We start from the raw sequence: 57671 nt of genomic DNA, 5'->3' as shown, positions 1-57671 counted from the left end.
GCAGCACGGGCCGGCAGCAGCTACCGAAGAGGTGCTCGCGCAGGCCGTCGCAAGCGCGATGCCCAACGCCGACGGCATCGACCGGCAGATTCATACGGCGGCACTCGAGCGTTGTCTTGCGCAGGCGTTCGGCGTGTCGAGCGCGAATACAGTTTAAAGAGACTGCAATGTCCGTCATCGAACTCACCATCAACGACCGTTCCGTGCGCAGCGATGTCGAATCGCGCGTGCATCTCGGCGACTTTCTTCGCGATACGCACAACCTGACCGGCACGCACCTCGGCTGCGAGCACGGCGTATGCGGCGCGTGCACCGTGCTGGTCGACGGCGAGCCGGTGCGCTCGTGCATCACGTTCGCGGTCGCGTGCGATCAGCAGAAGGTTCGCACCATCGAAGGCTTCGACGACGACGAACTCATGAAGCGTCTGCGTCATGCCTTCTCGATTCATCACGGCCTGCAATGCGGCTACTGCACGCCCGGCATGCTGATCACCGCGCGCGATATCGCGCGGCGTTTTCCCGATGCCGACGAAGCGCGCATCCGGCTCGAACTGTCCGGCAATCTGTGCCGATGTACGGGCTATATGGGCATCGTCGCGGCGATCAAGTCGGTGCTCGCCGATCTGAAAGCGAATCCGATCGCGGATGCGCCCGCGCCGCGTGCAGTAGTCAGCGGTGCAACTACATCGGCGCCCGCGTTTCAGACCTTCGCGGCCGCGCCGGCCAGTGCGCCGCAAGCGCCTGTGGCTGCAAGCGTTGCATCGCCGGATCAACCCGCAACGCTTCGCAAGGGCTGGACCGCGATCGACGACAGCTTCGTCGTTCCCTTCGCGCTCGACAAGGTATGGGCCTTCATGGGCGATCTGCCTTCGGTCACTTCATGCTTGCCCGGCGCGGAACTGGTCGAACACGACGGCGAAAGCGTGAAGGGCAGGATTGCGATCAAGTTCGGTCCGATGTCCGCGAACTTCGCGGGCGCGGCGCGCCTCGAACGCGACGACGCCGCGCATTGCGCCGTCATGCGCGGCGCGGGGCAGGACAACATCAGCCGGTCGCGCGCCAACGGCGACGTCACGTATGCATTGACGAGCGAAGCGGGCGGCAACGAAACGCGCGTGGCCGTCACGCTCGAATACATGCTGCAAGGGCCGCTCGCGCAGTTTTCACGCTCGGGGCTCGTGAAGGATTTCGTGCGCCGCATGATCGCGGATTTCGGCGCGCGCATCACCGCGCAACTCGGCGGGAGTGCTGCGCCCGACGCGGCTACAGCGGCAACGTCTGCAAAGTTCAATGCGGGCAGCCTCGTATGGAGCGTCATCTGGGGGCGCGTCAAACGGTTATTCGGCAAGGGCGATTGAGCGAGAAGGGCGCGCTATCGGGGCGCGTCGTTCGGCTATATCGTCAGTCTACTGATCAAATGGAGTTCAAATGACAAAGCGGATTCGCAAGATCGCCCTGGAAGAGCACTTCAGCACGCCGGGCTTTCAGGGTTATTCGAAGAGTTTCACGCAGCACATCGCGCCCGAAGTGCTGCGCGATCTCGCCGCGCGTCTTACTGATTTCGATGAACAGCGCATCGTGGAGATGGATCGCGCGGGCATCGACTATACGATTCTGTCGCAGACGGGTCCGAGCGTGCAGGGCGAAGCCGATGCAGCGCTCGCGATCAGCCGCGCGAAGGAAAGCAACGACTTTCTCGCGCAGCAGATCGCGCGTCATCCCGCGCGCTTCGGCGGCTTTGCGACCCTGCCGATGCATAGCGCAAAAGCGGCATCCGATGAACTGACGCGCACCGTTCGCGAACTCGGCTTCAAGGGCGCGCTCGTCAACGGTCATACGCTCGGCGTCTACTACGACGATCGCGCCTACGACCCCTTCTGGGCGACGATGCAGGAACTCGACGTCCCTCTGTATCTGCATCCGACCGATGCATTGGTGAATCCGCGCGTGCTCGACGGTCATCCCGAACTCACGGGCGCGACGTGGGGCTGGGGCGTGGAAACCGGCAGTCATGCATTGCGCCTGTTGTTCAGCGGCGTGTTCGACCGCTTCCCGAATCTGAAGATCATTCTCGGCCACATGGGCGAAGGCCTGCCGTTTCTGCGCTGGCGTTTCGACAGCCGCTTCGCGGTGTATTCGCATGGCGTGAGTCTCGAACGCGCGCCTTCTGAATACATCGGTACGAACATCCTGATCACGACGTCTGGCGTGTGTTCCGCGCCCGCGCTCATCGGCGCGATCGGCGAAATGGGCGCGCAGGCGGTGATGTTCTCCGTCGATTATCCGTATGAGTCCACTGAGATCGCGGCGGAATTCATCGAACGTGCGCCGCTCGATGACGCCACGCGCGCGCTCGTCTGTCACGGCAACGCCGAACGAATCTTCCGCCTTTGAAGCATCAGACGACCTCGAATATAGGGAGCAACACATGACGAAGACTTACCGCATCGGCCAGATCGTGCCGAGTTCGAACACGACGATGGAGACCGAGATTCCCGCGATGCTGCTCGCGCGTCAGACGATCCGCCCCGAGCGCTTCACGTTTCATTCGAGCCGCATGCGCATGAAAAAAGTCGTGAAGGAAGAACTCGCCGCAATGGACGCGGAGTCGGACCGCTGCGCCGTCGAGCTTTCCGATGCGCGCGTCGATGTGCTCGGCTACGCGTGTCTGGTCGCGATCATGGCGATGGGGCATGGCTACCATCGCGTGTCGCAAAAGCGCCTGCATGAGCGCACGGTTGAGAACGGCGGCGAGGCGCCTGTGATTACGAGTGCGGGCGCGCTCGTCGATGCGCTGAAGGTGATCGGCGCGAAACGTGTCGTGGTGGTCACGCCTTACATGTTGCCGCTGACGGAACTCGTCGTCGACTATATCCGCAACGAGGACTACGATGTGATCGACTTCCGCGCGCTCGAAATTCCCGACAATCTCGAAGTCGGCCGTCATGATCCGGGCCGGCTGCCCGAGATCGTCATGTCGATGCGCTATCAGGAAGCCGATGCCATCGTGCTATCCGCCTGCGTGCAGATGCCGTCGCTGCCGGTCATCGCGAAGGTCGAGGCGATGACGGGCAAGCCGGTCGTCACCGCCGCCGTCGCGACGACTTACGCGATGCTCAAGCAACTCGGGCTCGAAGCGGTCGTGCCCGGCGCGGGCGCGCTGCTGTCCGGCGCTTATTGAGCGAGGCGCGCATGTCGACCTATCAATATGGCGGCAATGTTCACGCGAACGGCATTCGCCAGCACTATCTGCGCTATGGCGGCGCGCGAACGGGACGCGATCCGGTCATCATCGTGCCGGGCATCACGAGTCCCGCGATCACCTGGGGATTCGTCGCAGAGCACCTCGGCAAGGTGTTCGATGTCTATGTACTCGATGTACGCGGGCGCGGATTGTCGTCGGCGTCCGATTCACTCGATTACAGTCTCGATGCGCAAGCCGCCGATCTGATTGCGTTTGCAACGACCTTGGGCTTCGAGCGTTATAGCGTCGTCGGCCATTCGATGGGCGCGCGCATCGGCATTCGCGCGGCGCGTTCGAAGCCAGCGGGCTTGACGCGTCTTGCGATGATCGATCCGCCCGTTTCGGGTCCGGGACGCCGTCCTTATCCGTCGCAGTTGCCGTGGTATGTCGATTCGATCCGCCAGTCGCGCGAGGGCATGAGCGCCGAGGCGATGCGCGCCTTCTGTCCGACATGGACCGAAGCGCAACTCGCCTTGCGCGCCGAATGGCTGCATACCTGCGACGAACGCGCGATACGCGCGAGCTTCGAAGGCTTCCACACCGACGACATTCACGCTGATCTTCCGTATCTCGGGATGCCCGCGTTGCTCGTCACCGCAGGCAGAGGCGATGTCGTACGCGATACGGACGTCGAGGAAATCCGCGCACTCGTACCGCATCTCGTTCATACGCGCGTGCAGGACGCAGGCCACATGATTCCGTGGGACGACGAAGCCGGTTTTCATGCGGCGCTCGGCGATTTTCTCGGCGCATCCGTGCCGCCGCTCGATGAAGGAGGCAAGCATGCCAGTCAGTGACTATCAGATGGTCGATGCGTGGACTCAAGTCCTCAAGCTCTCGCGCCTCGAAGCGGGACAGACCGTGACCATTCTCACGAGCGCATCCACGCATCCACAAACGCTTGCGACCGCCTTGATCGCGACGCAATCGATGGGCGCGATCGTCAATCGTCTCGATCTGCCGCCCGTCAACGGCGAGAAAGCGTTGAGCCGCGATTCGCTCGCTTATCTAGGCACGACGCCGTTGACCGGCAATCGCGCGGCCATCGCCGCGTTGAAGGAAAGCGATCTCGTACTCGATCTGATGACCTTGCTGTTCTCGCCCGAGCAACTCGATATTCTCAAGACCGGCACGAAGATTCTGCTCGCGGTGGAACCGCCCGAAGTGCTCACGCGCCTCGTGCCGACCCCCGGCGATCGTGAACGCGTGCTCGCCGCGCAGGCGCGTATCGCGCGTGCAAGGGAGATGCATATCGTGTCCGCGGCCGGCACCGATTTCCATTGTCCGCTGGGCGAATTCGAACCGATCGCCGAATACGGTTTCGTCGATGAACCCGGTCGCTGGGATCATTGGCCGAGCGGCTTCGCGCTGACGTTTCCGAACGATGGCAAGGCGCACGGCCGCATCGTGATCGATCGCGGCGATATCCTGCTGCCGCAGAAGAGTTACGCGCAGGAGCGCATCGAACTGACCATCGAAGGCGGCTATGCGACGCGCATCGAAGGCGGCGTCGATGCCCAATTGCTCAGCGAATACATGGCCACTTTCAACGATCCCGAAGCGTATGCGATCTCGCATATCGGCTGGGGATTGCAGCCGCGCGCGCACTGGTCGACGCTCGGACTGTATGACCGCGAAGCGACCATCGGCATGGATGCGCGTGCGTTCGAAGGCAACTTCCTGTTTTCGCTCGGCCCGAACAACGAAGCGGGCGGCAGCCGCACGACGACCTGCCATATCGACATACCGCTGCGTCATTGCGATGTCTTTCTCGACGGCGAGCCCGTCGTGCGCGATGGCGTGGTTCTCGATCGCTAACAAGAAGAATCCAACATGTCCCACGATATCGAAACCTACAAACGCCAGAGCTTCGGTTCGACGCTGGAGCCGAAAGCGCCGGTCGGTCTTTTGATCGTCGACTTCGTGAATGGCTTCGCGAATCCCGAGGTGTTCGGCGGCGGCAATATTGCGCAGGCAATCGCGCATACGATTCCATTGCTGGCGCACGCGCGCGCGAAGCGCTGGCCGATCGCGCACAGCCGTATCGTCTTCGCCGATGACGACGCCGATCACAACGTCTTCACGATGAAAGTGCCCGGCCTGCTCGCGCTGAAGGAAGATTCGCGCGACAGCGCCATCGTGCCGCAACTCACGCCGGAGCACGGCGAACTCGTCGTGCGCAAGACGGTGCCCTCGGCGTTCTTCGGCACATCGCTCGCGGCGTGGCTCACGCAACACGGCGTGCGTACGCTCGTGATCGCGGGCGCGGTGACGAGCGGCTGCGTGCGATCGTCCGTCGTCGATGCGATGCAGTACGGGTTCCGTCCGTTCGTGCTGTCGGACTGCGTGGGCGATCGCGCGATCGCGCCGCACGACGCGAATCTCTTCGACATGGCGCAGAAGTATGCCGCCGTGATGACGCGTGACGAAGCGCTCGAACTGCTCAAGGATCTTTGATCATGGGATCGACATGGCCACGTCTCTTTCGGAGCGGTCGCACCGCGTAGTCACGCGTCACGAATTCACGCTGATCATCGCGTCTTCGTTCGGTGCGTTGCTCGAATGGTATGACTTCTATATCTACGCCGCGCTGGCGGGCACGTTCAGCACCTTGTTCTTTCCGAGCGGCAACGATACGGTCGCTTTCCTCGCGAGCCTCGCCACCTTCGGCGCGGGCTTTCTCGTGCGGCCGCTCGGCGCGCTGTTCTTCGGCAGGCTCGGCGACCGCATCGGCCGCAAGTACACGTTCATGGCGACCATCGTGCTGATGGGCGTCGCGACGATCGGCGTGGGCTTGTTGCCTTCGTTCGAGCAGATCGGCATGATCGCGCCGGTCTTGCTGGTCGCGTTGCGGCTGTTGCAGGGATTCGCGCTCGGCGGCGAAACGGGCGGCGCGGCGACCTATCTCGCGGAGCATTCGCCCGCAGACCGTCGCGGCTTCTTTACGAGCTCGCTGCAAACCACGGCGACGCTCGGTCTGCTCGCATCGATCGCGGCGGTGAGCATCAGCCGCGCCGCGATGGACGAAGCTGCGTTCCGGAGCTGGGGATGGCGCATGCCGTTTCTCGTATCGATTTTGCTGCTCGCGATCTCGGTCTATCTGCGCACGAAGCTCGCCGAGTCGCCGACGTTTCGCGACATGAAGCAGGCGGGCCGCCTGTCGAAATCGCCGATAGGGGAGAGCTTCGGCAAATGGGAGAACCTGAAGTACGTGCTGATCATGCTGTTCAGCACGGCATCCGGCGTCGGGGTCGTGTTCGGCACGGGTCACTTCTATTCGATGTACTTCCTGCAGAACACGTTGAAGGTCGCGCCAAACACGGTCAATCTTTTTCTCGCGATTGCATTGATCGCGGTGTTTCCGTTCTATCTCGTGTTCGGCTGGCTGTCGGATCGCGTCGGAAGAAAATGGATCATGATGCTCGCGTGCCTGTTGCTCGCCGCAACCACGCAACCGATCTTTCATGCGCTCACGCATTATGCGAATCCTCAACTGGAGGCATTCCAGAAACGCGCGCCCGTGACCATTCGTGCAGACGATTGCCGCTTCACGCTGTTCTCCGCGCCGGTGACGGAATGCGACCGCATACGTTCGTTTCTCAGCGCATCGGGCGTTTCGTACAGTCGCGCGCCGCTGCGAACGGGCGAAGCGGTATCGACGGAAATCGGTTCGATCGTGCTGCAGGGCAGCGACAGACGTGAACTGGAGAAGGCGTTGATCGCGTCGGGCTGGTCCGCGCATGCAGACCCCGCGAGAATCGATGCCCCGATGGTCATCTTCCTGATGTGGCTACTGCTCTTGTATCTCGCGATGGTCTATGGACCGATGGCCGCGTTCATGGTCGAACTCTTTCCTGCGCGTATCCGTTATACATCGCTATCGTTGCCGTTCCATCTCGGCTCGGGCTGGTTCGGCGGCATGCTGCCGTTCGTGGTGTCCGCGATGGCGGTCGCACGCGGCGACGTCTATTTCGGGCTCTGGTATCCGATCGTCATCGCGCTCGTGTCGTTCGCGGTCGGTACGCTCTTCGTGCCCGAAACGTACCGCCGCGACATCACGCAGTAGTCAGTCGAAATGCTTGAGTGAAGTACGGCCGTACTGGTTATTGCCTTCGACGAGTTTCATCATCATACGCACGAAATGAACCCGATCTTCCGCACTCAACGGCTCCAGGAATCGTACCTGCGCTTCGCGCATGCTGCCGTACATGTCCTTCATCGTGCGGCGTCCTTTCGCGGTGATGTTCGCGATCTTGAGACGCCCGTCGTGAGGGCTCGGTTCGCGCTTTACGAGGCCGCGCTCCTCGAGACGGCGCAGCACGTCGGCCATCGTCGTGCGATCGACACCGACTTCCGCGCACAGCGATGTCTGATCGAGCCCGGGCCGCTCGCTCAGCGTCGTCAGCAAGCCGTATTGCACCGGCGTGATGGCGAAGTCCTTGCAGCACTCGAAGAACAGCGCGATGTGAATCTGGTTGAGCCGGCGGATCAGAAATCCCGGGCGCTGCCACAAATGTCCGGTCTCGATGCCGCTGTCGGAAACGGCAGCTTTTTTCTCTGCAACGGTGCCCATCCTTAACCTTTTTCGAAGAAGTTCAAGTCACACGGGAGATTAGAGATTGTAGGTGCAATCACAGTTGCGCTCCCATTTTTTTCCGGATACAAAGCTATCTATCAGCGTACTGACGAAATGCTGAAGGCAGGAGCGCAATAAGTCAATGATCGAAGTCAATACACGAAGTCAACAGAACGATGCGTCGCGCAGGTATCAGAGCGGATTTGCTCATGCGCTTGCAGCCAGCAAGCGCATGAATGATCAGCATGCTGATTAAATGGCGAATGCGTTACACGTCACCTCACTCAGAGTCTGGAGCCAAAGATGAGTTCTACCCCTGTACAGACGGACGACGTCGCCATTCATGGGCGGTCGATGTCGCGCAACGATATCAAGACGCTCATGCTGGCGTCGCTCGGCGGTGCGCTGGAGTACTACGATTTCATCGTCGCGGTGTTCTTCACGAAGCTGCTCGCGACCGTGTTCTTCCCGCCGCAGACACCCGAGTGGCTCGCGCAGCTCGAAGTCTTCTGCATCTTCGCGGCGGGCTATCTCGTGCGTCCGATCGGCGGCATCTTCTTCGCTCACTTCGGTGATCGCATCGGCCGCAAGAAGATGTTCGCACTGAGCCTGTTCCTGATGGCCGCGCCGACCTTGCTCATCGGTTTGCTGCCGAGCTATGCGATGCTCGGTATGGTCGCGCCGCTGCTGTTTCTGTTGTGCCGCGTGCTGCAGGGGCTCTCCGTCGGCGGGGAAGTGCCGGGCGCGTGGATCTTCTGCTCGGAGCATGTGCGGCGGGATCGCGTCGGTCTCGCGTGCGGCCTGCTGATGTCGGGACTGTGCACCGGCATCCTGCTCGGCGCGCTGTCGGCGAAGTTCCTGATCGGCAACATGGACCCGGCGGAACTGAAGACCTGGGGCTGGCGTCTGCCGTTCATCGCGGGCGGCGTGTTCGGCCTGATCTCGGTCTATCTGCGCCGCTATCTGCAGGAAACGCCGGTGTTCGAGGCGCTGCGCGCGAAGCGTGAAGCCGATGCGCGTCTGCCACTCGCGGTGGTGCTGAAGGAACATCGCGGCGCGGTGGCCGTCTCGCTGCTGGCGACGTGGGTGTTCTCCGGCATCTTCGTGCTGTACTTCCTCTATACGCCGACGTTCCTGCAATCGCAGTTCCATTTTCCGGCGAAGGACGTGTTCACCAACAATTCGTGGTCGATCTTCGGTCTGATTCTCGGCAGCACGCTCGCGGGATGGGCGGCGGACAAGATCGGCGGCGGCCGCGCGTATGCGATCGGCAGTGCCGCGATGCTGCTCGTGTGCGGCGCGTTCTACATGAGTCTCGCCTCGGGTAGCCAGTCGGTATGGACGCTCTATATTCTCGGCGGCTTCCTCATCGGGACCATCACGCTCGGACCTTACATCATCGTGAAGAGCTTTCCGCCCGAAGTGCGCTTCACCGGCTTCGCGCTGTCGTACAACACCGCCTATGCGATCTTCGGCGGCACGGCGCCCGCCATCGCCTCGTTCATGGTGGGGCGGCAGGGCATCACGATGGCGCCTGCGTGGTACATTGGCGCGCTTTGCGTGCTCGGCGTGATCATCGGCCTTCTCTGGCGTGCGCCCGTGCATGCCGAAGCAACGGCCGCGCATTGATGCCGGGCGTTTGATCCTTTCGCGATCCCGCATCGGATGCGATGCGGGATCGTTTCTGTCCGGGCGCTATTCATGTCTGTTGGCGACGCATCCAGGGGCGGCATCGACCGCTCGTGGCTTCTTTACTTTTCGCTTGCGCTGGCGAGCATGAGTTTCTCGGCGACAGGACCGGTCGCGATCATCATGGCCGCGTCGCGCGAAGGCGGCCTGAGCCTGGCGCAGACGTCGTCGTGGCTCTTTGCGTCGATCGGCATCAACGGGCTCGCAAGCATCGCGATCAGCTGGAAGACGCGTCAGCCCTTGCTCTTTCTCTGGACCATTCCGGGCGCGATTCTCGCCGCGCCGGTGATCGCGCAATACGGCTTCGGCGCGGCGGTGGGCACGTATCTCGTCTGCGCGGCCGTGCTGCTCGTGCTCGGCGTGACGAACCTGGTCGCGCTGCTCGATCGATGGGTGCCGATGCCCGTCGTCATGGCGATGATCGCCGGACTCTTCATCAAATACGTGCTGGCGGTCGTGCATTCGAGCGTGGCCGCGCCGCTCATCGGCGCCGGCATGCTGCTGACGTTCTTCGGGCTGATGTGGCTCGAACGGCGCAACGCCGCGCCGCTTGCGCCGCTGATCGGCGCGATGCTGACGGGCGCGGCGATTCTTTTCGCCACGGGCTTTCAGTTGCCGAGTCATGCCGGCGGCGCATGGACGGCGACACCCGCGCTCGTCGCGCCGCACTTCGATATTCACGCGATCTCGCAACTGCTGCTGCCGATGCTCATCACCGTGCTCTTCGTACAGAACGCGCAGGGCATTGCGGTGACGCGTGCGTCGGGGTACGGCACGTCGTTGCGAATGGTGACGATTTACAGCGGCGTGCTGACCGCGATAACCGCGCCGTTCGGCGGTTGTCCGTCGGTGCTGGCGGGGCCGAGCAACGCCATCCTCGTGTCGGGCGGCACGCATGGGCGGCATTACATCGGCGCGTTGATCGCGGGCGTGATATGCGTCGCGATCGGCGTGTTCTCGACCGCGTATGTGTTTCTGCTGGCGAGTCTGCCCGGCGCGTATATTGCGATTCTAGCCGGGCTCGCGATGATGGGCGTGCTGGAGAAGGCGTTCGTCGCGGCGTTTCGTTCGGCGCTGCCGCTCAGCGCGATGATCGTGTTCGTGGTCACGTTGAGCGATGTGACTTTGCTCGGCGTGGGGGCGGCGTTCTGGGGCGTGGTCGCGGGGTGTGGTGTTTATTACGCGATCGAGCGCCCCCGATCCTGATCCTGATCCTCTACCGTATCACCCCCGCGAGATTCTCCGCTTCGAGCCCAACGATCAGATCCATCTCGCCATTGCCAAGCGCTTGCGTCGCCGCAACACCAGCCGCTTTCAGCGCCGACGCATCCAGACGCGAAGCATCCCCGAGCGCGACACGCAGCCGTGTAGCCGCAAGCGGCTCGAGCTTGAGAATATTGGCCGCGCCGCCCAGCGCCGCGCGAATCTTCTCCGCGCGCGCCTTCTGCTGCGCCGTATCCTGCGCGGCCACCGCCGCTGGCGCGACTACAGCTTCCGTCGCACCGGCCGGCGCGCCTGCCACCGGCAATTCAGCATCGCTGCCCGCCGTCTTCAGGTATTCCTGCATGTCGGTTTTCATGTTTTCCGACAGCGGCCCGAAAATCGCCTGCACGCCATTACCGACACGCAAGACGCCCGCCGCGCCGAGCGCCTTCAATCGGGCATCGTCGACGAGCGACGGATCGTTCACCGTGATGCGCAGCCGCGTGATGCACGCATCGAGACTCTTGATGTTCGATCGCCCGCCGAAAGCCAGCACGAGATCGCGCGAGCGTCCGCCCACGCCCGTGCTCATCGCCGCGCTCGCCACCGTATCGTCCTCACGTCCAGGCGTCTTCATATCGAAGCGGCTGATCACGAAGCGGAACACACAGTAATAGATCCCGGCGTAGATCGGCCCGAGGATGAACACGTACCACGCGTGCGTCGCCTTGTTGCCGATCAGGTTGAACATCAGAAAGTCGATCGCGCCTTGCGAGAACGTGAAGCCCATGTGCATGTTCAGCGTATTGGCGACGAACTGCGCCGACGCCGCCAGACACGCGTGAATGAAGTACAGCACCGGCGCGACGAACAGGAACGCGAACTCGATCGGCTCGGTAATGCCCGTCAGAAACGAAGTCAGCGCCGCCGACACCATCATGCCGCCGACCGCGACCTTCTTCTCCGGCTTCGCGCAATGCCAGATCGCGATGGCCGCCGCAGGCAGACCGAACATCTTGAACAGGAACGCGCCCGACAGAATGCCCGCCGTGGGATCGCCCGCGAAGAAGCGGTTGATGTCGCCGTGAACCACCTTGCCGGTGGTCGGATCGAGGAAACTGCCCGCTTCGAAGAAGAACGGCACGTTCCAGATGTGATGCAAGCCGAAGGGAATCAGCAGACGTTCGACGAAACCATAAACCGTCGCTGCCGTGCGCGGATCGGAAACCGCCGCCCATTGCGAGAAGGCCTTGATCACACCGCCGATCGGCGGCCACACCACCGACAGGATCGCGCCGAGCAAGATCGAACCGATGGCCGTCACGATCGGCACGAAGCGCTTGCCCGCGAAGAAGCCGAGATAGGCCGGCAGCGCAATCTTGTAATAGCGGTTGAACATCCACGCGGCAAGACCACCCGCGAGAATGCCGCCGAACACGCCGGTCTGGATCGACGGAATGCCCATGATCATCGAGGTCTCAACGCCTTCGACCTTCGCGATCACGCCGAGCGTTGCCGTCATCACGAGATAGCCGATGGTCGCGGCGATGCCGGACACGCCGTCGTTCTCCGTGAAGCCGAGCGCGACGCCGATTGCGAAGATCAACGGCAGGTTGCCGAAGATCACGTCGCCCGCGTTCTTCATCAACTCCAGCACGATGGCCGGGACGTAGCCGTGGAAATCGGTCGCGCCGAGGCCGAGCAAGAGGCCCGCGACCGGCAAAACCGCGACCGGCAGCATCAGCGATTTGCCGACTTTCTGCACCACGCCGAATGCGTTTTTAAACATGATTGGTCTCCGCTTATTCTGCGTACGGGGCGAGCAGGGCGCGCACTTCGGCAGCCGTGCCGAGCGTGACGACCTTCGCCGCGAGCTTGCGCGCCTCGTCCATCGTGAGTCGCGCGATTTGCGCCTTGATCGAGCCGACCGCGGGCACGCTCACCGACAATTCATCGACGCCGAGTCCGACGAGCACCGGCACGGCCATCGCATCCGAAGCGATGCCGCCGCACACGCCGACCCATTTGCCGTGCTGATGCGCGCCCTCGACGGTCATGCCGATGAGACGCAGCACCGCCGGATGCAGCCCATCGGCCTGTTTGGCGAGCTTCGGATGCCCGCGATCCATCGCGAGCGCGTATTGCGTCAGATCGTTGGTGCCGATCGAAAAGAAGTCGACTTCGCGCGCGAGCGGCTCGGCGATGAGCGCGGCGGACGGCACTTCGATCATCACGCCGATCTTGACGTCGCCGATACGGTCGCCGGCTTCTTCCTGAAGCATCCGCTTCGCCGCGCGCACTTCCTCGATGGCGGCGACCATCGGAAACATGATGTGCAGATTACCGATGGGTGCGGCCCGCAGGATCGCGCGCAGCTGCACGCGGAACATGTCGGGACGATCGAGGCTCACGCGCACGCCGCGCAGACCGAGGAACGGGTTATCTTCCTTCGGCAGCGGCAGGTAGGACAGCGGCTTGTCGCCGCCGACATCGAGCGTGCGCACGACGAGCGGACGCTCGCGCCCGAGCGCCTCGGCGACCGCGCAGTATTCGGCGGCCTGTTCGTCTTCCGACGGCGCGGTGTCGCGGTTGTCGAAGAGAAACTCGGAACGCAGCAGCCCGACGCCTTCCGCGCCTGCCGCGACCGCCTCACGCGCTTCCTGCGCGTTGCGGATGTTCGCCGCCACTTCGATGCGATGACCGTCGGCGGTGACGGCCTGCTTGTTGGCCGCGACTTTCTCTTCCTCGCGCTTCTTCGTCTGACGTTCGATGCGTTCGCGCGCCTTCGCCAGCTCGTCCGCGCCCGGATTGCGCCGCAGACTGCCGTGCGAGCCGTCGAGGACCACGAGCGTGCCATCGGGCAATTGCAGCGCGCCCTCGTCGATGCCGCAGATCGCCGGAATGCCCAGCGAGCGCGCGAGGATCGCGACGTGGCTCGTCGCGCCGCCGGTCGTCGTGCAGAAGCCGAGCACCTTGCTGCGATCGAGCGAGGCCGTGTCCGAAGGCGACAGCTCTTCGGCGATGAGAATCGATTCCGCGGGCACGTCGATATGCGCCTGCTTCACGCCCGCGAGCAGCGCCAGCACGCGACGGCCGACATCGCGGATATCGCCGGCGCGTTCGCGCAGCAGCGCGTTGTCGACCTTTTCCAGCGTGTTCGCCTGCGTCTCGAACGCGGCGCGCCACGCGAAGCCCGCGCTCTTGCCGTCGCTGATGCTGGCGATGGCCGCGTCGTTGAGGTCGGGATCGTCGAGCAATTCGAGATGTGCGTCGAGGATCTGCGCCTTCGACGGATCGGTGAGCTTCGCCTTCAGTGTCTCGATCTGCTGGCGCGCTTCGTGTTGCGCGGCTTCGAGGCGGCCTCGCTCGCGCTGCGGCGCTTCGCCCGCTTCGGCCACGTCGATGACTTCCTGGCGGAACTGCACAATCTTGCCGACCGCGAGCCCCGGCGATGCCGATACGCCGGTGAACTCGTTCGCGTCGGCGGGCGCGGCGCGTTGCGGTGCAACCGCTGAGGCGGCGGTCGCGGCTGGAGCTGGCGCATCGCCTGGCTTCTCGCCCGAGCCCGACGCGAGCAGGCGCGCGAGCGCGGCGGCGGCCTCGCCCGCATCGGGGCCGGCGGCCTCGACGCGCAGCGTGTCGCCGAACTTCGTCGCGAGCGCCATCAGCGCGACGACCGATTTCGCGTTCGCGCTATCGCCGCCGCGCAGCACGCGGATATCGGATTTGAACTTCTTCGCTTCCGCGGCGAACACCGCGGCGGGCCGCGCGTGCAGGCCCTGTGGATTCGGCAGCGCGACTTCATCGGACAGAATCGCGGCTGCCGCGCCGCCGGTGACGCCCGGGCCCTCGCTGGCGCCACCGGCCAGTTCGAGCGACAACGCGACATCCTTGCCAGCGGTGACGAGACCCGTCGCGGGCACGTAGCGCGTGACCAGCTCGCCGTTGGCGATGACCATCTGCGTGAGCAGACTCACGGCCCGCGCGCCGACGATCACCGGATCGAAGCGGATCAGCGGCTGGCCGGTCGTGACGGTGTCGCCTTCCTTGACGAGCGGCGTGAAGCCTTCGCCGCGCAGCAGTACCGTGTCGAGCCCGATGTGGATCAGCACCTGGAGGCCGTTGTCACCCGTCACCGTGACCGCGTGGGCCGCTCGATGCAGTTGCGTGACCTTGCCAGGAAGCGGGCAGAGCAATTCGTCGGAAGTGGGGTCGATCGACACGCCATCGCCGACCATCTTTTGTGCGAAGACCGGATCGGGCACGGTTTCGAGTTGCACCATCACGCCTGAAAGCGGCGCCATCAACTCGATTCGTGCCAAACGCTGAGGAGCTTTCATGTGATCGACTCCATGTCCTTTGACGATTTTGAGTTATTTGAGTTGAAACCGGCCCTAGTAATCATAGGCAACGGCTTCATGCTTCGCTGACCGAATGAATGCGCGTGCGAAAAAGCATGCCGCCCGTATCCGGGCGCGCGCATTGATTCGAAATCTAAAACGCCGGATTCCAAATAAAACCGGAATCGCAACAAAAAGCGCGCTATTGTTTCGCGGCGCAACAAGAGTTTCTAGAGACCACACTCCAATCGCGGCGATACGTCGCACGGGCCTCGCCGCAATCGCAATAAGCTAGAAGGCGAGTAAATGCAAGCAACTGGAGCGTGAATCATGATGTACCGCAACAAAACCGAAGCCCACTGGGAACCGCTGCTGATGATCGCCCGCGAAGAACTCGGCATTGAATCGTTCGATCCCGTCGGCAAGCCGGGTGCGGACATCCGGATGTGCCGCGTCGAGGACATCGGACGCGCGCTCGAACGCGCCTACGATCTCGGTCTCCTGGTCGGACACACGGTGACGCGCGCCGAGCACGCGCATGGACACTGCGCCTGAATGGGCGAGCTATTTCCCCAGCCGCTCGGCCAGCGCATAGCGGCGCATGCAGCGCTCCATGCTGTCGAGGAACGCATGGTCCGCTGCATTCATCTTGCGCTCGCGATGCCACAGCAGATGCACGTCGACATCGACGAGTCCTTCTTCCGGCGGCAAACGCCATAACCGTTGCTGCGCGAGGTCGTCGCGCACGATGTGCTCGGGCAGGCAGCCGATACCATAGCCCGCGAAGATCAGCCGGCGCACTTCGTCGAGACTCGACGACGACGCCACGATGCGCCCCGTGAACCCTTTCTGATCGCGAAACACGGTGAGCGGCGAAAGACTGTCGCCGATCTGGTCGCTGGTAAATGATACGAAGTTTTCGGCGAGCAGATCGTCCATGGTCAGGGTCGATTTCCCGAACAACCGATGATGCCGTCCGCAGAAAATCGCATAGCGCTGCCGCAGAAAGCAGCGCATCTCCAGCTTCTCGTGCGGCGTTCGGCACAGACCGAGGCCCGCAGTCGCCGTTTTCTGCAACAGCGACGAGATGATGTCCGATGAACGCATCACCTCGATCTGCAAATCGATGCGCGGATACGCGCGATGAAAATCCGCGAGAAATTCGTCGTATACGGGCGATTCGATGCGGCTGATCGTCAGCAGACGAATCGAGCCGTTGATGTCTTCGGTGCGGTCGTCGAGTTCCGTCTCCAGCCGCGAGATATTGCCGTAGATATCGCTGGCGATGCGATACACCTCTTCACCCGCCTGGGTCGGCGCGAAATACGGGCCGCGCCGCTCGATCAGCTTGCGATCCAGCGTTTCCTCCAGCCGCCGCAACGCCTGGCTCACGGCCGGCTGCGTCACGTACAGGCGCGCCGCCGCGCGGCTCAGGCTGCGCTCCTGCATGATCACGAGATAAGTGCGCAACAGATTCCAGTCGAGCCGGTCGTTCAGAAAGCGGGCGATATCGGTGCGCATGGTGTCTTTTACGTCGAACTATTAGCTGAATTTATGCGCTGAATAATAACGCGAAATTTGACTAATGATTTATGGCTGCCGATAAAAGCGCCTATCGACTGTCACCGCACACGACGTGCATCGGAGCCCGCATGACCCAAGCCATCGTCCATACCCGTCAGCCGGGACGCGCGGCCACCGCCGCGTTCATCGGCACGATGATCGAGTGGTACGACTTCTATATCTACGCGACCGCGGCGGCGCTCGTCTTTGGCGAGCTCTACTTTCCGTCCGGCGACCGGTTCGTCAGCACGATGGCGTCGTTCGCCACGTTCGCGGTGGGCTTTTTCGCGCGGCCGCTCGGCGGCATCGTGTTCGGGCATCTCGGCGACAGGATCGGCCGCAAGAAGGCGCTAATGACCACGCTGATGATGATGGGCGTCGCGACCGTCGGCGTCGGCTTGTTGCCGGAATATTCGAAGGTCGGCATGCTTGCGCCGGCGCTGCTCGTGCTGCTGCGCGTCGTGCAGGGCATCGCGGTGGGCGGCGAGTGGGGCGGGGCCGTGCTGATGGCGGGCGAGCACGCGCCCGAGGGACGCCGCACCTTCTTCGCGTCGTTTGCGCAGCTCGGCAGTCCGGCCGGGCTGATTCTCTCGCTGATCGCGTTTCGCGCGGTCACGTCGATGGACAAGGCCGACTTCATGTCGTGGGGCTGGCGCCTGCCGTTTCTCGCGAGCGCGGTGCTGCTGATCGTCGGCGTCGTGATCCGGCTCGGCGTGAACGAATCGCCGGAATTCGCGCGCGTGAAGGAATCGAACCGCACGGCCAAGCTGCCGATCGCCGAAGTGTTCAGCTCCGCGTGGGGCCTCGTGCTGCTGTGCATCGGCGCGAATACGATCGGCATTGCGGGCGTGTACTTCACGAACACCTTCATGATCGCGTACACGACGCAATACGTTGGCGTGACGCGCTCGCTGATTCTCGATTGCCTGTTCGCCGTCGCGATCATTCAGCTTATTTCGCAGCCGATCGCCGCATGGCTCGCCGAACGCATGGGCGGTGCGCGTTTCCTCAAACTCACGGCGCTGCTCGCGATGATCTCGCCTTATCCGATGTTCGTGCTCGTGCAAAGCGGCTCCGCCGTGCCGATGGTGATCGGCATCGCGATCGCGGTCATCTGCATGGCGAGCTTCTATTCGGTGATCGCCGGTTTCGTCAGCGGCATCTTTCCGACGCGCGTGCGCTACTCCGGCATCTCGCTCGCGTATCAGGTGTGCGGCGCGATCGCGGGCGGACTGACGCCGCTCGTCGGGACGTGGCTCGCGCATCGTTACACGGGGCAATGGTGGCCGCTCGCCGTGTTCTATACGTGCCTCGCGGGCGTCTCGCTGCTGTGCATCGTCGCGCTCGATGCGCGTCGGGCGACGCATGCGGAGCAGGCCGAATCCGTGGGTGCGATGTAAGGGGAAATAGAACATGAAAAACTTGATCGAAATCGACGGCACACGACTCTGGCAAAGCCTCATGGATATGGCGCGGATCGGCGCGACGAACAAGGGCGGCGTGCGCCGTCTCGCGCTCACAGACGACGACGCGCGCGGCCGCGCACTCTTCGCGCAATGGTGCCGCGACGCGGACATGACGGTGTCCGTCGATGAGATCGGCAATCTGTTCGCGCGCCGCGAAGGTACGAGAGAGGATGCGGCGCCGGTTCTGATCGGCAGTCATCTCGACACGCAGCCCGAAGGAGGGCGCTTCGACGGCGTGTACGGTGTGCTCGCCGCGCTCGAACTCGTGCGCGCGCTGAACGATGCGGGCATCGTGACGGAGAAGCCGATCGAAATCGTCTCGTGGACGAATGAAGAAGGCGCGCGCTTCACGCCGGCGATGCTCGGATCGGCGGTATTCACCGGCGTCACGCCGCTTGCCGATGCGCTCGCCAAGCAGGACGCGCAGGGCGTGACGCTCGCCGATGCGCTCACGCAAAGCGGTTATCGCGGCACGCGCGCCGTGTGCGGCCAGACCGTCGATTCGTATTTCGAGGCGCACATCGAGCAGGGACCGATACTCGAAGCGAACGGCACGACCATCGGCGTCGTGACGGGCGGCCAGGCGATCCGTTGGCTCGATGTCACCGTCACCGGCGTCGCGGCGCATGCGGGCACCACGCCGATGCCTTATCGCAAGGATGCGCTTTTCGCGGCGGCGCAGATGGCGGCGGAACTGGAGCGCATCGTCGAGCGCTATGCGCCGCGCGGGCTCGTGACGATCGGGCAGATCGGCATCGCGAATGCATCGCGCAATACGATCGCGGGGGAAGTGGCGTTCACCGTCGATCTGCGTCATCACGACGACAGCGAAGTCGATGCGATGGAGCGCGATCTGCGAGACGCGTTCGCCGGCGTTGCGACGGCGCGCGGCGTGGAGGTATCCGTCGATACGTACTGGCGCAGTCCCGCGACGCCGTTCGATGCGCAATGCGTTGCGCTCGTCGCGCAGGCCGTCGATGCGTTGGGCTATTCGAACGAACGCATCGTGAGCGGCGCGGGTCACGACGCGATTCATCTCGCGCGCCATTGCCCGACGGCGATGGTGTTCATTCCGTGCGTCGACGGGCTTTCGCACAACGAAGCCGAAGATGCCTTGCCCGAAGACGTGACGCGCGGCGCGAACGTGCTGCTCAATGCCGTGCTCGCGCGTGCGGGCATCGTGGCCGCTGTGAATGCATAATAGAGGAATTCGAATGAAAACGTATTTTCACCCAGAACAATTGCTGCATCATCCGCGCAGCTATCTTTCGCGCGGACAGATGCGCGCGCCGCAGGAAGTGCCCGAGCGCGCGGCGCGGCTCGTCGCGGCGGCGAAGTCGCTCGATTTCGATGTGATCGAGCCGAAGGATCATGGCATGTCTGCGATCGCCGCCGTGCACGACATGAACTATCTGCGCTTTCTTGAAGAGGGGCATCGCGAATGGAAGAAGATGCCCGACGACTGGGGCGATGAAGTGATGTCGAATGTCTATGTGCGCGATCCGAATCCATTGCGCGGGGTGCTTGCGAAGGCAGCGCGATATCTCGCGGATGGAAGCTGTCCGGTGGGCGCGAATACGTGGCGTTCGGCTTACTGGTCGGCGCAAAGTGCGGTGGCGGCCGCGTCGGCTGTCAATGATGGCGCGCGCGAGACTTATGCGCTGTGCCGTCCGCCCGGACATCACGCGCGCGCCGATGCGGCGGGCGGGTTCTGCTATCTCAACAATGCCGCGATTGCGGCGCAGGCATTGCGGCGCAGGTTCGGGCGCGTCGCGATCCTCGACACTGACATGCATCATGGGCAAGGCGTGCAGGAGATTTTCTATGGACGCGATGACGTGCTGTATATCTCGATCCACGGCGATCCGACGAATTTCTATCCCGTGGTCGCGGGTTATGAAGAGGAACGCGGCACGGGCGCGGGCGACGGTTTCAACGTCAATCTGCCGATGCCGCATGGCTCGTCCGAAGCGGTGTTCTTCGAAAAACTCGACGATGCATTGGGCGTGCTGAGACGCTTCGAACCGGATGCGCTCGTGCTGGCGCTTGGGTTCGATATCTACAAGGACGATCCGCAGGCGCAGGTAGCGGTGACGACCGAGGGATTCGGGCGGCTTGGCTCGGCGATCGGCGCGCTGGGTTTGCCTTCGGTGATCGTGCAGGAAGGTGGGTATCACCTCGAGAGTCTTGAAGCGAATGCGCGAGCGTTTTTTGGTGGGTTTGCGGGGAGTCGGGGCTAAGCGGTAGCTGTGATGACCGCGCAGAGAGCGTGCCTGCGCGGTTTGGCGCTTGGACAGATTGTGGGAAAGTTCATATTAATCTAATCAACTTATGTCACGGCCAGAAATAAACCTTCAGTCGGTCCCATTCGCCCAGCTTGCCATCGGGTAAAAAGCCGACATCTGTAAATAGCACCCCCATGGACATCGCGGACGATATCTCGGCATCGAGCCCCCGGATCCATTTAATGGCAGCCTTGGGAATTCTGAAGGGCGGTTCAGGTCGGATCCGCGATGTACTTTATCGCGGGATTGCCGATTTGGTTCGCTCATCAATAGACGCTGGATAAGCCGAGCGTGTTTAAGCGTTTCTTCAGGTTACGTCGATGGTGTTCGTGTGTGGTGCGGCGCATCCTGATTCTGCCAGGCGCAAAGTCAAAGGCCGCGTCATGCGTCTTCTATGCGCCGACGTCCACGGCTGATATCGACAGCCGTGCCCGAATCAGCAATCGGAGTAAGCCGAAATGAAAATGATCAAAGTCGCAACGGTTGTCGCAGCGATGGTCGTCTCATGCCACGTTTGGGCGCAAAACACCTCGTCGTCCCAGCAACCTCAATCAACGCAGTCCGCGAAGGATATCGGCGGCGTCAGTGATACGTCGGTCACGAGCGCAGGTTCGCTTTCGTCCCTGGACCGAAGTTATTCCAGTCCTGGCGATTCGACCCGATCGAGTGAAATGCGCATGCAGTCTGATACGTTTCGCCACCACTGAACGGCCGCACGGAAAGTCAGTGGCCGATGCGCCGTTCAACATTGCGGAAACGTCCCATCGATCGAAAACGCCTAAACCACGCGTTCGTGCGAAGCTCGCAAAGCAGGGGCGAGCGTTCCGCGAGCGCGACTTCAAGCCAATGGAACATTTCGTCCGGCCGTTCGAGCCGCGCGTACATTTCGGCGAGCAGGAAGGGCGAGGTGTAGCGGTATCGTCGTCTCGCCAGCAGATCTTGTAAGTACCATTCGAGGACTTTTTTATAACCGCCCGAACACCACACTGTCCGAATCGCTTCGGCACGGGTGAATTCATTGCAGCGCGTGAGCGCGTCGATGGTTGCGTCTATCGCTTCCTCGAAATGCTCTTCGACCTCGAAAGCGGTCGCGAGCAATTGATAGATGAGCGGCGAGCTCGGGCCGTGTCCCGCGCTGAGATACTCGCGAATCACTTCGTCATAGCGGCCCGATTGCACGAGACCGAAGACACGCGAACCTTCGAATCCAAGAGGATCGACTCTTTCCGCGAGTTCAAACTGGGCGCGTCCTTCTGCCTCCCGTCCGAGCACGAGCAACAGTCGCGCATAGAGGCGGCTGGTTTCAGCGTGGCTCGGATTCAGACGCAGCGCCGCGAGGAACTCCTCTTCCGCGCGGCGCCAGTCCCAGTCGTAGAAGTAGTGAACCCCCGCGAGGGCCTGATGTGCTTCGGGAAGGCTCGGGTCCAGCTCCAGGGCGCGCAGTGCCGCTTCGCGCGCTTTCGGATAGCCCTGCGAGGGCGCGTAGAAGCCATGCGTCGCCGTGGAGCCGTAGATGTTCGACATCCCCACGTAGCCCAGTGCATAGGTCGGGTCGAGATCCAGGGCGGTCTCGAAGTAGCTGTGTGCACGGATGAAGTCCTCGTCGTTCAGCGCATGATGCGCGGCGAAGCCGGCATCGAAATGCACGCGGCGCGTCCAGTAGTAGCGACCGCGCAAATACGCGTCGTGCGCGGCCGGATCGATCGGCAGCCTGCGTGACAACCTGTGTTGCTGCCGCTCGGCGAGCGCGGGGGAGACTTCCTTCGCGAGCGCCGCGCCCACCTCCTTCTGAATATCGAGCGCGCCTCTCGCCATCGGCTCGTGCGCGCAGCCCAGGAGCTGCACTTGATCGAAGGAGCGAATCAGTTGCGCCAGGATGCGAACCCGTCCGCCCTCGCGCATCAGCGATCCTTCCAGCACATAGTCGACATCGAGCTCGTGGGCGATCTGGGCGATGCTCTTGTTGGCCCGCTGATAGCGAGCAGCCGTGGTGCGCGCGATCACCAGGATCCGCTGCGGATCGAGCATGCCGACATTCGCGGAGGTCTCGTCAGCGAGCGCGGCGCAAAACGTATCCAGGCTGGGGTCGTCGCTGTTGTTCTCGAAAGGCAATACGAGGACGCGGATCGGAGCGGCGGGCGCAGCAGCAGGCGCGGCTTCGGCGCCCGGCTTCAATGCTCGAATGCCCTCCAGACGGTAGCCCTTGCCTTTAACTGTGATCAGATAGCGCGGGACGTCGGGATCTTCGTCGAGCGCGATACGGATCTTTCGGATGGCCGTGTTGATGCTCGTGTCGGTTTCGCGGTACGCATTCGCGCCCCACAGCGCCCGCACGATGTCCGCGCGCGTGACGAGCTGCCCATTGCGTGATGCCATCAGGATAAGCAACTCCATCGGCAAACGTTCGAGCTTGACTGGTTCGCCGCGGCGCCGCAACTCATAGCGGCGCATGTCCAGCTCGACGTCGTCCATGTCCGCGGGGCCAGGCGTGTTCATGGGCGCTCTCTCAGGGGTGATCGTATGTTCACATTCGTTGCGTCGGCCGACGGGGTGTTGCGCGCCATTCCGAACGATGCGGCGAACGACAGCAGCGCGCACGCCACCATGACGAGCGCGGGCGAAGCGCGCAGTCGCGCATCCAGAAGATGCGCCGCGAGGGGTGTCAGCCCGAGCGCCAGGGTGAGCCCGAGATTCATCGCGGTGGCGACGCCGCTGAACCGGACGTCGAGCGGAAACGACTCGGCGATCGCGCAAGCGTACGTGCCGTTCACGAGCGACGCGATGACCCCGGCCATTACGTATAGCGCAGACAGGCTGCACGAACGATTCGTCACCGCGATGAAAAAGACAGGCGCGAAGAGTGCGGACAGAACTGTACCGAGTCTGAACACTTGGCGGCGGGACACGCGGTCGCCGAGATGTGATGTAACGAGGATGCACGCCGCAACGACGATGAGATACCTGATTTGCGCGTCGATGATCTGTGCCTGCTCATAGCGAAGTCCGCGCAGATAGGTTGGCAGATAACCGAGCAAGATACCGCTTGACGCACCTACCAGAAGGCATGCGCCCGTGCCCGTCACCAGACGCGTGAAATGTCGACGGACGAGCGTGTTGAAGGGCTCACCATGGCGCGCGCTGACTGCGCGCGCGTACTCGTCGGTTTCGGCGAGACGCCTGCGTATCGCGAAGCTCAGTAGACCGATCATGCCGCCGATGAGAAAGCCAAGCCGCCACCCGTAGTCGTCCATCTGAAGTGGAGTGAGCGACCTTTGCACGAAGAGATTGACGCAGGTCGCGAGGAGCAGGGCTAGGTTGACGGCGACGAACACGATGCCGCATAGAAACCCTGGCCGCGCGCGGGCAGTTTCCACCGCGTAGACGACCGCACCCGGGAGCTCTCCGCCGAGACACAATCCCTGGATCAGTCGCAACAGCACGAGAAGCGCCGGCGCGGCGATGCCCCAGTCAGAATATGTAGGAAGCACTCCAATGAGGAAGGTCGCAACGGAGGCGATCATCGCGGACGACAGAAAAGCAATACGCCGGCCATACAGATCGCCCAGGCGGCCAAACAGGATGCCGCCGACAGGTCTAGACAGATAGCCGATAGCAAGCACCATGAAAGACAGCATCTCGCCCGATGTGCCCGAGTGCCGAGAGAAAAATGCGACGCCAATGTTGCGGGCGAAGAAGCCATAGATCACGAAATCGAAGACTTCGAGTGCGCCACCTGTACTGGCCACCAGTATGGTCCAGCGTTGGCGGGCAGTCATGGCCGTCGTGGTTCGTGAACGGTTGTATGGTTTTCTCGACACGAGGCGCCTCCTGATGCCGGCGATCGGTTTCGATTAAGAGTAGGGCAGTTTTCTTCCCTCCGACGCCCGAAAAGCGCCCGTCATTCATGATTTCTTCATCGCGTCTCCATTGTTCGTCGCCCGCCGCCACCGCAGTATGGATAAAGGTCGATAACAAAGGGGACTGAAATGAAACACCGATTCTCGAGTGCTTACGCGGCCTTGGCGGGCGCATTGCTGCTTTCTGCCGGCGTCGCACGCGCCGATGATCACCAGTGTTCAAACGCTACCCTGAGAGGGACATACGCCTTTGCCGCTCACGGTTCGCTGGTAGGCATCATTGTCGGCGGAACGATCTACCCGTACGCGAGTCCGCAGTTGATCGACGGCGTAGCCGTGCAGACGTTTGATGGCAGAGGTTCGTTCACGCGCAAAGACTTCCTGATGAACACTGGCATGGCGCGGCCGGGCGCGGTCAATTCCGCCGGTTTTGCGCAAGGGCAGACCGGCACGTATCAGGTAAATAGTGACTGCACGGGCTCGATGCACATCGAGTTTCCGGGAGCGCCGCAGGCAGGTGCGATACTTGATGTTCAGATCGTCGTCGAGCGCGACGGCCGCGTCATCAGAGGAGTGCTGAGCCGTGAGCAGGTTCCCGGCTCGATGCCATCTGGAAACGGCACACCATGCGGCTCTCCATGCCTGCTGGCGCCGCAGATCAGTCTGGAAGGGACCCGGGGAGACTTCGAATCATCGAGGTAAGGTTCGATCGATCAGTTGGAAACGCCGCGTTTGCTTCTATTCGTGCTGGCGGCATTGCGGCGGGTGACCGATCCTGCCGCCATGGGTCGCTCTATGTGCCCCACGTGAAGGATCAACCTATGCCGCAAGGGCCGTGACGCGGGATGTCAGCTATGGCCCGGCTAACAGGCCGGGTTCGACATTGTCACGCCCGGATGCGGCTGTCATTTGCTTTGGCACGAGCGCGAGTCCAGCAGGACGAAGGCAATCGGTGGCTGCGCGAGGGATATGAATGGATTCGGCGCCAAGAGCCATTGCTCCAAGGTGTCGTCGTTCGGACTCTCGGAGGTCGGTTCCGTCTCGCAAGCGGCCGTTGATGGCGCGCGACCCTGAACGGCAGTTGCAGTTCGTCATGACTCGTTCGCCGTTCGTAGCAGCGAAGTTCGGCTTCAAGTCGTCGCCAAGGACTGCGAAGCGGTAGGCTGTGGCCGGACGCGAGCGCTCTGCGTACCTCATGGGTTATCAGCATTTCACCAGCTTTGACCAGCACGTGCGACATGTCTGCGCGCCTTAGCGAGCGAGATTATGAAGTCTATCGGACGAACCGGTTCATGGCATGTCCCTTCGGCCTGGACGGAACGTGCGTGAATCCGTAGACCGGTGACTGGCCACGCGCAATGTCGATGCTAGAAATTCTAGTGGTAAATTGACGATCGCAACGCTTACAAGCGCGCGCTCTCGTGCGCTCGCTTGATCCCGACACATCGCTACAGACAGCGGAATCGCTGCGCGACTAGCATTGCGCCTTTGAATGCTCGATACGAAGATGTCGCGGTGGCAATTTGGTTACGGCGTAAGCCATGACCATCCCTTCGACAGCAAGGTGGACTCGGTCGCCGACTCGCGGGACCGCGTGCCCGGGAACGGATGCGATGACCAGGCAGTCTTCCGCCCGCTCAAGTCTGAGCCGGACCAGAGCATCACGGCCATTGAACTTGACGTCAAGTACGATTGCACCGTGCATCCCCACTGCTGCCGGTGATGATAGGCCGATCTGCTCGGGACGGATCATCACATCGACGACGCCTTCTTCGATAGGCCTCGAAAGCGGAAGCCTGCCGAGCGCGCAGCTCGCGAAATTGCCTTCGGCGATTCCGCGCAGCAGCACGGCGTCGCCGACGAACGACGCCAGTTCCCGCGTCGCCGGCCGTCGATAGATCTCCTCTGCAGACGCATTCTGCACGAGCCTGCCGTTCCAGAGGACGGCGACTTGCTGTCCCAAAGAAAGCGCCTCTGCCTGATCGTGCGTGACGAGCACGGCCGTCGTGCCGGTCTGCGCCAGCGCGCCCGCGACGGCCTTGCGCGTCTCGACCCGCAAGGCCGCATCGAGCGAAGAGAACGGTTCGTCGAGCAGGATCAATCCGGGCGACGGCGCGAGCGCCCGCGCCAGAGCGACACGTTGCTGCTGCCCGCCGGAAAGCTGTTGCGGCGCGCGCCGCGCATAGTCGAGGGGCAAACCGACCAGCGCCAGCAACTCCGCCACCCGATGCTGCACGCGGCGCTCGCCACGCGGCAGCCCGAACACGATATTTCCCGCCACCGACAAATGCGGAAACAGCGCGCCTTCCTGCGGCACATACCCGATGCGGCGATGCTCCGTCGGCACGAACGGGCCGGGGCCGTCTACGCAGCGCCCGTCGATTTCGATAGCGCCGCCATCCGCGCGCTCGAAGCCGCACAAGAGGCGCAGCAGCGTCGTCTTGCCGCTCCCCGAGGGACCGAGCAGCGCGAAGAGCGTGCCGCGCGAAACCGTGAGATCGACGCCATGCAGCACGGGATGGTCATCGAAGGTCTTGCGCAGACCCTGCACGCGAAGTTCGCTCATGAGTTGGATGAAGGTCGAGGATCGAGCAGCGCGGAACGTCCGAGCAATACGAAAAGCAGGCCTGACGCGCAGAACGAGATGAGCGTCAGCAAGGCCGCATAGGGCGCGGCGGCGGCGAACGCGAGCGTGGATGTATCGGACCAGACTTGCGTCGCGAGCGTGTGGGTGTCGAGCGGCGCGAGCAGCAGCGTGGCGTTCAGTTCCGTGACGACGGAGATGAAGACCATCGCCGCCGCCGCGCCGAATCCCGGACCGGCGAGCGGCAGCATCACGCGCAGAAACGTTTGCGTGACGTCGAGGCCGAGTGAGCGCGCAGTGTCCTCCAGACGCGGTTGCGCCTGCATCAACGCGGCGCGCACGCTGACGAGCGCGAGCGGCAGAAAGAGAATCGCATAGGCGGCGATCAGCAGCGTCACGCCCTGATACAGCGGTTGCAACGCACGCACCGCGAGCGACACGATCGCCAGTGCGATCACGAGGCCCGGCACGCCCTGTGCGAGAAAGACGACGCGCTCCATCGCGGTTGCGATGCGTCCGGGATAGCGCACGAGCAGCAGCGCGAGCGGAAACGACAGCAGCACGGTGACGACCGCCGCGAGCAGGCCGAAGCCGACGGAAGACATCGTCGCATCGAACAATAGTTTAGGCGACACCTCCGCGGGCGTGACGGCCGCCGCGCCTTCCTGCGTGAGCCAGAACGCGATCATGCCGAGCGGCACGCCCAGCGTGACGACGACGAGCGCGGCGAAGCCCCCGACGACCGGCCAGCGCCATCGTCCGAGTTCGTAACGCAGCGCCGCGCGGCGCGCGCCGCGATCGACGCGTTCGTAACGCGCGCGTCCGCGCAGCCGGAATTCGAGCGCGAGCACGATCAGACACAGCAGCAACAAAACACAAGCGACGAGCGACGCGCCGCCGCCGTCGAAACTCGTGCGGTACTCCGCGTAGATTTCCGTGGTGAACGTGCGATAACGCAGCATCTGGAACGCGCCGAACTCCGACAGCACGCCGAGCGCGACGAGCAGCATGCCGCCGAGCAAAGCGGGCCGCAATTGCGGCAACACCACGCGTGCGAACACGGCGCATCGCCCGCAACCGAGCGACCGCGCGCTTTCCTCCAGTGCGGGATCCATGCCGCGCAAGGCCGCGGCGACAGGCAAGTACACCAGCGGAAAATACGCCGACGTAATCACGAGCAACGCGCCCGCGAAGTCCTGCAAGTCGAGGCTTATCGATACCCATGCGTAACTCGAGACGAAGGCGGGCATCGCGAGCGGCGCGGCGGCAAGCATCGCCCAGATGCGTCGTCCGGGCAGACGCGTGCGCTCGATGAACCATGCCGCCGCCGTGCCGATCACCGCCGATGTCAACGTCGCGCCGAGCGTGATCCACAGCGTGTTGAGCAGCAACTCGCCGACGAGCGGACGAAACAACAGTTCGGCTGCGTCATCCAGCCCGTTCGCGCTCGCGCGCCAGAACGTGAACGCGAGCGGCGCCAGCACGAGCAGCGCGGCGAGCGATGCACACGCGAGCAAGATACGGGGCGCTCGCTTCGATGTCCGCAGCGGTGCGCCATTCGCGGACGGCTCCAGTGCCGAGACCGCTTCGCCCGGCTCGATCAATTCGCTCACCGGCTTCAGATCAGCCCGGCCTGACGCAGGAGCTTGCCTGCCTGACTGTCGTCGCCGAGCTGTTCGAGCGTGAGTGCGGGCGGCTGCAACCGGTCGAACGGTTTGAGCAGCGGATCGGGTGCGACGCCCGCGAGCAGCGGATATTCGTAGCTCACGCGGCTTTTCGCCATCAGTGCCTGCGCACGTTCGCTGACGAGATACTTGAGGAACTGCTGCGCGCCATCGACGTTATGGGCATTTTTCATGATCGCCGCCCCCGACACGTTGACGAGGCCGCCGACATCGCCATTGCCATAGTGATAAATGGCGCTGCGTGTGGCCTTGTCGCCGAGTTCGGCATGCAGACGGGCCCAGTAATAGTTATTGATGATGCCGGTTGTCACGCCGCCGCGATTGACGGCCGCGACCACGCCTTCGTCATCGTCGAAGATCTGTGCGTTGGTCTTCAGGCCCTTGAGCCATTGCAGCGTCTGTTCCTGACCCTTCAACGCAAGCACCGCGCTCACCAGCGGCAGAAAATCCGCGTCGCTCGGCGCGATGCCGACCTTGCCCTTCCATTCGGGCTTCGCGAGATCGAAGAGCGATGGCGGTAGTTGCGACGGCTGGATCTTGCCCGTGTTGTAGGCGAGCACGCTTTCACGCGCCGTGACGCCGACCCATTGCCCGGTCGGCGAGTTGTAGCGCGCGGGGATGATCGAGAGCGTCGCCGCATCGACCTTGCCTAGCAGGCCTCTTTCTTCGAGCAGCATCAGCTCCGGCGAATTCTCGGTGAAGTACACGTCCGCCGGCGTGTTCGCGCCTTCCGCGACGAGCTGCGCCGCGAGCGCCGGTCCTTCGCCATTGCGAATCTTCACGCCGATGCCCGTCTGCTGCTCGAAGTCCTTCGCGAGCATGTTCATGACCTGCTCGTGCTGCGCGTTATACACGACGATCGACGCCGCGTGCGCGCTTACCGCGATCGAGAGCGTCAACATCACCACTTGCGGCAGTTGCCGCAACAGGCCGAACCGGGATTGAGACATGGAGTGAGTTCCTCTTGAAGTTATGCTTTTGTGCGCGTGCCTGACTTCACGCCTCGAACAACTGGGCGCCGATATAAGAGCCTTCCTTCGCGCCCGGCGGCACGGCGAATATCGCGCTGCCGACATGCGTGGTGAACTGGTTCATCATGTCGAACTTCGCGAGCTTCGCGTTGATCGGAATGAAGCCCGTGCGCGGGTCCGACTGATGCGCGATGAAGATCAGCCCCGCGTCGTATTCGGTTTCCTGCCGCCACGGCGGCCAGCGTTCGATATAGAAATTGGTGCCGTCGTTGTACGAGTACGAGCGGCGCAAGATCTGCATGCCGCTGTTGCTCTGGTGATTCGACAGCCGAACGTGCGAGTTTTCCACGATCGTCGGATTGCCGTCCTTGTCGGCTGCGTCGAGATCGACTGCATCGAACTCGTTCTTCTTGCCGATGGGCGCGCCGCTGTACTTGTGGCGGCCGAAGACCTGCTCCTGAAAGCCCAGCTCCATCGTGTCCCAGTGCTCCAGCGTGATGCGGATGCGCCGCACCACGGTGTACGTGCCGCCTTTCATCCACGGCGCGTCGGCGCCGTCGGACCAGACGAACTGATTCATGAGCGGCGGCTGCGCCGTCGCCGGATTGTTGGTGCCGTCCTTGAAGCCCATCAGGTTGCGTGGCGTCTGCCCCTTCGGGCCTGACAGAAATCCTGCCTGACCCCAGCGGATCGTCGTCACGTTGGCGACCGTGCCCATGCGCGCGAGTTGCCGCACCGCGTGGAACGCGACCTGCGCATCGTTCGCGCACGCCTGGATCATCAGATCGCCACCGGTCTTCTCGGGGATGAGTTGATCGCCATTGAAGCGCGGCAGATCGACGAGCGCGTCAGGACGCTTCGATGCGAGACCGAAGCGATCCTTTCCGTCGCTCGTCTTGAAGAGGTCCGGGCCGAAGCCGAACGTGATCGTCAGCGCCGATGCGCCGAGGCCCAGCACATCGGCGGAATCGGGCGCGGATTTGTCGTCGGGCGTGTTCAGCGCGGCGGCCGTGTCGCCGCGCGCCATGCGCGCCGCGGCGATCGTCCATGCGCGCAGCAGCGATTCAAGTTCGTCGCGATTGTCAGTCTTCACGTCGAACGCCGCCATGTATGTGTGGCTCTGCTGCGGCGTTACGATGCCCGCCTGATGCGCGCCGTAGAACGGCTCGGTTTGCCGTTGCGCGTCGTCGGCGTGCGTGCGTGTGAGCGCGGCCCGCGCAACACCCGCGCCCGAGGCGAGTCCCGCTGCCGCGCCCGCTGTCAGAAAACCTCGCCGGCCCGGACGGCGTGGCGTCGATTGATCGTCGTTCATGATGCTGCCTTCCTTCGCGAGCCAGCCCGCCCGTCACTTCGCGATGACGAGTGTGTTGACATCGTCCTGCACGTAATAGAACCCGTCGCCTTCCGGCGTCATCGCGATGCCGAACAGGTCGCCGTTGCCCGGAGGGCTTTGCGCCTTGTCGGTGTCGATCCAGCGCGCATAGAGCTGCTTGCCGCTTTCGGGAATGATTTCGACCACCTGGCCATTGAGCGCGTTGGTCACGAGCAGATGGCCGTTGGGCGCGGTGACCATCGCGAGCGGACGATGCAGCAGACCGTCGGCGGTCAACTGGCGACCGACGCCCGCGCTGGTGTCGCGCGTCAGCGGGTCATCGATTTCGTTGATGCGGTTGCCGATCGCATCCGATACATACAGCAGCTTCTTGTCCGCCGAGAGCGAGAGCCCGGTCGGGCCGACGAGGAACACGCCCTTGTCGGCCTGCGCGCCGAAGCCGCTGCCGACCACGGTTTCCTTCCTGATGACGGGCGGCTGTCCCTCGGGAATGTAGAGATCGAGCCTCAGCACGGTGGCCTGCTTGAACACGGGCGGCTTGCCTTCCGCGCTGCCCACGCCGAAGCCCGCCATGCTGATGAAGAGCGTCGCGCTCGTGCCGTTGTCGTCCACGGCCATGTTGCCCCACGGATCGTTGATGTTCGGGCTCGACCACACCTTCGCTATCTTCCCGCTCGAATCGAGCACGACGAGACAGCCCGCGCCCTTCGTGCCGGTGGTGCCGTCGTTGCTGGGCGTGCTGCCGACGATCACCCAGCCCGACTTGAGCATGGTCATCGCCGTCGAGAGACCGACTCCGCCCGGGCACTCCTTCAGATCGCGCGGAATCTGCGCGAACAGCGTCATCTCTTTCGTATCGGGGTGATAGTTGACGATGGTGCTGCCCGTGCCTTGCAGATTGGCCGCGTTGTTGAAGTTATCGATGAGCACATCGCCCTTCTTTATCGTCCCCGCCGACACCGGCGCGACGAAGATCGCATACGGGTTCTGATCGCCGTTGTCCGGCACCGTGTTGATGAGCGTCGTGTTACGGTGCAGCGTTTCGAGGAAGCCTTGCGGCTCGGCGTGCGCCGCGCATGGAAGAAGGCTGGCGGCGATGACCGTCGCGAACGCGAGGAGCATGCGTCGCGTCGAAGTGAATGCTGCGCGCGTATTTTGAGTGGCCGTCATGATCTGAATGCTTCGCTTGGGTCGTGGAATGTCGCGCGTCGATTTGGGGTTTAGAACGTGAGGTTCGCCCGCACGCCGATCACGAAGGTGTTGCGCAGCGGCTGAGTCGGATCGTTCGGATTCTGGCCCGCGCCCGCGTTGAACGTGTATTGCGCGTCGGCCTGCATGGTCCACCACGGCGTGACCTGATAGACGTACGTTGCCTCGATGGTGGTTTCCTGCGTCCTCACGCCATACGGCGAGTTGAGGAAATTGCGGTAATCGAGATCGAGATCGTGCACGTGATTGCCGACCTTGATGTAGGTGACCGCGAGACCCACGCTGTCGTCATCGCGTCCTTTGAAAGGAGCCTTCATGACGATGCCCGCATTCGCCGCGAAGCTCACCAGATTACGATCGCCCGGCGCGCCCATCAGCCGCGTGAACACGCCGATGCTGCGCGGCTCGTCGGGATCGGGACGCCAGATCATCTGATCCGCGACGGCATAGAAGCTGTAATTGCCGTGATGCGATTGCGGCACGCCCGTCGACGCCGGATTGGCCAGCGACAAGCCGGTGTTGTCGAAACGCTGATCGTCGAAGCGGTTGTTGTTGTACCAGACGCCCAGCTTGTAAGTGCCCGGCAGCTTGTTGCTGTTCATGCCGACCATCTCGCCATCGGACGGCTGGTTGATCGCATATTGCAGTTCGCCGATGAACAGCGTGCCGTTATGAAGGTTGAAGTTCGTGCCACGCAGATTGGTGTCATTGTTGCCGATCGGATCGCCGTCGAACACGCCGGCGAGCGCGGTGAGGTTCTGCGTGATCTGGCCACGCACGCGCACGCCGAGTGCCGAGAGCGGATACGCCGGGCCGCCTGACGGCATGTCGTACGAGGGCAGGGCAGGCCAGCCGAACATCGTGTTGATGAAGGTGGCGGAATACTGACTCGTGATGAATTCCTGATCGATACTTTGCTGACCGATCTTGATATCGACGCGCTTGTCCAGGAATGACTGCTGATACCACAACTCCCACAGTCTCGTGGTGCCTTCTGCTTCAATGCCGCTCGCCGTGTTCAATGTGCCGAGGTAGCGCGTGCTCAGATTGGTGCCATGGATCTGCAAGGCACTGATATTGAACTGGCCGCCCGGCAGTCCGAACGCCTTTTGTGTATCGATGCCGACGGTCGCCGTGGTGAGGCCATCGTATGCGCCGCCTCGACCCAGGCCGCCGCGCACATTTGCGAGGTACTCGCTCGTTTCAGTCAGCTGAAACGTGACGCCGTATTTGCCGAGCCACGGACGCAAGCCGCCCATGTCGCCGAGCATCGTTTCGCGAGTCCAGAAGCCGGTCCAGAAGTTGGACGGCTGCGCCTGAATCTGAAGGTCGGCTTCAGCGGCTTCAGGTGTGGCGTCAGGGCTGACCGCTGCGGACGCCCCGCTTACCAGGGAAGCCCAGGACATTACAGTTGCAAACACCATTCGAGCAGCCGTCGACGCTGCAGTAGATCCGCACAGCGGCCGGTTAGAGTAGATGTAGTAAGGCATCCTTCGTATTGATTTTTTAATCATCGATCTACTCTCTGTACGAACGGGGAATCAGATTGCGACATCGAAAACGATTGCAGACTTATCGACTCGGTTCGGATCGTACGCGCGACGAAATTGATCGTCAATACAAATGAGAACGATTCGCATTATATTACTGTGGCCTATCTTCAGATTACATAAGCACGGCCCGGTGTAATGGAATGAATGACTGTGCTGAGAAATAGAACGAGGCGTTTTTTTCAGCTTTGGCCGGCACGCGTCTGCGTTCGCATGACTACTCGGTCGAAGGCGATTCACCGCGTTCGTGGACATAAGCCTTGGCAATCGTCAAGCGTCAGCTAGGGCATTTAAAACGTTCGGATTACGTACGATATGACATTTGGTTCGCAGGACGGTATCAATCGCTATCGTTTCCGCGATGACAGAAGCTACCGCCGCGGGATAACCAATGCGCAAGTCAACACGTCGAAGGGGGAGTGAGATGGGTGCCGTCTATCTGCGGCCGATCATGATGGAGCCGGAAGGTTCCGTTTCGGAGCACGCAATGCGATCCTCAGGTCGCTCGCGCGCCCAAGATTGCAATCGCCGTAACGGTATAGCTACATTGCCGACTGCTGGTAGTTTGCAATTCCGACTTTATCGACCAGACCGATCTGAATCTCCAGCCAATCGATATGGTCCTCTGTGTCGTCCAGAATATCGACAAAAATCTCTCTTGATACAAAGTCCTTTACTGACTCGCAATAGACGATTGCCTCCCGGCATTTCGCCTGCGCCGACTGTTCCAGCTTCAGATCGCACTGAAGCACTTCCAGCACGTCCTCGCCGATAAGCAACTTGTCCAGATCCTGCAGATTGGGCAGGCCGTCGAGCATAAAAATGCGTTCGATCAACTTGTCCGCATGCTTCATCTCCTCGATCGACTCGTCGTATTCGTGCTTTCCTAGTCCTTCGAAGCCCCAGTGTTTGTAGAGTCGGGCATGAAGAAAATACTGGTTAATAGCTGTCAATTCGTTTTTTAGTTCGGCATTCAGATACTCGATAATCTTTGGATCGGATTGCATATTGCCTCCCCACCATAGGCGCCAAGGTAAATGAAGAATAGGCGAGGATTGAGAGAGTGCGGCGAATGAGAGTGCAAATGAAAAAGATTCTGCTTTGAAATGTCGGTGGAGCATTGAAGCGGGTTTGCGAAGTGTCGGCAGATGCCGCTCCATATCAACCACATGCAGGCGGCACGAGCGTGCGCAACTGCGTGTCGAGTCACTGCTGCCGGTTGGATCAGGGCCTACTTTCATCTGTTGCCTGGCACATCGGCAAGGAGATCACCTATGCGCTGGACGGCGGCTAAACGGTCGAAAAGTTAGATGGTTTTGAGCTAGACCTAAACAGCCAGCGCAAAGGCTTGACAGACATAGCTTCCTGGGACTATTACCATCTCATTTGCGCCTGTTCCTCTGGCCGAAGCTACCGGTCGGAAGCCACGCATGAGTTTTCCATGACGACACTCTTGGTCTTCGCTTTAGCCTTGCCCTGGTTACTGATTGTCTTTGGCTGCTGGCTCGGCTATCAGCTGGTGCGTCAACACGGGCGCATCTTGTTGAGCTTAGCGCGGCTCGAGCAAGGGTTTGCGGGCGGACCGGCTGAGCCGCTCGTCCCTGCATCGACTGCTCTAAGCGGCCTCCCATTGGGCTCGATGGCTCCCGACTTCGAATTGCCTGACCTTTCGGGGGCTCTTCGCCGGCTCTCAGAGTTTCGAGGACGTCCTGTCTTGCTGATCTTCTTCAATCCCGCCTGCAGATTCTGCACGAGCATGGTGCCGGAACTGGCGGCCTTCGCATCTGAGGGCCAAAATGGCAAGCCGGCGCTGTTGGTGATAAGCACGGGTGAATCCGAGGCAAACCGCCAACTCTTCCAAACGCACGGCATCGGCTTCCCGGTGCTGCTGGAGAAGGATATGGAAGTGGCTGCGCAATACCAGGCCCACGGCACGCCGGTGGGCTACCTCCTCGACGAGACGGGAGTCCTCGCCAGCGAGTTGGCCATGGGCGCGGCGGCCTTAATGGCGTTAGCCACGTCCCCAACGCCTCAAGCCGCGCCGGAATCGGGCCACGAAGGACCGTCCAAGCCGGCCGCTCGGGGAAACATACCCTTGGACAAAAGCCGTCTCAACCGCAGCGGGCTTAAAGCCGGAACGCCTGCGCCGAATTTCCGTTTGCCAAGCCTGGATGGAAATGAACTGGCCCTTGAGAATTTCCGCGGCCAGCGAGTGTTGCTTGTCTTTACCGACCCCGGCTGTGGCCCCTGCGAGCTCCTGGCCCCGCACCTGGAACGCGTGAATCGTGAGCGGAAAGACCTGCTGGTCCTCATGGTCAGCCGGCAGGACGCAGAAATCAATCGGCAGAAGGTGGCCAAGCTGGGGTTGACGTTCCTGGTGGTGCTGCAGAGGAACTGGGAGGTCTCACTTCTCTATGCCACGTTCGCTACGCCGGTGGGCTACCTTATCGATGAGCGTGGGATACTGGGATCGGACGTGGCAGAGGGCTCTGATGCCATTCTGGCCTTAGCGGCCAGCCCGAGCGTCTCTTCAACTCTACCCTGAAGGTCCTTTGTCATTGCGCGAGTAGCCTCCAGAACTCAATGCCCACAGATGTCAGGAAGCCGCCATGAAAACCCGCCCGGCCGACCCACACGCAGTGGAAAATCAATTCGATGAATGGACCAAAGCCGTCGCGCGCAGACCGAGCCGACGCAAAACTCTGCAACTGGTAAGCGGTGGCCTATTGGGAGCGCTCCTGACCTCGATCGGGTGGAAAAAAAGTTGGGCCGCGAGCAGCACCACTTCCACGGCTCCCACCGCCTCGACCCCTGGTGGGGTCGAAGCCGATATCGCGGCCGCCTCGGCGCAGACGGGACTCTCGATCTGCCGCAACCAGGAGTACGCGCTATGCACCGGTGTCCAGTGCTTCGTCTACAACAACGTCGCCTATTGCCGATGCAATTTGCTGTTTGGCAACAGCATCAGCCGCAAATTGTCATACCCCGGCGGGGACGTTTGCACCTTCAACGGTAAGGGCTCCAGCAACGGTTATGTGGTGAGCACCTTCAGCGTGCCCCCCTCGAGCGTCGGGCAATCTGGAGACCAAGCGCTCTACTTCTGCCCCCCAACGTCAAACTCCGGCGCCTTTGCCTCTTGCGACGGCGGCGTCTGCTTCGCGAGCACGCGAGGCCAATCGTTCCCAGGCCTCGGCCGACTCGGACAAGACCAGATCGTGTGCTCCTGCCCGATCGTGAGCGGAACTTCAGGAACCGCGGCCAAAGTGGGTCACCAGATCTTTGGTCCCTACCCGTGCCAAGCCTCCTTCTTCCAGAACTGCACTAGCGCTGTCGCCACTGGAGCCAACGGAACGATGCTCTACGAAGGCGCAACGACCGGCTCGTACGAAATTGGCGCCCTAGTGCTGAACGGCGGGCTTGCGCACTTCAACATGTGCTTTCCCTAAGCGTTCCTACACGTTTGTAAGATCGTTCACGTCGCGTGTATGCGGCCAGTCGATCGACATGCTGCAGTGAGGTGCTTCAATCCACGATGCACCCGCTTTCCGAAGCCGTGCGCGGGCGTGGGGTCCGTCCGCGCGTGCTGCTCACGACGCGCTCGGGCGAAGGACACGGCCTCGGCATTCAGATAGCCTAAGCGAAAGTCACGCTCTGCGACTGCGAATGCGTGCAACTGGGCCTGCACACGCCGCTGCACGATATCGTCGATGCGGTGACGGCGCATAACGTCGAAATCGTCGCGCTTTCTTTCACGGCGGAGCTATCAGCGCAGTCCGCCGCGAGTGGCCTGATCGATCTGCGCAACCATCTGCCGCCGCACGCATGCATCTGGGTCGGCGAAAAGGCATCTGGACAGCCAATTGCTCAACGCATGACTCCGCACGGGTATGGACAACGCGTGCGGCACCCACGAGCGCACCATCGGCGCCACGAGTAATGCGGCCGGAATCATCCGACTGTAGCGCGATCCTGCGACGTCGATCGATTCCTTTTTCCACATCGGTCGGGCGCCGACATCAGACGACAGGTGACGTGACACACCTCGGCGAATCACGCGAGTTATTGCTTTTCCGCGCGAGCCTTCAGTGCGATATGTCCGTGGTTGTCCACGGGCTCCGGTTCAGACGTCATGCCCACGTTGCGCGTCTCTGGAGCGAACAACTGGCAGACGATCCCCCCAATGATCAGCGTTCCCACGCAGAAGAACAGCGACTCTCGAATGCCAAACTGCTGAACCGAAATGGGCAGAAGGAACGTTGCCGCTGCCGATCCCAGCCGACTGCATGCAATGACGACACCCACACCCGATGCGCGCAATTCGGTAGGAAAAAGTTCCGGTGTGTAGACATACTCCAGGTTGGCAGCGCCGGAAAGCACGCAGGCGAAAAACCCGAAGAGAAGCACGGTTACGATCGTGCTTTGGCTATATGAGGCCAGCGCGAATAAAATCGCGGCGCACAGATAAAACGATCCCGTCAAGAAGACGCGACGCGGAATCCGGTCGATGATCGTAAGGCCGATCAACGATCCCACGATAAGCAAGACGTTATAAACCACCGCTCCCAGGTAATTGTTATGGACGTTGAGCGATTCCAGAACCTTGGGGGTGAATGTCCCCAACGCAAAATACGGGATTACCTGGCAGGTGAAGAAGACGCATCCGACAAACGTGTTCCGTCGCAGACGAGCAGAGAACAAGGTGCTGAAACGTGCGGGCTTGCTGGCGACATGGCTGCCCGGTGCAACGCCGGCCGCCACGTTTTCGCCGAACTTCTTCAGGATGATGCTCGCCGCTTCCGCCGCGCGAGACTTCTTGATCAGCCAGAGTGGAGACTCCGGTATCCCGAGCCGGAACGGGAAGATCAGAAGCGCCGGCACGCCGCTCAGCGCGAGCATCAATCGCCACGAGTCGGGCGCCACGTCTTTCAGCAAGAGTCCGACGATATACGCGCTTACGTATCCAGACGCCCAGGCGATGGAAAGCGTGCTGAGAAGTCTTCCACGATAGCGGCGGGGCACGTACTCGACGATCAGTGCTTTGCCGACGACGTAATCGGCACCGAGAATAACACCTAGCAAAATCCGGAATATGAAAAGTTCTGTCGGCGAGGTCGCGAAATACTGCGCGCCGGATACGACGGCAAACAGCACCATGTCGTAGCCGAATATCCATCGACGGCCGAATCGGTCAGCCAGCGGACCGGCTAGCAGGCTGCCTAAAAAGAGGCCGATCAGAGAGGCGGCACCCAGCAGGCCCACCCAGAATGCGCTGAGGTGCAGAGGTACGGCGGCAATGCTCACCGCGATTCCGACAATACCGAGGACGAAACCGTCACTGAATACGCCGCCGGTTCCTGCAAATGCTACGCGAAGATGGAATCTGCGCAGAGGCAAATCTTCCATGAGTACTGGTTTATTCACGCTGTCTCCTTTGTGCTCATACTTTAAGCCTCGAAATTGGCAAGCCTGTCCGTACAGGCGCGTCGAGGCCGAATAGCAAAATTGATTAGGTCGTTGGCTGATTCGCGATCGGAACGATGCAGATGGAAATGGCCTCTGCTCCTTAGGCTGAGGTTGCCGCCGTCACCACGATTTCGATCAGCTTCTTCGGTGAAGCCAAAGTCGCGCCCACGGTCGCTCGCGGAGGTGCTTGACCCGCGCTCACCCAGTCATCCCAAACCGCGTTCATCGCCTGGAACTGCGACATATCCGAGAGGAAGATCTGGCAAAAGAGAATCCGGGACCGGTCGGAGTTGTGTTCCTTGAGCAATTCATCAACGGATTCCAGTACCTGACGGGTTTGTCCCGTCATATCCTGTTCCACGTCGCTTGCAACCTGGCCTGCGAGATACAGTATGTTGCCATGCCGTGTCACTTGTGACATCCGCTTGCTTACGCGGCTACGCTCGATAATAGACACTGCTTCCTCCGCCAAAATTTAACGTTCCGGGCCCGCTACCGCGGCCTGATATCTGATTGCCGATGTAACCGCGACCTTCCGGATTGGATCGGGCGGCAGCCACGTTGGCCCTTCGAAGCCGAGGACGTCGGTCAGAGCGTCGGAATCGACACCCATCACCATCTCACCCAGCAATTTTCCGAACACGCTGCCTTTCAAAACACCGGCCCCGTTGCAACCGACCGACGCAAAAAGGCCAGGACGAAGTTCGCCGAAGAAAGACGCTCCGTTGCGAGTCAACGCGGTCGTGCCGCCCCACATGAACTCGAACTCGTGCGAGTTCATCTGTGGATACCGACGCTTGTAGCAATCGGTCAATAGCTCGCGCGTTTTTTCCGGTGCTTGTTCCCGCTCGTAGGAATAGGCGCTTCTCACCATCAGCCTGCCGTCTTGAATGCGGCGCAAGGTGGTACCGAGCCTGTTTGCCGGAATGACGCCCCATTCCTTCGAATCACCCAGCTTGGCGAGTTCAGTGTCGGATAGCCGGGGGGTGACGGCCGCATAGGTGAAGATCGTGAAAAGACGATCACGAAGAACGCCGAGTTGCTTGGCGAAGCCGTTGTTGGCAATGATGACGCGATCGGACGTGTACTCGCCGTTCACCGTCCTGACGACGAAAGGTGTCGACTCTTCGAGGGCGAAGACAGGCTCGCCTTCCAGGACGGTCACGTTCGCCGGCAGCGAATCAGCCAGACCTCGAATGAGGGCTGCGGGTTGAACGAATACGTTATTGAGAGAATGAAACCCATATCGATAATACGGTGTACCAAGTTTATCGTTCAAGCCTTCACGATCGAACTCGGTGAACGCTATACCCCATTCCTTGTATTGATCGAGAACTGCGCGCAAGCTAGCAACCCCTTTGTCGCCCGCGGCCGCATGGTACTTGCCCGCCGGATTCCATCCGCATTCGATGTGATGTTCACGCACCAACCGTTCGAGCCATTTTTTTCCGTCGTCGTACATACGGATCTGCTTGCGCGCCACTTCCAGCGGACTCGTATGTCCGCCCATTTTCGTGTTGTGAGGAAGATCGATGACGAACCCCGAATTCCTTCCCGCCGATCCCTCGCCGATCGTCGATGCCTCGATCACCAGGATATCGTCGTTCGGCCGTAACTCGGCGATGCGCCGGGCCGCTGCGAGACCGGTATAACCGCCCCCGATGATGATGGTTGCGTAGCGCGATCGGGCGCGCCGTGGTTGCTGGATCCGATCAGGCAGCATTGCGTTCCAGCCGGAGCGCTGCTGGTAGACCGGTGATACGCCAGCCGCTCTTGGGTCCAAAGACGATTGTTGGATATTCATCATTGAGTCACTTTCCAGTATGGACAGGATGAAACGGCGCGCTAGCGCTATCAGGCCCCGTCTCCTTCAAAATCTAATGCGCTTTTCCGACAGATCAACTCAACTGGAGTTTCAGGCCCACGTCCGGAAGCAAATTCTTTATCTCCGGGAATACCGCGCTCTCCAGAACTCGCCGACTGGCCTGATAGAAGTACTCGGCGGTTTCCTCGTATTCTCCGGCGCGCGACACCTGATAAATGGTTCGAGTCAGCGGGGGGCCGATGATCGGAAGCACGCAGACGTCCTTCAGATAACTGCGACTCTGCAAAAGAACCAAGGGCGTCGTGATTGCCCATCCGAGGTCGGCTGCAACCATCGACAGGACGACATCCGATGCGTCGATCTCCAGATGGCGTTTTGCCGAGATGCCACAACGCCTCAGATAGCGTTCCGTCAACGCGCCATAGTGCGAACTCGTGCTGAAGCGTACTAATGGCAGTTGGCGCGCGATATCGGCAATCACGCCTTCTCGAATTTTCTCCTTTCGCCCGGCGGGCAAAACAACCAAAAACGGTTCGCTGAACAAGGGACGTCGAACCAGCCGATCCATATCTTCCAATGCGTCGGAAGTCACGATGAGGTCCAACTGCCGCTGCAAAAGAGCCTGTGAGTGACGGTATGCGAGGCCCGCCCATAAGACGACCTGATGGCCCTGGCGAATCGCCTCTTTCACTACCGCCGGTCCGACCGTGGCCGCATACGAGTCGATCATGCCGACTCTGATTTCGGGGCGATTCGCCGCATCGGCTTCTCGGGCATTCGCGAGCAGCCGATTCATTTCCTCCACGACCGAATGCGCGTCTCTCCTCAATGCGATCCCGGCGGAAGTAAGTCGAATCGGACGACGACTGCGGTCCAGCACTTTCGTCCCCAGAATCTCTTCGATCTGAGCAATCGTCTGGGAGACGGCCGACTGCGTGACGCCAAGCCTCGACGCCGCGGCGGATAGGCTTCCTTCAGCCGCGACAGCCTCGAAGACCTGGAGCGCCCGAATCTCTAATCGAGATAATTCTGCCATTGCGACCTCTGATATAAGGCATGTTAATTTGCACCCGATAATTTGCCAAATTTTCTAACGTATATTAGAAAATCTAATATTATGGTTAAAAATTGCTGTACCTCTGGTAGTAAAAATTCCCGAGTTCTCGTGCCGCTGTATTGATGAGAGTGTCGCCAAATGCCTTCAGCGTCGTGAGTTGCAGCGCGGTTTTGTGATTTGCGGAGCTAGGCTTGAGAGCTTCGCGACAAGACTTCAGGAAACTCAAGCCGGGGACGGGAAAGCATATTGTTTGCGGGTCCGATCAGGGACAGGTTTGTTCTGGTTTTGCTTTCCGACTGGCCCGCGTCGGGTCTTGACCTTAGTGAATGGCGAATAGCCGAGAAGCTTGCCTGGCGTTGCAGCGCGCAGGCACAGTGTTACGGCGTGCGGTGAACCGCGAGTCGAGCTAGCGCCGCAGGCAACATGCTGTCGAGCCGCGCACGACCAAGTGCGGCTCCGACGCTGCGAGCAGACGCCATCGCCGATTACTACGATCGGCTGCGCGCTGAGGCTCCTCGATCATCTCGCGTAGCAACGCAACGGCCAAGCCCGCAGCCTCGACTGTGGGCACGGCGACCGTGGTAAGGGGGGGCCGCCATTGCTGCGCCAGAAGGATGTCCGTGATGCCCACGATTGAAAGATCGTGCGGTACGGAGCGACCCATATCGGCTGCCGCGTCGATAGCGCCGAGCGCAGGGAGATCGTTGGTCGCGAAGATGGCCGTGATGCCGGCGTCGCGCGCGAGCAATTCGAACGTGGCCGCATACCCGCCTTGCACGGTGTCCGGTGCGTGGATCGTGTTCGTGGTCACGATGTCCAGTCCCGCTTCGCGCATGGCGTCGGCAAAGCCGTCGTAACGAGAGGCGTGAATGCCCATCGACTTACTGCCGACGATTGCGCCGATGCGCGTGTGCCCCAGTTCGATCAGATGCTGTCCGGCGAGCTTGCCCGCCAGTCGGAAATCGACCGCGACGCATGGCAGTCCCGGCGGATCGTCGGGACGTTCCCACATGCACAACACCACAGGCGTGCCATTGGCCTGCGTCGTATGCAGATCGTCGAAGTCGAGATTTGCGTTCATCACCAATACGCCTTCCGATAGCGTCCCCGCAATCTGCTGAAGGATCGCACGGCCCGCCAGCGGATCTTCATTGGTGTTGCAGATGATGACGAAATGCCCGCTCTCACGCGCGGCGCGTTCGACTGCTAGTGCGAACTCCGGATAGAAAGGATTCGCAATGCTGGACACCATGAGCGCGAGAGTCGGCGCGCGTCCCTCGGCCAGTGCCCGTGCCGTGAGGTGAGGGCGGTAATCGAGCGCGGCAACCGCTTCGAGCACGCGCTGGCGCGTCTCTTCGCCGACCCGGCCGCGATTGCGCAATACGTTCGAGACCGTGGCGGCCGTGACGCCGGCACGCCGGGCGACTTCGTTGAGTGTGGGCATCGCGCTTCGCCAGAAAATCACTATGTGGGAGGTGCTCTCATTATTTGCTTCGTCTTCAAAGGCACGGCACCATGCGTCAAACCATCAAAACGATTCACGGAGACAATCATGCAAATGCTGCTTGCGACGGTACTCTTCTCTCGTTTGATTAAGCGCTTAATCTCCGTGTTCGGCTAATTAAATCACGGAGCTCAGGCGATGGCGAGCATTTCCTTGAAAGGCGTGCAGAAGGCCTACGGCAGTAACGCGCCGGTGATTCGCAATGTCGATCTCGAGATCGGCAAGAGCGAATTCTGCGTATTTCTCGGTCCTTCGGGATGCGGCAAGTCCACCTTGCTACGGATGATCGCCGGTCTCGAAGATCTCACCGATGGCGACCTGCTGATCGATTCACGCGTGGTCAACGACGTGCCGGCCGCCGAGCGCGGCGTGGCGATGGTCTTTCAAAGCTACGCGCTGTTTCCTCATATGACGGTCTACGAGAACATGGCCTTCGGGCTCAAGATCGCCAAGAAGTCGAAAGGGGAAATCGATCAGCGCGTACGTGAAGCCGCGCGCATTCTGCAACTCGATGCGCTGCTCGAACGCAAACCGCGCGAACTGTCGGGCGGTCAGCGTCAGCGCGTGGCGATCGGCCGCGCGATCGTGCGCGAGCCGGGCGTATTCCTGTTCGATGAACCTCTCTCCAATCTCGACGCCACGCTGCGCGGCCAGACGCGTATCGAGATTGCAAGGCTGCACAAGCAGTTCGCAAGCGCCAGCGTCGTCTACGTGACGCACGATCAGACCGAGGCGATGACGCTCGCAGACAAGATCGTGCTGCTGCACGCCGGCGCGGATACCGAACGTCTCGGCAGCATCGCCCAGGTGGGTGCGCCGCTCGAGTTGTATCACCGTCCCGCGAGCCGCTTCGTTGCGGGTTTCATCGGCTCGCCGCGCATGAATTTTCTGGCGGCGAAAGTGAGCGCGATCGATTCTCATGGCGTGAGCGTGACGCTCGATCACACCGGCGAAGCGGTGCCCATTGCCGTCGATGGTAGCGCTCTGCAGGAGCAGCAGCCCGTCACGCTCGGCGTGCGTCCCGAGCATCTCGAACTCGGTGCGGGCGATCGTTCGAAAGGCGAGGCGACACTCGCGCGCACGGTCTCGCTGACCGAACATCTCGGCGAACACAGCTACGTGCATCTCGACGAACCCGGTGGCGATGTGCTCATCGCCAAAGTGCCCGGCAACGCGAAGGTCGAACGAGGACAGCGCGCCAGCTTCGTCGTGCGCCCGCACACCTGCCATCTCTTCACGGCCGATGGCTTCGCCGTCACGCCACTCAGCGCCTTCGCACACACTGCATAAGGGAAGATACATGCGCCTCGGAGTTTGCTATTACCCGGAACACTGGCCGGAATCGATGTGGGAGGACGACGCGCGCCGCATGAAGGCGCTCGGTATCGCACAGGTGCGGATCGCGGAATTCGCGTGGAGCCGGATCGAGCCAACGCCTGGCGAATATGACTGGGACTGGCTCGATCGCGCCGTCGATGTGCTCGCACAGGCAGGACTCGAAGTCGTGATGTGCACGCCGACCGCGACGCCGCCGAAGTGGCTGATCGACCGCCATCCGGACATTCTGCCGGTCGGCGCCGATGGGCGTCCGCGCGCATTCGGTTCGCGCCGTCACTACGATTTCTCGTCGCCGTCGTATTTCGAGGCATCACGTGTGATTTGCAAGGCGGTCGCGCAGCGGTACGGCAACCATCCCGCCGTCGCGTATTGGCAGACGGACAACGAGTACGGCTGCCATAACACGGTCGTGAGTTATTCGGCCGCTGCCGTACAACGTTTTCGTCAATGGCTGAAGGCGCGCTACGAGACGATCGACGCGCTGAACCGCGCGTGGGGCACCGTGTTCTGGAGCATGGAATATCGCAGCTTCGACGAGATCGACGCAGCCATTGCAACGGTGACGGAAGCGCATCCCTCGCATCGGCTGGACTACCGGCGCTTCGCCTCCGATGAAGTCGCGCGCTACAACCGCATGCAGGTCGAGATCATTCGCGCGCATTCGCCGGGACGCCCGATCGCGCATAACTTCATGCAGCTTTTTACCGAGTTCGATCACTATCCTGTCGCGCGCGATCTCGATATCGCGACATGGGACAGTTATCCGCTCGGCGCGCTCGAAGAACAATGGTTTGCGCCCGAAGTGAAGCAGAAGTATCTGCGCACAGGGCATCCGGACTTCGCGTCCTTCAATCACGATGTCTATCGCGGCATGTCGAAGCTGCCGTTCTGGGTGATGGAGCAGCAGCCGGGTCCGGTGAACTGGGCGCACTGGAATCCGTCGCCGCTCCCGGGCATGGTGCGGCTGTGGTCGTGGGAAGCCTTTGCGCACGGCGCGGGCTGCGTCTCCTACTTCAGATGGCGGCAGGCGCCGTTCGCGCAGGAGCAGATGCACGCGGGCCTCAATACGCCGGACAATCGGCTCGACATGGGCGGTAGCGAAGCAGCGACGGTTGCGCACGAAATCGCGCAGGTCGAAGCCGCGCATGCCGATGCGAATGACGATGTACGCGGCAAGGTCGCGCTGGTGTGGGACTACGAAGCGAAGTGGCTGTTCGAAATTCATCCGCAGGGCGCAGACTTTTTCTATCCGCGCTTTGCGTTCGAGTATTACTCGGCGTTGCGTTCGCTCGGCTTCGATGTGGATATCGTGTCCGCGCATGCGCCGCTCGATGGCTATGCGATGGTCGTCGTGCCTCCGCTGCCGATCGTGCCCGACGATTTCGCGGCGCGGCTCACGGCATCGGGCGCGCATGTCGTGCTGGCGCCACGGACCGGATCGAAGACCGACAGCCTGCAGATTCCGCATAACTTGCCGCCGGGACCGCTCGCGGCCGTGTTGCCCGTTCGCGTATGGCGCGTCGAATCGATGCGGCCCAACGTGACGGAGCCGGTGCAAGTCAACGGCGATGCGGCGGGCAATGGCCATGCACGGCACTGGCGCGATCTGATCGAACTCGCCGATGCGCAACACGCCACGATTCACGCGCGTTTCGCGGACGGTCATCCCGCTTACGTTCAAAGCGGCAAGATGCATTACTTCACCAGCATCTTCGATGAAAGTCTCACACGGACGCTGTTTGCTCGTATCGCCAGCGAAGCAGGATTGTCGCCGACCCCGCTGGGCAACGATGTTCGCGTGAGCCATCGCGGCGGCATCGCCTACGTATTCAATTATTCGAACGCGACGCACACGATCGATGGTGTCACCGATGCTCGTTTCGTCATCGGCACACGAGAAGTCGCGCCGCAAGGCGTGGCCGCTTATCGCATGACTTGAAGAAGCACAGCAGCAACGATCCACATACGAAAACGATCAGGAGACGAGAATGCCAGCAAGAAGCCTAAAAGCACGCATGAGCATCGCCGCCACGACGCTCGCCCTAACGCTGGGCGTGACGTCGTTCGCGACGACCGCCGCTCAGGCTGCGACCATGACCATCAATATCGCGTTCAAGGGCGCGAGCCAGCGCGCGGTGTGGCAGGAAGTCGTCGATGCGTTCAAAAAAGCGCATCCCGATGTCGATGTGAAAGTCTCGTTCGTCGATGAAGAAGCCTACAAGGTGCAATTGCCGGGCTGGCTGTCGACCGTTGCGCCCGATGTGGTGAACTGGCACAACGGCGAGCGCATGGCGTATTACGCGAAGCGCGGCCTGTTCGAAGACCTGAGCGGTGACTGGAAGAAGAACGGCTGGGACAGCATGTATGCATCGACCAAGGAATCGTCGACATACAACGGAAAGCAGTACGCCGCGCCGACCGTGTACTACTCGTGGGGCCTTTTTTATCGGAAGGATCTGTTCCAGAAAGTCGGCATCACGGAGGAGCCGAAAACCTGGGACCAGTTGATGGATGCGTGCAAGAAGCTGAAAGCCGCGGGAATCACACCGTTCGCCGTCGGCGGGCGCGATGCGTGGACACTGGCCGGCTGGTTCGACTATCTCGACCTGCGCTTGAACGGCAATGCGTTCCATCAGCAATTGATGGCAGGCAACGTGCCCTACACCGATCCGCGCGTGAAGAAGGTTTATACGGCGTGGAAACAGTTGCTCGACGATCACGATTTCATCGACAACTCGCTCTCCTATGACCTCGATGCCGCGCAGCCGTTCCTGTTCCAGGGCAAGGCCGCGATGATGCTGATGGGCACTTTCATCACTGGCGGCTTTCCGGCGAACGTGAAGCCGAACATGGGCTATTTTCAGTTCCCGATCATCGACTCCAAGGTGCCGACCGCAGAAGACGGCCCGGTCGAATCGCTGCATATTCCGGCACGCGCCAAGAACAAGGCCGACGCCCATGCGTTTCTCGCTTTCGTCGAGACGCCCGAGATGGGCGCGAAGCTCGCGCAGGGTTTGGGCTCGTTGTCCGCGAACAGCAAATCGCCGGAACCGGAAGATCCCATTTCGAAAATCGGTTTCCAGATTCTGTCCAATACCAAGGGCGGTATCGCGCAGTTCTACGATCGCGACATGACCAAGGAGATGGCCGACGAAGGGATGAAGGGCATGCAGCAGTTCGTGTCCGATCCCTCGCAGCTCGACAGCATCCTCGCGCAGCTCGAACAGACACGCAAACGCATCTACAAGAAGTAGAGACGTGGGAAATGAGCGCGCGACATGCATGTGTCGCGTGCCATCGCAACGCTCAGGAGACACGTCGTGCCGCATTCCGTCACACGTCAGGACTTAAGCGATTCGCCGCACAAGCCGCATGTGCCGCCGCATATGCCTCATACGCCGCGCGCGTCCACTAAACGACGCGGACCGTCACCGACTGCACGAAGACAGCGCAAGGCAGCGTTCTTGTTTCTTGCGCCGGCTTGCGTCATGGTCGGCATCTACGTCATCTGGCCGATTCTGTCGTCGATCTGGCTCAGCTTCCATGCTTGGGACGGCATGACGGAGAAGACCTTCGTCGGGTTCGACAACTACATCGAACTGTTCCATGCGCCGACCTTCTATACCGCGCTGAAGAACAACCTCATCTGGCTCGTGCTGTTTCTGCTCGCACCGCCGATGGGGTTGGCCGTTGCGTTGTATCTGAATCAGGCTGTCGCGGGCATTCGCATCGTGAAGTCGCTGTTTTTTGCGCCGTTCGTGCTGTCTGGCGTCGTCGTCGGGCTGATCTTCTCGTGGTTCTACGATCCGACCTTCGGCCTGCTCGCCGTGATACTTGGTCATGGAGTGCCCGTGCTCGGCGATGCGCACTACGCGACCTTCGGCATCGTGTTCGCGGCGCTGTGGCCGCAAACCGCGTACTGCATGATTCTGTATCTCACGGGTCTCACCGCGCTCAACAGCGAACAACTCGAAGCCGCTCGCATGGAAGGCGCGAAGGGCTGGACGATGCTCTGGCATGTGGTGCTGCCGCAATTGCGTCCGGTGACCTTCATGGCGATCGTCGTGACCGTGATCGGTGCGCTGCGCAGCTTCGACCTGATTTCCGTCATGACCGGCGGCGGTCCGTTCGAAAGCTCGACGGTGCTCGCTTACTACATGTACGACCAGGCGATCAAGTATTACCGCATCGGCTATTCGGCCGCGATCGCCGTGGTGCTGTTCGCGATCATGCTGGTGTACATCGTCTATCACCTGCGCCGCATGCTGCGCAACGAACTCTAAGGGGCCCGCATGTATCCGATTCCCGTACAGAAGTGGAAGCCCGTCAGCCGGCGCCTGTACAAACTGTCGCTGCCCGTCGCGCTGCTGATCTGGCTCTTGCCGATGATCGCGGTGCTGGTCACGTCCGTGCGTTCGAGCGAAGAGTTGAGCCTCGGCAATTACTGGGGCTGGCCGCAGCATATCGCGCTCGTGGCCAACTATCGCGAGGCGCTGACCGCGTCGCCGATGTTGCATTACTTCATGAATAGCGTGCTGATCACGGTGCCGGCCGTGCTGGGCGCGATCGCGCTCGCCGCGATGGCGGGCTTCGCGCTGGCGATCTATCGCTTTCCGGGCAACACGGGTTTGTTTGCGACCTTCGTGGCGGGCAATTTCGTGCCGATTCAGATCCTGATGATTCCGGTGCGAGACCTGTCACTGAGTCTGGGCTTGTTCAACACGGTCGGCGCGCTGATTCTGTTTCACCTGTCGTTTCAGACCGGCTTTTGCACGCTGTTCCTGCGCAACTTCATCAAGCAGCTGCCGTTCGAACTGATCGAGGCGGCGCGCATCGAGGGCGCGGGCGAGTGGACGGTGTTCGTGCGAATCGTGCTGCCGCTGATTCGTCCGGCGCTGGCCGCTTTGACGATTCTGGTCTTCACCTTCGTCTGGAACGACTATTTCTGGGCCCTTTGTCTGACGCAAGGCGACGATGCGGCGCCGATCACCGTCGGCGTCGCCGCGTTGAAGGGGCAGTGGACGACGGCGTGGAATCTCGTTTCCGCGGGTTCCATTCTCGCCGCGCTGCCTTCGGTTGCGATGTTCTTCGCGATGCAAAAGCATTTCGTCGCGGGTCTGACGTTTGGTGCGACCAAGGGCTAGTGTATGGGCGTATTTGCCGTTTGGACAACGCCGAGAGCCGTCATTCCAATGGCAGGTTTGCTACGGGAAGCTCTTGCTCGATAGGAGTAGCCAAAGCTCGCGGATGTGCGCGCAATATCCATCGACTCGAGCGTCAGGGTTCGCTAAGCGCGCCCGCACCGCTCATAGACGAGCGCCGCTGCCGCCAGGTCTTCGAGCGCCGTTCCTACTGCCTTGAAGACCGTGCGTTCCGTGTCGTTGGCGCGGCCCGACGCTTGCTGGCGGCACAGCGTTTCCAGCGTCGGCCAACGCTGCGGATCGGCGATGATCTTGCGCTGCAGCGGACCCAGCAGGTCGCCGGACTTCTGGAACGCCTCCGACGTATCGACGAACATCGTGGCGTTCATGAAGCACGCGTCGTCGGCTTCGCGCATCGCGGGCGTGAAGCTGCCGATCAAGTCGAGATGCGAGCCCGGCGCGAGCCATTCGCCGCGCACGACCGGTTCGGTGGCGAGCGTCGCGCAGGTCACGACATCGGCGCGCGCCACGCTTTCCGGCAGATTGCCGGCGACGCGCGCATGGAAGCCGAGTTCGTTCAGACGCGCGACGAGACGTTCCGATGCCGCGGGAACCGCGTCCCATACGTCGACTTCGCGAATCGGCAGCACGGCGCGATACGCCTGTGGCACGAGACTGCCCACGCGGCCCGCGCCGAGCAGCGTCATGCGCGAGGCGTCCTTGCGCGCGAGATAGCTCGCCGCGAGCGCAGACGCCGCCGCCGTGCGGCGCGATGTGATCTCGTTGCCGTCGAGCTGCGCGAGCGGCGCGCCGGTGCGGGCGTCGTAGAGCACATAGGTCGAATGCAGGCCCGGCAGGCTGAGCGCCACGTTGCCGGGAAACACGTTGACGGTCTTGATGCCGAGATAACGCCCCGCCTGCCACGCGGGCATGATGAGCACGGTGCCTTGGTCGCTGTCCGTCTCGATCTTGTGGTTGTGACGAAGCGGCACGTGAGCCCCCTCGATGAACATCTCGCGTAAGGCGTCGATCAGTTCGGGGAAGGGCAGTGCGTCACGCGTGACGGTCGAATCCAGAATCTTCATTGGAAGATTTTCCTTGTGGTGTTTTCAGGGCATGACAGGTGCGTGGTAGGTCAGCGTCGGCGCGAGCGTCCACAGCATGAACACCACGAGGGGGATATGCACGATGAGCTGCGTGAACGTGAAGCCGACCACATCTTTCGCGCGCAGTCCAAGCACGCCGAGCAACGGCAGCATCCAGAAGGGATTGATCAGGTTGGGCAGCGCTTCGGCCGCGTTGTAGATCTGCACGGCCCAGCCGAGATGCACCTGCAGGGACTTGGCCGCTTCGATCACGTAAGGCGCTTCGATGATCCACTTGCCGCCGCCCGACGGCACGAAGAAGCCGAGGATCGCGGAGTACACGCCCATCACTGCGGGAAACGAGCCCTGCGATGAGATCGCGACGAAGAAGTGCGCGAGATGGTCCGACAAGGGCAGGCCGCCGGGCGCCGCCGCTTTGGTGAGGATGAAAGCGATGCCGCCGTAGAGCGGAAACTGGATCAGGACGCCCGCCGTCGACGGCACGGATTTCGCAACCGCATTCAGGAAGCGGCGCGGGCGCCAGTTCAGCAGCATGCCGAGCAGGATGAAGACGAAGTTGTACGTGTTGAGGTTCGAGATCGCGAGCAGCGGGTTCTTCGTCGTGAACTCATGCCCGATCCACACGCTGCCGAGCAGCACGAGCAGGATCGTCACGAGCGGGCTGTATTCGAGCCACTCGCCGGGACGTGTGGGTTTCGCCAGGTTCATGTCGACGTCGTCGAGCGACACGCCGAGGTCCTGCGCCGTGCGTGCACGATCGCCGACCGGTGCGGACAGGCCCGCGATGGCGACGGACACGACCGTAAGCGCGGCGACGATCAGCATCGATTGCGGCAGGAAGATCGTTTCCGAAAACGGAATCACACCGGTGATCGCGAGCAGCGCTTTCGGCAGGCTGTCGGCGTTGGCCTGCAACTGCGCAGCCGACGAGCTCAGGCCCAGCGCCCACGTCGCGCCCATGCCGAGATAGGCCGCGGCTCCCGCAGCGCGATAGTCCATCCGCAGATCAGTGCGGCGGGCCAGCGCGCGCACCAGCAGGCCGCTGAAAACGAGGCTGATCGCCCAGTTGAACAGCGACAGGCCGATGCTCACGAATGCGACGAACATCACCGCGCTGCGTGCGCTCTTCGGCAGGCGCGCGAGCCACGCAATCGCCTTCGACGCGGGCGGCGATACGGCGACGACGTAGCCCGAGATCGCCACGATGGCCATCTGCATCGTGAAGGGAATGAGGCTCCAGAAGCCGTCGCCGAATGCGATGCTCACGCGCTGCACCGGCGCGCCGATCGCCAGCGCACCCAACGCCACGACGATGACTGCGATCGCCGCGAAGATGTACGCATCGGGAAACCACCGTTCGGCCCAGCGCGTTACGCGCGCAGCCATGCGCTCCATTGTGTTGCCGGCGTCCGATGCCGGCGGTAGCGGCTTTGCGTGTGTGACCTGTTCCATGCTGATGTCTCCTGTCAAGCGCGCTTGCGAGTGTGTGGATAGGGGAGTGGTGAGTCGTGAGTCGTTATGCTTCGACGACGAGATCCGACAGCGGAATCGCCTGGCACGCGAAGCACATGTCGGGTTCTTCGGGTGCATTGCCCGAGAGATGATCGGTGGTGCCTTTTGCGAGGCGCACCGCACAGCTTTCGCACTGGCCGACGCGGCAACCACTCGGCAGCGATACGCCGATGCTTTCGGCGAACGCGAGCAGGCTGCCCTGCACCGGCGTCCAGCGCGCCGTTTTCCCGGAGCGCGCGAAGGTCACCGAGAAGGCCTGTGATGCATCGGCGCGCGGCTGCGAAGGCGAGCGGAACGCTTCCTTGAAGATGTCGAACGCAGGTACGCCTCGCGCGACGAGTCCGTCGATGATCGACGTCATCATCGGCTCGGGGCCGCACAGGTAGAAGCGCGCGCGGCGCCGGATCAGATCGTCGCCGATCACTGACGCGTCGAGATAACCGGCGCGGTCGTAGTCGACGCCGAACACATCGAGTTCCGCGCGCGGATGCGCGTAGCAGTCCAACACGCGCAATGTGGGCCATTCTTGATGCAACGTCTGAATGCGCTGCTTGTACGCATGCGCTGCGCCGTGACGGTTCGCATAGAAGAGCCATGCTTCGGGACGCTGCTTCGCCGCGGTATCGCGCGCGAGCGATTCCAGATACGAAATGAACGGCGTGATGCCAATGCCGCCCGCGAACATCACCACGGGCTGGCGTGAGCGCATCGGCAGCACGAAGGTGCCGCCTGGCGCGCGCAAGGCCACTTCGTCGCCCACGGCGAGTTCGCGATGAATATGACTCGACATCGCGCCTTCCGGCTGATGGCGCACGGAGATCGTGTGGGTGCGGCGGCCGCGTTCCTTCGCATGGCCGACCAGCGAATACGCGCGCGTGGCGCCGCGTTCGCCGAGCGTCGCGACATGCACCGTCACATGTTGTCCTGGCAGGTAGTCGGGCAGCGGGCCATTGTCTTTCGCGGCGAAGGTGACCGTGCGTACACCCTCGGCTTCGTCGACGAGATTCGTCACGACGAAATCGCGCCAGCCTTTCCACGCGCGCCGCTCGCGTTCGAACGACGGATCGGGCTGCAGATCGCAGGCGAGCGCGCGCATCGGCATGGAGCCGGAGAGCGGATCGTATTGCGTCCCCGACACCAGATTGCTGAAGTTGCTGTTGAGCTTGCCGCGCGCGTCGAAACCTTGCATGCCGAGTTCGTCGCATGCCTGCCACCAGCCGTATTCGGCGATGAGCACGTCGTCGGCGAGCGCCTCTTCTATTCGCGCGACGAAACGCGCCGAGCCGCGCGCGGTGCGCAGGATCACCCAGTCGCCGTTCTCGATGCCTTTCTTCGCCGCGAGCGCCGCACTCATTTCGACCAGCGGATACGGCGCGCGCTTGCGCAGTCGCGTGACGCCGCGATGCTGGCTGTGACAGTAATAACCGTTCTTCGTCGAAGTGAGCACGTAGGGGTAGGCCGGATCGCGCGCTTCCGGTTCGATCCCCGCAGGCGGTACGAACACCGGCACCGGCGTATAGCCATGCCGCAAGAGCTTTTCCGAATACAGCTCGACGCGCAGCGTCTCCGTGCGAAAGCCGCGCGGACCGTCGTGCACCGGTAGCGCGTATTGCCTCTCGCGTTGTTCGAGCGGGCGCGAAATGCCTTCGGGATGCGCGCGCAATGTCGCCACATCGAGGCCGAGCGGCGCGAGCATATGATTCCAACCCGACTCGATGCTGCCGCCGAAGAACGCGTCGTGCATGTCCAGACGCGTCGCGAGCGCGTACACGATGTCATAATCGGCGCGGCTTTCGCCACGTGGGCTCACCATGCGCTGACGCAACTGCACGAGTTCCACCGCGCGCTCATCGATCTCGAAGCCGATGCGCAAGCCCTCGCGTTCCCACGGCGTATTGATCGGCAGAAAGATGTCCGCATAACGTGACGACGGCGTTTCGTATAAATCGCAATGCACATGAAATTCGAGCTGGCTCAGTGCGGCGTGCGCGGATTCGGCATCGGGCTGGGAGACCAACGGATTGGTGCCAAATGCGAATAACGCACGCACCTTGTACGGTTCGCCTTCGAGCATCGCGCGATACATATCGCGCGCGGTGATCCAGCCTTGCGCGGGCGGCCCGAGCGGACGTTCATCGAGGCCGAGCGCCTTCGCACGTTGTTGCGGCGCGCAGAGTGCGTACGTGCTCACGGCATTGGCCGGCTGCTTGACGTACTCGCGATTCGAGCCGCGCGTGTCGAAGGCGCCTGTGAGCGCATAGAGCGTGGCGATGGCGCGCTCGGTCTGCGTCGCATTGGTATGCTGGCCGACGCCCGACCACGCGTGATACGCGATACGCGCACCCGGCGCAAGCAGGGCGGCCGCGCGTTCGAGCGCATCGGGCTCGACGCCGGTAATGGCTTCGACGCGCTCGGGCGTGAAGTCATCGAGCGCGCGCCGGTAGCACGCGAACGCCGGTTCGCATTCCACTGCCCCGACGGTGTACACGCCTTCGAGCGCCAGGTCGTCGGGCGTCGTGTGGGTCTCCGCGCCGAGGGCTTCCGCACGGCCGCGCGTCGCGTTCCATACGGCGTAGCGATTCGCCGGTGCCTGCGGATCAATATCGCGCTCGCGCAGAAAGCGCCCGTTGTCGCGCCGCACCAGCAGAGGCGCATTGGTCCAGGTGCGCACGAACGTATCGTCATAGCTGCGCGTTTCGATGATGCGTCGCGCGATGCCCATCGCGAGCGCTGCATCGGTGCCGGGACGCACGCGCAGCCAGACGTCGGCTTCGCGCGCGAGGGCTGTCGGACGTGGATCGGCGACGATCAGTCTTGCGCCGTTGCGGCGGCCGGCTGCAATGGCATCGGCCTGCGCGAGCCACGTGTTGGCGGGGTTCGTGCCCCACAGGAGAATGACTTCGGCGTGGCGGTAGTCGGCAACCGGAATGCCGCAGCCAAACGTGAACGCGTGGGCCACGTCCTTGTGCCAGTTGCAGATTTCCGTCGCGTAGCAGATGTTGGGGCTGCCGTAGGACCAGATGAAGCGTTCGATCCAGTCGATGCTGTCGCTCATCGGCGTGCCGCTCGGCGTCGTCACGCCAAATGCGACCGATTCGGCGCCGTGCTCGCGGCGCAGGGTATCGAGCTTCGCGGCGATTTCGTCGAGCGCCTCGTCCCAGCCGATGCGCACCCAGCCCGGATCGTCGGCGCCCTTCGGCGCAGTGCGGCGCATGGGATGGAGCACGCGGTGCGGGCTGTGCACGAGTTCCGGCGCGGACTTGCCTTTCAGGCACATTGCGTGGCCCGTGGGGTGTTCGCGGTCGGGACGCACTTCCGTCAACTGGTCGCCGCGCACGATGTTGATCGTCCCGCAACGCGAACGGCAAAGTGTGCAGTAGCCCTTTTTTTCCTGTACTTCCATCTCCGTCTCCGGGTTTCATACGGCTATGCTACGAAACCGGAAACGATGCCAAATTCATATTTTTGATCCGGCAATATAGAGTTTTTAGATACCGTTCATTTTGGGCGGTTTCATATGCCGCGGCAGATCACCCTGCGTCAGATCGAGTACTTTTTATCCGTCGCCGATACCGGGCAGATTTTGCGTTCGTCGAATCTGTGCAACGTTTCGCAGTCGTCGATGACCATCGCGCTGCAAAACCTCGAGGACGCAGTGGGCGTGCCGCTTCTGTCCCGGCATGCCAAAGGCGTGCGGCTCACCGATGCGGGTGTGCGCTTCATGCGGCACGTGCAGCAAGCGCGACAGTCGGTGCAGGAGGCGGTGCTCGCGGCGCAGGAAGTGCCGGAGCAGATCTCGGGGCGGGTACGTATCGGCATGACGGAGACGATATCCGCCTATCTATTGCCGTCGTTGATGTCGACCGTCACGCGCCGCTTCCGCAATCTGCAGGTGGAGGTCATCGAGCGTGAGCGCGAGACCATCGAACGCAAGTTGCTCGACGGCGAACTGGACATGGCGCTGCTGCTCGTCTCCAACACCGCGCTGCACGACGACCTGAAGTGCGAAACCATGATCCGCTCCCCGCGCCGGCTGTGGACGCCGCCCGATCATCCGTTACTCGAAACGCAGCGCGTGACGCTCGAGGACGTCGCGCAGGAAAACTATCTTCTGCTCGACATGGACGAGCACGTGCAGACGGTCGCGCGTTACTGGGGGAAGTACGGTGTCGCACCGCGCGTGCGCATGCAGAGTACGTCGATCGAGGCGGTGCGCAGTCTCGTCGCGTTGGGCGAGGGCGTGACCATACTTTCTGATCTTGTCTATCGGCCGTGGTCGCTGGAAGGCAATCGCATCAGCCGCAGGGACCTGAGCGTGGCGGTGCCGACAATGGACGTGGGCGCGGTGTGGCACCGGAAGGTGACCTTGGGCCGCCAGGTGAGGACGCTACTGGATCTGTTCAGGTCGTGGAAGCACAGCACATTGTGATCGGCCGCTCCATCCGGGAACCGGACGAGTGCATTTGAGCGTCTATGAAGTGCCCGGACTCGCACGCTATCGTGCTCGTTGCTCCGGTGCCTGAAGACGATCAGAAAAAAGCGCAAGAAGGCGGTCGAGCCGTTCGCGCTGCCGGGGGATGAGCCCGCTCGTCGCTTTAACGTCCAAAACACGCCCGCGCCAATATGTTCTGGCGAACAAGGAATCCGCCCCTTCGCCGGCGAGGACCCGCTCGAAGTGAGCGATTTCGCTGTCAACATTTCTCGGCGTGTAAGGGCTTGCTCGCCCCGCTCTCGAAGACAGATTGTTTTTCATTTCTCTCAGGTTTTTCAGGTGTCGTCACCGAGGCAACGACAGCTCTCGTCGGAATTTTTAGCCGATAGGCTCGTCTCGCATGATAGAGCACATTGAAAGGTTGATGTAATAAATCTTTGGCACGCGAGAATTTTTGGCGCACCGGCGTGGGAGAGCGGTTTTTTTCTAGCAGGGGTTCGCTGTGGCATGCCAGTGCAGCGCCGAACCCGGCAATCACCCAGCGTCGTTTTGGTCGGAAACGCATTTGAGCGCGTCAGGGCCGCTCCGGCCGCGCGAGATAGCCGCGTGGCGCGGAGCGCGTTTCATTTAATGCGGTAGCTTGCCGGTTCAGAACGTATAGCCGACCGACAGGAAGGTCACGATCGGATTCAGCTTGAGCTTGGATTCACTCTTGACCTGCCCGACCGCGGAGTTCGT

46 protein-coding genes (1 of these 46 running past the window's edge) are annotated in these 57671 nt (G+C 61.9%); 24 read left to right on the top strand and 22 right to left on the bottom strand.

What is annotated here, in order from left to right:
* The 8 genes from AWB80_RS28700 to AWB80_RS28665 form a co-directional block, all read left to right on the top strand.
* Positions 1 to 157 carry the 3' end of an FAD binding domain-containing protein gene (locus AWB80_RS28700; protein WP_061178065.1) on the top strand. The gene continues 680 nt to the left of window position 1, outside the view, so 157 of the gene's 837 nt are visible here — the last part of the coding sequence; its start codon lies off the left edge, out of view; the stop codon is at positions 155 to 157.
* A 10-nt stretch (positions 158 to 167) separates the two neighbouring features.
* A complete protein-coding gene (locus AWB80_RS28695) occupies positions 168 to 1358 on the top strand; it encodes a xanthine dehydrogenase family Fe-S subunit (RefSeq protein ID WP_061178064.1) in 1191 nt (396 codons plus the stop codon).
* Positions 1359 to 1428: 70 nt separating this feature from the next.
* Positions 1429 to 2394 carry an amidohydrolase family protein gene (locus AWB80_RS28690; protein WP_061178063.1) on the top strand — a complete coding sequence of 322 codons (966 nt, stop codon included), beginning with the start codon at positions 1429 to 1431 and terminating at the stop codon, positions 2392 to 2394.
* Positions 2395 to 2428: 34 nt separating this feature from the next.
* A complete protein-coding gene (locus AWB80_RS28685) occupies positions 2429 to 3181 on the top strand; it encodes a maleate cis-trans isomerase family protein (protein ID WP_061178062.1) in 753 nt (250 codons plus the stop codon).
* Between the two features lie 11 nt (positions 3182 to 3192).
* Positions 3193 to 4041: an alpha/beta fold hydrolase gene (locus tag AWB80_RS28680; protein WP_061178061.1), complete on the top strand. Its 849-nt coding sequence runs from the start codon at positions 3193 to 3195 to the stop codon at positions 4039 to 4041.
* Positions 4028 to 5062: a 2,5-dihydroxypyridine 5,6-dioxygenase NicX family protein gene (locus AWB80_RS28675; protein ID WP_061178123.1), complete on the top strand. Its 1035-nt coding sequence runs from the start codon at positions 4028 to 4030 to the stop codon at positions 5060 to 5062. Before AWB80_RS28680 ends, AWB80_RS28675 begins: the two co-directional genes overlap by 14 nt.
* A gap of 15 nt (positions 5063 to 5077) precedes the next feature.
* Complete coding sequence (locus AWB80_RS28670) at positions 5078 to 5701, top strand: isochorismatase family protein (protein ID WP_061178060.1); 624 nt, start codon at positions 5078 to 5080, stop codon at positions 5699 to 5701.
* 13 nt (positions 5702 to 5714) lie between these two features.
* On the top strand, positions 5715 to 7310 hold the full coding sequence (locus AWB80_RS28665; RefSeq protein WP_061178059.1) for an MFS transporter: 1596 nt from the start codon (positions 5715 to 5717) through the stop codon (positions 7308 to 7310).
* On the opposite strand, the gene AWB80_RS28660 is transcribed toward AWB80_RS28665, so the two are convergent.
* Entirely contained in the window at positions 7311 to 7817 is a 507-nt protein-coding gene (locus AWB80_RS28660) for a MarR family winged helix-turn-helix transcriptional regulator (RefSeq protein ID WP_208635699.1), read from the bottom strand.
* Positions 7818 to 8123: 306 nt separating this feature from the next.
* On the opposite strand from AWB80_RS28660, the gene AWB80_RS28655 reads away from it, so the two are divergent.
* On the top strand, positions 8124 to 9449 hold the full coding sequence (locus AWB80_RS28655) for an MFS transporter (RefSeq protein ID WP_061178058.1): 1326 nt from the start codon (positions 8124 to 8126) through the stop codon (positions 9447 to 9449).
* A 72-nt stretch (positions 9450 to 9521) separates the two neighbouring features.
* Positions 9522 to 10715: a benzoate/H(+) symporter BenE family transporter gene (locus AWB80_RS28650; protein WP_061178057.1), complete on the top strand. Its 1194-nt coding sequence runs from the start codon at positions 9522 to 9524 to the stop codon at positions 10713 to 10715.
* Between the two features lie 10 nt (positions 10716 to 10725).
* Here AWB80_RS28650 and ptsG read toward each other — a convergent pair whose 3' ends face one another.
* The gene (gene ptsG / locus AWB80_RS28645; protein ID WP_061178056.1) at positions 10726 to 12501 is read right to left on the bottom strand and encodes a PTS glucose transporter subunit IIBC; all 1776 of its coding nucleotides are present in this window, start codon (positions 12499 to 12501) and stop codon (positions 10726 to 10728) included.
* A gap of 13 nt (positions 12502 to 12514) precedes the next feature.
* Positions 12515 to 15052: a phosphoenolpyruvate--protein phosphotransferase gene (ptsP, locus tag AWB80_RS28640; RefSeq protein WP_061178055.1), complete on the bottom strand. Its 2538-nt coding sequence runs from the start codon at positions 15050 to 15052 to the stop codon at positions 12515 to 12517.
* A 330-nt stretch (positions 15053 to 15382) separates the two neighbouring features.
* Here ptsP and AWB80_RS28635 point away from each other — a divergent pair, with 330 nt between their 5' ends.
* Complete coding sequence (locus tag AWB80_RS28635; protein ID WP_061178054.1) at positions 15383 to 15607, top strand: DUF6900 domain-containing protein; 225 nt, start codon at positions 15383 to 15385, stop codon at positions 15605 to 15607.
* Positions 15608 to 15616: 9 nt separating this feature from the next.
* Here the strand turns inward: AWB80_RS28635 and AWB80_RS28630 are convergent, their stop codons facing one another.
* Positions 15617 to 16573, bottom strand: a complete 957-nt coding sequence (locus AWB80_RS28630; RefSeq protein ID WP_061178053.1) for a LysR family transcriptional regulator — start codon at positions 16571 to 16573, stop codon at positions 15617 to 15619.
* Between the two features lie 131 nt (positions 16574 to 16704).
* Between AWB80_RS28630 and AWB80_RS28625 the strand changes: the two genes are divergently transcribed.
* The 4 genes from AWB80_RS28625 (at position 16705) to AWB80_RS43515 (ending at position 21073) form a co-directional block, all read left to right on the top strand.
* Positions 16705 to 18015: an MFS transporter gene (locus tag AWB80_RS28625; RefSeq protein WP_061178052.1), complete on the top strand. Its 1311-nt coding sequence runs from the start codon at positions 16705 to 16707 to the stop codon at positions 18013 to 18015.
* 13 nt (positions 18016 to 18028) lie between these two features.
* The gene (locus tag AWB80_RS28620) at positions 18029 to 19282 is read left to right on the top strand and encodes a Zn-dependent hydrolase (RefSeq protein WP_061178051.1); all 1254 of its coding nucleotides are present in this window, start codon (positions 18029 to 18031) and stop codon (positions 19280 to 19282) included.
* Positions 19283 to 19295: 13 nt separating this feature from the next.
* Complete coding sequence (locus AWB80_RS28615) at positions 19296 to 20321, top strand: histone deacetylase family protein (protein ID WP_061178050.1); 1026 nt, start codon at positions 19296 to 19298, stop codon at positions 20319 to 20321.
* A gap of 503 nt (positions 20322 to 20824) precedes the next feature.
* Positions 20825 to 21073, top strand: coding sequence for a hypothetical protein (locus tag AWB80_RS43515; RefSeq protein ID WP_143328149.1), 249 nt, complete (start codon positions 20825 to 20827; stop codon positions 21071 to 21073).
* A 16-nt stretch (positions 21074 to 21089) separates the two neighbouring features.
* Here the strand turns inward: AWB80_RS43515 and AWB80_RS28610 are convergent, their stop codons facing one another.
* Both AWB80_RS28610 and AWB80_RS28605 read right to left on the bottom strand, forming a co-directional pair.
* Positions 21090 to 22817 carry a winged helix-turn-helix domain-containing protein gene (locus tag AWB80_RS28610; protein ID WP_244206773.1) on the bottom strand — a complete coding sequence of 576 codons (1728 nt, stop codon included), beginning with the start codon at positions 22815 to 22817 and terminating at the stop codon, positions 21090 to 21092.
* Positions 22818 to 22858: 41 nt separating this feature from the next.
* Positions 22859 to 24142, bottom strand: a complete 1284-nt coding sequence (locus AWB80_RS28605) for an MFS transporter (protein WP_087131657.1) — start codon at positions 24140 to 24142, stop codon at positions 22859 to 22861.
* 210 nt (positions 24143 to 24352) lie between these two features.
* On the opposite strand from AWB80_RS28605, the gene AWB80_RS28600 reads away from it, so the two are divergent.
* Positions 24353 to 24925 (top strand): hypothetical protein, encoded by a 573-nt coding sequence (locus AWB80_RS28600; RefSeq protein ID WP_061178048.1) that lies wholly within the window; start codon positions 24353 to 24355, stop codon positions 24923 to 24925.
* A 772-nt stretch (positions 24926 to 25697) separates the two neighbouring features.
* Here AWB80_RS28600 and AWB80_RS28595 read toward each other — a convergent pair.
* From AWB80_RS28595 to bfr, 7 genes are all read right to left on the bottom strand, one after another.
* On the bottom strand, positions 25698 to 26789 hold the full coding sequence (locus AWB80_RS28595; protein WP_061178047.1) for an ABC transporter ATP-binding protein: 1092 nt from the start codon (positions 26787 to 26789) through the stop codon (positions 25698 to 25700).
* On the bottom strand, positions 26786 to 28411 hold the full coding sequence (locus AWB80_RS28590) for an ABC transporter permease (RefSeq protein ID WP_425266897.1): 1626 nt from the start codon (positions 28409 to 28411) through the stop codon (positions 26786 to 26788). Before AWB80_RS28590 ends, AWB80_RS28595 begins: the two co-directional genes overlap by 4 nt.
* Positions 28412 to 28425: 14 nt before the next feature.
* A complete protein-coding gene (locus AWB80_RS28585; RefSeq protein ID WP_061178045.1) occupies positions 28426 to 29442 on the bottom strand; it encodes an iron ABC transporter substrate-binding protein in 1017 nt (338 codons plus the stop codon).
* A gap of 46 nt (positions 29443 to 29488) precedes the next feature.
* Entirely contained in the window at positions 29489 to 30775 is a 1287-nt protein-coding gene (efeB, locus tag AWB80_RS28580; RefSeq protein WP_061178044.1) for an iron uptake transporter deferrochelatase/peroxidase subunit, read from the bottom strand.
* A 33-nt stretch (positions 30776 to 30808) separates the two neighbouring features.
* On the bottom strand, positions 30809 to 31918 hold the full coding sequence (locus AWB80_RS28575; protein WP_061178043.1) for an NHL repeat-containing protein: 1110 nt from the start codon (positions 31916 to 31918) through the stop codon (positions 30809 to 30811).
* Positions 31919 to 32016: 98 nt separating this feature from the next.
* Positions 32017 to 33411, bottom strand: coding sequence for a carbohydrate porin (locus tag AWB80_RS28570; protein WP_425266894.1), 1395 nt, complete (start codon positions 33409 to 33411; stop codon positions 32017 to 32019).
* Between the two features lie 686 nt (positions 33412 to 34097).
* Positions 34098 to 34562, bottom strand: a complete 465-nt coding sequence (gene bfr / locus AWB80_RS28565; RefSeq protein ID WP_061178042.1) for a bacterioferritin — start codon at positions 34560 to 34562, stop codon at positions 34098 to 34100.
* A 434-nt stretch (positions 34563 to 34996) separates the two neighbouring features.
* On the opposite strand from bfr, the gene AWB80_RS28560 reads away from it, so the two are divergent.
* Both AWB80_RS28560 and AWB80_RS28555 read left to right on the top strand, forming a co-directional pair.
* Positions 34997 to 36100, top strand: a complete 1104-nt coding sequence (locus tag AWB80_RS28560) for a peroxiredoxin family protein (RefSeq protein ID WP_061178041.1) — start codon at positions 34997 to 34999, stop codon at positions 36098 to 36100.
* A 64-nt stretch (positions 36101 to 36164) separates the two neighbouring features.
* Positions 36165 to 37001 carry a hypothetical protein gene (locus AWB80_RS28555; protein WP_061178040.1) on the top strand — a complete coding sequence of 279 codons (837 nt, stop codon included), beginning with the start codon at positions 36165 to 36167 and terminating at the stop codon, positions 36999 to 37001.
* 613 nt (positions 37002 to 37614) lie between these two features.
* Here AWB80_RS28555 and AWB80_RS28545 read toward each other — a convergent pair.
* From AWB80_RS28545 to AWB80_RS28525, 5 genes are all read right to left on the bottom strand, one after another.
* Entirely contained in the window at positions 37615 to 38976 is a 1362-nt protein-coding gene (locus AWB80_RS28545) for an MFS transporter (protein ID WP_208635697.1), read from the bottom strand.
* Positions 38977 to 39118: 142 nt separating this feature from the next.
* The gene (locus AWB80_RS28540) at positions 39119 to 39475 is read right to left on the bottom strand and encodes a RidA family protein (RefSeq protein WP_087131661.1); all 357 of its coding nucleotides are present in this window, start codon (positions 39473 to 39475) and stop codon (positions 39119 to 39121) included.
* An 18-nt stretch (positions 39476 to 39493) separates the two neighbouring features.
* Complete coding sequence (locus AWB80_RS28535) at positions 39494 to 40825, bottom strand: NAD(P)/FAD-dependent oxidoreductase (RefSeq protein WP_244206769.1); 1332 nt, start codon at positions 40823 to 40825, stop codon at positions 39494 to 39496.
* Between the two features lie 91 nt (positions 40826 to 40916).
* Positions 40917 to 41879: a LysR family transcriptional regulator gene (locus AWB80_RS28530; RefSeq protein WP_061178036.1), complete on the bottom strand. Its 963-nt coding sequence runs from the start codon at positions 41877 to 41879 to the stop codon at positions 40917 to 40919.
* A gap of 427 nt (positions 41880 to 42306) precedes the next feature.
* On the bottom strand, positions 42307 to 43344 hold the full coding sequence (locus AWB80_RS28525; protein ID WP_061178119.1) for a LacI family DNA-binding transcriptional regulator: 1038 nt from the start codon (positions 43342 to 43344) through the stop codon (positions 42307 to 42309).
* A gap of 198 nt (positions 43345 to 43542) precedes the next feature.
* Between AWB80_RS28525 and AWB80_RS28520 the strand changes: the two genes are divergently transcribed.
* From AWB80_RS28520 to AWB80_RS28500, 5 genes are all read left to right on the top strand, one after another.
* Positions 43543 to 44694 carry an ABC transporter ATP-binding protein gene (locus AWB80_RS28520; RefSeq protein ID WP_061178035.1) on the top strand — a complete coding sequence of 384 codons (1152 nt, stop codon included), beginning with the start codon at positions 43543 to 43545 and terminating at the stop codon, positions 44692 to 44694.
* 10 nt (positions 44695 to 44704) lie between these two features.
* On the top strand, positions 44705 to 46681 hold the full coding sequence (locus AWB80_RS28515; protein WP_061178034.1) for a beta-galactosidase: 1977 nt from the start codon (positions 44705 to 44707) through the stop codon (positions 46679 to 46681).
* Positions 46682 to 46757: 76 nt separating this feature from the next.
* On the top strand, positions 46758 to 47996 hold the full coding sequence (locus AWB80_RS28510) for an ABC transporter substrate-binding protein (protein ID WP_208635700.1): 1239 nt from the start codon (positions 46758 to 46760) through the stop codon (positions 47994 to 47996).
* A 132-nt stretch (positions 47997 to 48128) separates the two neighbouring features.
* Complete coding sequence (locus AWB80_RS28505) at positions 48129 to 49025, top strand: carbohydrate ABC transporter permease (RefSeq protein WP_425266896.1); 897 nt, start codon at positions 48129 to 48131, stop codon at positions 49023 to 49025.
* A 9-nt stretch (positions 49026 to 49034) separates the two neighbouring features.
* Positions 49035 to 49886, top strand: coding sequence for a carbohydrate ABC transporter permease (locus tag AWB80_RS28500; RefSeq protein ID WP_061178032.1), 852 nt, complete (start codon positions 49035 to 49037; stop codon positions 49884 to 49886).
* A 143-nt stretch (positions 49887 to 50029) separates the two neighbouring features.
* Here AWB80_RS28500 and lhpI read toward each other — a convergent pair whose 3' ends face one another.
* The 3 genes from lhpI to AWB80_RS28485 form a co-directional block, all read right to left on the bottom strand.
* Positions 50030 to 50968, bottom strand: a complete 939-nt coding sequence (gene lhpI, locus AWB80_RS28495; protein WP_061178031.1) for a bifunctional Delta(1)-pyrroline-2-carboxylate/Delta(1)-piperideine-2-carboxylate reductase — start codon at positions 50966 to 50968, stop codon at positions 50030 to 50032.
* Positions 50969 to 50992: 24 nt separating this feature from the next.
* On the bottom strand, positions 50993 to 52441 hold the full coding sequence (locus AWB80_RS28490; RefSeq protein ID WP_061178030.1) for a short-chain fatty acid transporter: 1449 nt from the start codon (positions 52439 to 52441) through the stop codon (positions 50993 to 50995).
* Positions 52442 to 52505: 64 nt separating this feature from the next.
* Positions 52506 to 55904: a molybdopterin-dependent oxidoreductase gene (locus tag AWB80_RS28485; RefSeq protein ID WP_061178029.1), complete on the bottom strand. Its 3399-nt coding sequence runs from the start codon at positions 55902 to 55904 to the stop codon at positions 52506 to 52508.
* A 114-nt stretch (positions 55905 to 56018) separates the two neighbouring features.
* Here AWB80_RS28485 and AWB80_RS28480 point away from each other — a divergent pair, with 114 nt between their 5' ends.
* Complete coding sequence (locus AWB80_RS28480; protein WP_061178028.1) at positions 56019 to 56930, top strand: LysR family transcriptional regulator; 912 nt, start codon at positions 56019 to 56021, stop codon at positions 56928 to 56930.
* A gap of 262 nt (positions 56931 to 57192) precedes the next feature.
* Here the strand turns inward: AWB80_RS28480 and AWB80_RS44100 are convergent, their stop codons facing one another.
* Positions 57193 to 57498: a hypothetical protein gene (locus AWB80_RS44100; protein WP_160147479.1), complete on the bottom strand. Its 306-nt coding sequence runs from the start codon at positions 57496 to 57498 to the stop codon at positions 57193 to 57195.
* Positions 57499 to 57671 lie beyond the last annotated feature (173 nt).

Origin of the sequence: Caballeronia pedi (assembly GCF_001544915.2) — a bacterium.
Classification (GTDB): domain Bacteria; phylum Pseudomonadota; class Gammaproteobacteria; order Burkholderiales; family Burkholderiaceae; genus Caballeronia; species Caballeronia pedi.
This window is presented reverse-complemented; position numbering and strand designations above follow the sequence as displayed.

What these genes read in the sequence shown, in the direction of transcription:
- AWB80_RS28620 (WP_061178051.1), top strand. Translation starts at nt 18,029, where the DNA reads ATGAAAAACTTGATCGAAATCGACGGCACACGACTCTGGCAAAGCCTC.
- AWB80_RS28635 (WP_061178054.1), top strand. Translation starts at nt 15,383, where the DNA reads ATGATGTACCGCAACAAAACCGAAGCCCACTGGGAACCGCTGCTGATG.
- AWB80_RS28605 (WP_087131657.1), bottom strand. Translation starts at nt 24,142, where the DNA reads ATGACTGCCCGCCAACGCTGGACCATACTGGTGGCCAGTACAGGTGGC.
- lhpI (WP_061178031.1), bottom strand. Translation starts at nt 50,968, where the DNA reads ATGAAGATTCTGGATTCGACCGTCACGCGTGACGCACTGCCCTTCCCC.
- AWB80_RS28585 (WP_061178045.1), bottom strand. Translation starts at nt 29,442, where the DNA reads ATGTCTCAATCCCGGTTCGGCCTGTTGCGGCAACTGCCGCAAGTGGTG.
- AWB80_RS28655 (WP_061178058.1), top strand. Translation starts at nt 8,124, where the DNA reads ATGAGTTCTACCCCTGTACAGACGGACGACGTCGCCATTCATGGGCGG.
- AWB80_RS28690 (WP_061178063.1), top strand. Translation starts at nt 1,429, where the DNA reads ATGACAAAGCGGATTCGCAAGATCGCCCTGGAAGAGCACTTCAGCACG.
- AWB80_RS28515 (WP_061178034.1), top strand. Translation starts at nt 44,705, where the DNA reads ATGCGCCTCGGAGTTTGCTATTACCCGGAACACTGGCCGGAATCGATG.
- AWB80_RS28505 (WP_425266896.1), top strand. Translation starts at nt 48,129, where the DNA reads ATGCCTCATACGCCGCGCGCGTCCACTAAACGACGCGGACCGTCACCG.
- AWB80_RS28500 (WP_061178032.1), top strand. Translation starts at nt 49,035, where the DNA reads ATGTATCCGATTCCCGTACAGAAGTGGAAGCCCGTCAGCCGGCGCCTG.
- efeB (WP_061178044.1), bottom strand. Translation starts at nt 30,775, where the DNA reads ATGAACGACGATCAATCGACGCCACGCCGTCCGGGCCGGCGAGGTTTT.
- ptsG (WP_061178056.1), bottom strand. Translation starts at nt 12,501, where the DNA reads ATGTTTAAAAACGCATTCGGCGTGGTGCAGAAAGTCGGCAAATCGCTG.
- AWB80_RS28660 (WP_208635699.1), bottom strand. Translation starts at nt 7,817, where the DNA reads ATGGGCACCGTTGCAGAGAAAAAAGCTGCCGTTTCCGACAGCGGCATC.
- AWB80_RS28625 (WP_061178052.1), top strand. Translation starts at nt 16,705, where the DNA reads ATGACCCAAGCCATCGTCCATACCCGTCAGCCGGGACGCGCGGCCACC.
- AWB80_RS28670 (WP_061178060.1), top strand. Translation starts at nt 5,078, where the DNA reads ATGTCCCACGATATCGAAACCTACAAACGCCAGAGCTTCGGTTCGACG.
- AWB80_RS28630 (WP_061178053.1), bottom strand. Translation starts at nt 16,573, where the DNA reads ATGCGCACCGATATCGCCCGCTTTCTGAACGACCGGCTCGACTGGAAT.
- AWB80_RS28685 (WP_061178062.1), top strand. Translation starts at nt 2,429, where the DNA reads ATGACGAAGACTTACCGCATCGGCCAGATCGTGCCGAGTTCGAACACG.
- AWB80_RS28665 (WP_061178059.1), top strand. Translation starts at nt 5,715, where the DNA reads ATGGCCACGTCTCTTTCGGAGCGGTCGCACCGCGTAGTCACGCGTCAC.
- AWB80_RS28555 (WP_061178040.1), top strand. Translation starts at nt 36,165, where the DNA reads ATGAAAACCCGCCCGGCCGACCCACACGCAGTGGAAAATCAATTCGAT.
- bfr (WP_061178042.1), bottom strand. Translation starts at nt 34,562, where the DNA reads ATGCAATCCGATCCAAAGATTATCGAGTATCTGAATGCCGAACTAAAA.
- AWB80_RS28680 (WP_061178061.1), top strand. Translation starts at nt 3,193, where the DNA reads ATGTCGACCTATCAATATGGCGGCAATGTTCACGCGAACGGCATTCGC.
- AWB80_RS28575 (WP_061178043.1), bottom strand. Translation starts at nt 31,918, where the DNA reads ATGCTCCTCGCGTTCGCGACGGTCATCGCCGCCAGCCTTCTTCCATGC.
- AWB80_RS28610 (WP_244206773.1), bottom strand. Translation starts at nt 22,817, where the DNA reads ATGCGCCGCTATGAGTTGCGGCGCCGCGGCGAACCAGTCAAGCTCGAA.
- AWB80_RS44100 (WP_160147479.1), bottom strand. Translation starts at nt 57,498, where the DNA reads ATGCGTTTCCGACCAAAACGACGCTGGGTGATTGCCGGGTTCGGCGCT.
- AWB80_RS28695 (WP_061178064.1), top strand. Translation starts at nt 168, where the DNA reads ATGTCCGTCATCGAACTCACCATCAACGACCGTTCCGTGCGCAGCGAT.
- AWB80_RS28595 (WP_061178047.1), bottom strand. Translation starts at nt 26,789, where the DNA reads ATGAGCGAACTTCGCGTGCAGGGTCTGCGCAAGACCTTCGATGACCAT.
- AWB80_RS28510 (WP_208635700.1), top strand. Translation starts at nt 46,758, where the DNA reads ATGAGCATCGCCGCCACGACGCTCGCCCTAACGCTGGGCGTGACGTCG.
- AWB80_RS28675 (WP_061178123.1), top strand. Translation starts at nt 4,028, where the DNA reads ATGCCAGTCAGTGACTATCAGATGGTCGATGCGTGGACTCAAGTCCTC.
- AWB80_RS28535 (WP_244206769.1), bottom strand. Translation starts at nt 40,825, where the DNA reads ATGATGAATATCCAACAATCGTCTTTGGACCCAAGAGCGGCTGGCGTA.
- AWB80_RS28570 (WP_425266894.1), bottom strand. Translation starts at nt 33,411, where the DNA reads ATGTCCTGGGCTTCCCTGGTAAGCGGGGCGTCCGCAGCGGTCAGCCCT.
- AWB80_RS28560 (WP_061178041.1), top strand. Translation starts at nt 34,997, where the DNA reads ATGACGACACTCTTGGTCTTCGCTTTAGCCTTGCCCTGGTTACTGATT.
- AWB80_RS28525 (WP_061178119.1), bottom strand. Translation starts at nt 43,344, where the DNA reads ATGCCCACACTCAACGAAGTCGCCCGGCGTGCCGGCGTCACGGCCGCC.
- AWB80_RS28485 (WP_061178029.1), bottom strand. Translation starts at nt 55,904, where the DNA reads ATGGAAGTACAGGAAAAAAAGGGCTACTGCACACTTTGCCGTTCGCGT.
- AWB80_RS28480 (WP_061178028.1), top strand. Translation starts at nt 56,019, where the DNA reads ATGCCGCGGCAGATCACCCTGCGTCAGATCGAGTACTTTTTATCCGTC.
- AWB80_RS28650 (WP_061178057.1), top strand. Translation starts at nt 9,522, where the DNA reads ATGTCTGTTGGCGACGCATCCAGGGGCGGCATCGACCGCTCGTGGCTT.
- AWB80_RS28520 (WP_061178035.1), top strand. Translation starts at nt 43,543, where the DNA reads ATGGCGAGCATTTCCTTGAAAGGCGTGCAGAAGGCCTACGGCAGTAAC.
- AWB80_RS28490 (WP_061178030.1), bottom strand. Translation starts at nt 52,441, where the DNA reads ATGGAACAGGTCACACACGCAAAGCCGCTACCGCCGGCATCGGACGCC.
- AWB80_RS28615 (WP_061178050.1), top strand. Translation starts at nt 19,296, where the DNA reads ATGAAAACGTATTTTCACCCAGAACAATTGCTGCATCATCCGCGCAGC.
- AWB80_RS43515 (WP_143328149.1), top strand. Translation starts at nt 20,825, where the DNA reads ATGAAAATGATCAAAGTCGCAACGGTTGTCGCAGCGATGGTCGTCTCA.
- AWB80_RS28530 (WP_061178036.1), bottom strand. Translation starts at nt 41,879, where the DNA reads ATGGCAGAATTATCTCGATTAGAGATTCGGGCGCTCCAGGTCTTCGAG.
- ptsP (WP_061178055.1), bottom strand. Translation starts at nt 15,052, where the DNA reads ATGAAAGCTCCTCAGCGTTTGGCACGAATCGAGTTGATGGCGCCGCTT.
- AWB80_RS28600 (WP_061178048.1), top strand. Translation starts at nt 24,353, where the DNA reads ATGAAACACCGATTCTCGAGTGCTTACGCGGCCTTGGCGGGCGCATTG.